Below are 57,671 nucleotides of genomic sequence, written 5' to 3'. Positions count from 1 at the left end.
TACGAGGGAGGAAACTACCGCCTTTGGCCATTTTTTGAATTTCGGATCGTGGAACCCTTCAATTGTACCTCCTATGTTATAGGAAGGAATTACAGCGTTCACAAAGAAAATACCTATTGCGAATATTGCTGCAACTGCTACAAGCTCATGTCCTGTGACAGAATTGGTAACTCCAACCGCTTCCAGGCCTGCGTTCATACCCACTTCTATAAGTGAATAGTAAACAAGAGACCCTCCGATTCCACCAAGGCCACCGCCTATAACTCCACTCACAAAACTTACTGTAGGAAGACCGTGCCCTTCAGTACCCTGGGATACATAAAGATCCTGCCTGTACTTTGTAATAGGATCAACTTTTACTTTTGCTGAAGAAGGCACAACACCTACACCATAAACATAGACCCAGGTACCAACGATCATGGTCACAGCGATCATAATCATTGCACCCACTGCGCCTGAGGCAAGAATTAGCGGAAGGTTGTCTGTTACGTTCATCATAAAGCCTGCACTAACAAGCCCTGTCAGACCGGCACCTGCTGCCAGCTGCACTGTACCTGTACCAATACCGGTTGCCTGAGCCATAGCTGCAGGTGCACCGCCCACAGGCACAAAGTGAACACTCCAGGAAATCAAAACGCCGCCGATTGTGATAAGGGCCATCCAGATAATGTTTCCAAAGATAGCGTCAATCATGCTGAAGCCTCCTCAGCCTTATCTTCTTTGTAAGGTCCAAATGCTTCGCGGGCATAAACTTCCATCTTCCAGTTCCAGATAATTAAAATAAAGACAATTATAACACCTGCAACAACAGAAAGCCATCCCATGGTCAGGCCTTTTGCAGGATCAAAAATAGTTGTTATCCAGCTTCCCAGGAATACAGTCATACCAAAAGCAAGCCCTGTGACAGGACCTCCGAACTTGGCACAGAACCAGGAGTTGTCGAAACCATCCCTGAGACCGGATTCGGCATATCTTACAATGTTTCCTGAGTTCGAAGCGTTCAGCCCTGAACCAAATTCAAACTGCTGGAACTCACGTTCGGCACCGTAATGGACGTCGCCTGTTGACGATCCAATTGCACCTACTGTAATACCCCAGATAAAAGCCAGCATAGTTAGCGGGAAGGGGTGTCCAAGTACAACGGTCATCAAATATGATACCACTAGCGTACAGAAAGTTGTTATGAACGCATATCCCATAATTGCTGGGGTGTGAGCCCTTATCATATCAAGATAAATAGGCTGCTTGAACCTGCTCTGACTGGCACATCTGCCCATTGTAGCAGTTACCGCAAAGGTACCGTGTACGCATGCTGCAATGAGGGAACCGAATACCAGTGCAAAAAGTGGGGACATCGTAAACTCACTAATTAATACTGTTGCAACGGCTGCACCGATCGAACACATTAATGCATTTGATGGTGGTTCTCCAGATATCGCTTTGTTAAATATTCTGTGGGGAAACATCATTTGGGGAGCTAGCTGCACCTGAGAGTTAGGGTTACTCTGCGAACCGATATCAGATTCCAGGTCCTCTGAGGCACCTGCAATGGTCGCAGCCACTCCAATAAGTGCAAGCACTCCCATGCTTATGAGTGGTTCCATTCATTTTCCTCCTTTGTATTATTACATGTAATAAGGTGGATTCAAAAAACGCTGTACATTTTTTTAAAATCGTCTGCCATATCATTACAAAGAAATATGATTATGACGCGCGTTAATTTTTTGATTAGAGAGGATCATTCATAAACCTTTCGAAATATGTAGGCTTTTAAAATATTATTATATGCCTATATAATATACAATCAATTTTATAAGACAGCCAGCGCAGGTAAAAATAAACAAAGTCGTAAATTTATATAAATAAAAAAATTCAACTCTCCCCAATATAATATAAAGATTCCGATTGTAACTAATGAATTTTTGTATTTATTTTCAGGAATATAATTAATAATTTTATATTAATAAGTTTTCCCGATGTAGTTTTTATATTAGGGATATTTATAAAATGTACGATTTATTAACTTTCTCGTTTATTTGAGAAAAGAAGAAGGTATGTTTTCTGTGTCATATATAAAAAAGTATTTAACACTGTTTGTACCCATAGTTAAAATATATTTTTTACGAGAAACTATATATTAAATATAAAAATTATTTATAAATAAATTTAGATTGTGCGGCTGGTAACATTTATTTATATATAAATATGTTGGCTGATTTATTAAATAATAATAAGACAAAAAACTGCTTGGCCGCAATTTAAGAGAAACTCACTGTATAGTTTCAATTTCACTTATCCAGGAATTAATTATTTTAGAAACTTGGGAATTTGGCTAACATTTATTTACGAATTTGGATAATATTTATTTACGAATTTGATTTCTGCAGGCATCAGAAAAGGATTTTTATATTTAGTTTCCTTGCATAATGCGTGATTTTAGGAGCCTCATCTTTTGCCGGCCGCCCTGGGGATTTAAAGGACCATGTTGAGTCCATAGAATTGTATATCCCCAAACTTGGGATCTACAACGGTTCGACACTTGAAATTGAAAAGCTTGACCGGGTACTTGACGAAATCTCGATACACGATTTTGCATTTACAGTTCACGCCCCTTACTCTGCTGGAGACTTGAAATATCCTTCAGCTCTCCAGGTTGATACTGCAAAAATGAGCGAGAGGGAATTTACTCTTGTGGAAGAATCAATCTCGCTTGCAGGCCGGATAGGAGCCCCTGTTGTGGTATTACATCCGGGTAGGATTGGACCTGACAGGGAAAAATCTTATTTTTCGATGGTCAAAAATCTCAGCATGCTTGCATCCGTGGCTGAAGATTATGGGGTTATTTTGGGCCTTGAAAACAAGGAAGGTACAGATCCTTCGAATTTTTGCTGTGAGGCTGATGAACTTTCCCGGACCATAGAAGTTGTGAATTCCGAACACTTGAAAGCCACCTTTGATATAGGACACGCAAACCTTACCTGTGGAGGTGATCCTGAAAAACTCAAGGAATTTGTCCGAACCTTGAAGAAGCATATTATCCATCTTCACCTGCATGATAATAGTGGGCAATGGACAGAAAAATACGATGGAGATGAGCATATGGCTCCCGGAGAAGGTTGTGCGGACTTTTCAGTCCTGAAATTGCTTTCGGGATACAGAGGCGTTTATAATTTTGAGGTATTCTCTCTTGAAGATATTCTGTTTGGAAAAAAGACCCTTGAAAACGCCTTCAAACTATAAAATGCTTAAATCTGAAAAAAGAAGAACAGCTGGGTTCTGGTAAGAACCTCAACTTTTACTTAAAAAAAGTCCAGGCTTATGTTCTTCTGGCCAAGTACTTTTGTTAACTCTTCGTAGGCTGTGAAAAGTTCCCTCTTCTGCCTTCCCACGGTTTCAAGGGTAGGCTCGGCTTTGAGCCAGATATCTCTATCTCCGCTCCCTCTCGTTATCGCAACACAGGAAAGCATATCCCCATGGGTCAACCTGTATACCGAATCAATTCCTGTAGGAGTTATCCAGGCAGGATAGCTGATTTTAAGCCGTTCTGTAACTTCATGCCAGTTGAGATTTCCAGAAGCTCGGAGATTAAGCTGGAGATGAGCACGTTCCCCGGTAATTTTTTCATCAACGTTTTCAAGAAAAGCGCTGTAAGACTTATCTGTTTCACTGACTCCCTTTGCCTCGTAATGGGCGAGCTTTTCGGCTTCCTCTTCGAAGAAAGGTGCAAGGTGAATCTTGCTTGAGGGTTTTGTCATAAGGGATACTCCAAAGAAAACAATTGCACTCACGGTCATTCCTACAATTACTCCGTGACCTGTGAGGATCGGGTGGATTGTCTCAAGATAGTTGGTGCCCAGAGGTGGTGTTTTTATAAGATCCAACGCCACAAGAACCACCTGAACTAAGAATCCCACGACCATTCCTGCAAAAGCTCCTTCTTTAGTAGCCCGCTTCCAGTATAGGCCTCCCATTAAAGGGAAGAAGTAGGATGAGCTTGCAATGAAAGTTGCGATTTGAATGGCATCGATAATGTTTGGAATTACAAATGAGCCTGCTGTTGCCGCAAGTATGATAGCGATGACACTGATTCTGTTTACCGCGAGCATCTCTTTCATTGTGGCATCAGGCTTTATGTATCTCTGGAAAATGTCCCTGGAGACACAGGAGGCTCCTGAAGTTGAAAAAGTATCTGTACAGGACATGGAAGCTGCCGCAAGCCCGATTGCGCTTAAGGCTATAATCACAGGGGCAGAGGCAAAACGTGTATTGACAAAGTTCAGGAGTGCAGGTTCTGCCAGACCCATGCCTGCAGGAAAACCCATCTTTGCTATTTCAGGATATACAGAATTGAGAGCTATCGCAATTACAGCGCAGGCTGCGAAGACTACAGTAATCATGAGAGCACCGACTACCATTCCACGACTGGCAGATTTTGCATCTCTTGCAGCCCAGACTTTTTGCCAGGGGTCCTGCTCAGTAATCCAGCCAGGAATTAAGGCAAAGCTAAGGATCATTATAAGAGGAAGACCAACCGAAAAGGGATTCCACCAGCTGCCAGGTACATTTCCAAAAAGCTGGGAAGCGCTTATTGCAGTAGTATTAAGTCCTCCGTCAGCTACTGTTCCTACTGATGCAAAAGCCATTCCCAATGCGAAGATCGCAAGGAAGGAAAACTGGATAACATCTGTCCAGATCACTGCTGAAAGTCCTCCCAAAGTTACGTAGAGAGAAACTGAAATCGCAATAATAGCTGCAGCATAGAGGGGATCAAGGCCATAAAATACCTGCAACACTAGAGAAAGCCCTGTAATATCCGATACTGAAAAAAGGGTCATTACAACAGTAATAATCACGGCAATTGGCAATCTTATTGAACTACCATAACGTTGTTCCAGAAGTTCGGGTTGTGTGATTGCGGGCAGGCTTTTAATCTTCCTTACAAGCACGGCAATAACAAGGAGAGCAAGGATATTAGGAGCAACAAATTCCCATATAGAACCCATTCCTCCTAGCATAAAATATCCGACAACTGCAAGAATTCCTCCGGCTGTTAACCATGAAGCTGCCGCCGAAAAACCTATTGCTGTGGGCCCTATCATGCGGCCGGCAAGCCAGAAATCGGTAATGGACTTCTGTCTACTATTAAAATACCAGCTAATAGCCACAAGCACGGCTATATAGACTGTAAGCATTAAAAGAAAAACACTATAGCCATTCATAAATAGACCTTCAGAGATATTAGTAATGTGTATAAGCCACTTATTTTATTGAATTTTCGAGATATATGTGTATAAGCCACTCATTTTATCGAATTTTCGAGATATTATTCAATTTTCAAATATAGGACTTTATATATATGCTCATCGTATCGGCATATAAATAAATAAACATTTACTTTCACTATAACATTTGTTTAACACTTTATAGTCTTACAGGCATCTTTTTTTACAGTTAGACAATCTAGCTTTAATTAAAACTAGATTTATTTTTAGTAATTATATTATAAAGTTTATTTTTAAAATAGTCTCAGGCTACTGTTGTAATTTCCGTTATTTTTCAGGATATATGGGCAAATAAAAAGTTGACTGTGCTGCATACTACCCATGACCAGACCGAACAGCGGACAATGGCTTACAGGATCACGATAATAATAGACGGAAAACTTATGCAGGTAGGGATTCCGGGAGGAATTTTCGAAAAAACGATTGATAGCAGGATAGCCAGCTTCGTAGGGTTTGAAAATATGCTGAACGGTAAGGTTACCTCTGCAGGCCGTTGACTTATAAGGATTGAAGCCGGAGAGAGAATTATTCACGCTTCAGGGATATTAAGGTAGGTAGCCAGTTACATGCCTTCCTGACGTCTGAGAACATAGATTTAAGTAAGACTTCCACACAATCCTGAATCAGAAACTCTCTACAGGGCAAGGTTACTGAAAGCTGGATGCTGGGAGCTCTTGTTCGGGTGAAAGTTGATTACAGCGTTCTTCTTAATGCCCTCATAACCCGACAATCAGCAGAGGAAATGGGTATCCTTCCTGGAGTTCCGGTGTATGCCCATTACAGGGCAAGTTCTGTCCATGTGCTCCGGTGTAAAAGGTGAAATTTGTGAAAGCAAGAACAAAGGTCTGGTTTACGGAAGACGGAAAGACCGTCATGGGTGCTGGAAGAGCTAAGTTACTGAAGACGATAGAAGAAGAGCACTCGCTTCGGAAAGCCTGCAAGAAGCTTGAGATATCATATAAACAAGCCTGGATAGTACTTAAAAAAATGAATGAAGCTCTTGGCGAACCCGCAGTCGTCACTGTACGAGGGGGAAAAAATCAGGGTACCTTCCTGACAGACCTCGGAAGAAAGCTGTTAGCTGAGTACGAATCCAGTAAGCAGCTTATTAGTGAAACCATAGGGGATGAAACAGCCTGGGAAAACGTAAGCTTCAAATTATCAGCCAGAAACCAGCTACCTGGTAAAGTGCTTGAAGTGGAAAAAAACGGGCTTGTATCTAAAATTACGATAGAAATGGAACCTTCAGTTATAACCTCAGTAGTCACTGAAGAAGCTGTAGAAAAACTTGATATCAAACCAGGAGACAGGGTCTACGCGGTCATCAAATCAACCGAGGTAATGGTTGCAAAAATTGTCGGTGAAAAAAAACCTGCAAAAATCGATTCAATGGAGACGGATCGCTCCGACTGAAAAATTATAACCCAATTTGACAGGAGCATACATTTTCCAATACATGTAGTCACACCTGTAATTGTTGCAACAAAAACCTTCATTACACCTCATTGAATATTTGTATTATTTAGCTTCGTGACTATAGATGGAGTTATATTTTCTATTTTTAGTCCTAATTCTGATTTATTTATATTCTCAAAGGCTTCCAGTTAACAGAAAGTTCAGCTCTGCTTTTCACTCCGGACAACCAGAACCGGGACTTTTGAACCTCTTACTACTGTTTCTGCAACGCTTCCTATTAGAAACCGTTCAAGTCCGGTTGCTCCAAGGGAGCCCATTACTATCAAATCAATATTGTTATTTTCTACGAAATCGATAATTTCATTGCTCGGATACCCTTCTAAAAGGACCTCTCGTACCTCTACACCTGAGGCCTCTCCAATCTCCTTAATTTTAGATACTGCTTTCTTCCCATCATTTTTCATAATATTGTAGATTGTTTCTTTACCAGCAGTCCAATTTTCAGAAATTGTAGAGGGTGTATTTACTACGTAAAGAGCGTGGACAATGGCTCCGCTAAGTTTTGCAAACTCAATACCGTGAGAAATAGCCCTCTGAACATTCTTAGATCCATCTGTTGCAATAACTATATTTCGGAAAAGTTTTCTCTTCATATTTTATCTCCACTTGCTTCACATAAAAAGTATCTTAACATAAAAAGCACCTTCACATAAAAAGCACCAATATGACAGAATTAAACTAATTCAGTTATAAAATAGCCGGGTTATATTTAATATGTTCAGCTTTAATTCTAATTACTACTACAGGTAAAATTCCAAAAGTTAGAAAATCGCAAGAAAAACTGCACGAGTATATTTCCAAAAATAGAGGGTTGTAGCCTTTAAAAAGGCTACGTGCATACTTTACTATTATTTACCTTTCTGCTTCAATCCTGTTTCTTTCTCCTGAGCATTACAAAGCATGCAGCTAGAGCCATTGTAATCCCTGTCACAAGCCCAAATCCCGGGAGAGAATTTTTTGCCTCCAGAACTTCGGTATTGAGTTTAATAGTGTCCGAAGTCTGGTCGTGCCCATCAGCATCTTCATAGAAAATCTCGCTGCTTATAGAGTATGGCTTTGCAGTAGCAGTTTCGTCTACATCCATATCGAAAACAGCAACTTCACTGTCTCCGGGTTTCAGAGTTCCAAGGTAAGCCTGGTCATCAGTGGTACTGAAGGGATCAGATGCACTAATTCTAACAGTTGAATCTTTTGCAGTTTCTTCTCCTGTGTTTTTATATGTAACATAAAGCATCCCACCTTCATCAGGGTAAAGGTCACCTGTTACGTTTGTAACTTCAAAGTAAGGCTCCTTCTTGACTTCGATGTTTATGGTCTGCGTCTGTGTCTTGTTTTCATACCAGAGACCGACTTCCTTATTCGTTACAAGGCCTGTAACACTGTCAAAGTCATCTCCGCCTACCTGAACATTATTCTGGTACTGATAAGAAAGCTCAAGGGTAAGAGGATAAGTACCTGCAGGAGTGTTTTTGTTAATTTCAACTGTAAACTTTGTGGGACTTGCACTCTCTTTTCCCTGTTTGAGAGTTCCAGCTTCCTGGGATCCAGACTTAACTTTAATGTTAGGATCATCAGATTTAAGGGTTGCAAGAATGCCTATTGCTGTCGTAGCCTGCGCTTCATACTGCATCTCTGACTGCTGGAGCATCTCATTTGCATAATCCCCAATATCTGCATCCTTTTCAGATTTAAAGCCGGAAATTTCACCCTTATTCATCATATTTAGATTGAGAGTTACAGTATCTCCTCTAGAGTACTGGTTGTCTCCAACAAGTGTTGCATTAAGGTCAGGCCCTCCGTATACTGAGTAGTAGTTTTCACTAATATCAAAATTGTCTGGTACAGCTGCCTGCGCTGGGAAGACTGCCCAGCAAAGGATCAGAAGAGTTGTGACAGTAATAAATAATCCATTTTTATTATTCATTTTCATCACCTGATACATTCTCATCGTTCTGGTTTCTTTTCCGGTGTACGCTTACTATCTGGTAAAGGGCGATAACTATAATCAATAAAATTGCTATTCCTGTTATGCTAAATTTTTGTTCTGTTGCTTTAAGAGGTAAGTCTACTTTCATACTTTCTGAAAATTTAGTATTTTCGTCATCATCAAGATATTTTATTTCACTATTGACTCCATATTTTTTTACAGTAGCATCCGAATCGGCCTTAATTTCAAAACTGGCAGTCTTTTCTTCTCCAGGTCCAATATCCCCTAACCTTACTGTAGATTTTTCAGTGCTTAGAGGACTCATCACAATTATCCGGGCAAAAGCGTCTTTTGCTACGGTTTCTCTTGTGTTTTTATAAGTAACATTAACAACCTTACTTTCACCCTGCACCAGGTTGCCAGAAACATTGGTTACTTCGAATTTAGGTTCACTTTTTATGGAAATAGGTATTTTGAGAGTTTCTGTTTTCGTTTTGTACTCTCTTGCATAGTCTACATCAGTAATTCCGAGATTTACCGCATCCGCAGTTACAGTTCGGACATTTGCCTGGTATTGATAGGTCACTGGCAGAAGAAGTTCATAATTTCCAGCAGGTGCATTGCCATCAACTTTTATTGTGTAACTAAGAAGTGCTATATGACCGGTTTCAAGTTCCTCAACGTTCTGGAAATTGCCTGTCGACTCTACTTCAATGTACTTCGTTTCTGATTGAAGAGTAGCATCTATATCTTTTGCTGTCGTACATTCTTCTTCTTCTCCCATCTCTCCCAATGCAATTGTTTCTTCAATGGAATCGTTTATTCTTTTCTGATTTGCGTTTAACCTCTTAAAACTAGATATAGCTCCGGCATTTGCGATTTTTATTTTCAGATCTGCAGTTTCTCCCCTTTCAAGCTCGGGATCTCCTGTAATTGACGCCTGTATTACTGGCGACCCGTAACTCTTGTAGTAATCCACAGTATACCCATGATCTAGAGCAATGAAGTTGTTTTCATCATCGTCTTCTCCGAGAGCTGGGAGTGCAGTCACTGATACTACCAGTATAATTAACGCAAACGTAGCAATTTTTTTAATCGTTCTTTGCCTTAGTTTTGTTATGGGCACTCGTATCATATCTCGGCCCCCTGAATTTGTTTTTTTGTATCTGTCTGTTTTTCTGCTGTTCTGGCCCCTTTTCTTTTATCGCGCCAGGTATCAAAAGTAACCATAAGCGGGGGGAAGACTACAAAGGTTGCCAGGAGAGCCAGCAAGACATCGATAACCGTAACTGTACCAAAGTCGGTTATTATGGGGAAAGGAGAAGCCAGCAGGGCCATAAACCCGAATACCGTCGTGGCCCCTGAAGCAACAATTGCACTTCCTATTTTGGAACTGGTTAGCTGGATAGCCTCTAAAGGACTTGCTCCTTTATCCTTTTCTTCAAAGTAACGTTCCATCATGAGGATAGCATATTCTGACCCGACTCCCAGTATCAGAGCTCCCAGGGTTGCTGTAAGTGGAGTATAGCTGATATTAAGAAGGCTCATAACTCCGCCTGACCAGCCAATAACTATTAACATTGGGATTACAGGAACAAGGGCTTTCACCCAGTCTTTGTATACAATAAGAAGCCCTGCGAGCACGAGGATCAGGCCAAGGAAAGTCATTGTAATTCTTCCGCTGGTAAGAGCAGAGATAACCTCTATGTACACAACCGAGTTTCCGGTAATCGTGACGGCTGTGCCCGGTGGAGCCGGCATCCACTGCATGTCTTGCTTGACAACATTCCTGAGTTCCTCAATACCTGTTACCTTTATGTCCGCAACCGCATTTCCTATGTCGAAGTTCAGGAGAAGCATATTATTCCCGTATACATAGCGGTCTTTCTGTGAATCAGGAATTTCAGAGTAAATATCCTTTATTTCCTGGCTGGTATCGGGAATTACCCCTCCATTATATTCCTTTACGAGATCTACAATACTCGAAGAGCCGTAAATGTGGCTATTAGACGCTGCTTCATGCTCGGAAAACTGGTCCATCCACTTAAGGACATCTGGATTAGCTACGTCCTTAACCTTGATGATAAGGTTTAATTCATCACTATTGCCCATGATATCTCCCATATGTTGAAGATCCACGAGTGCAGGCATGTCCTGAGGCACAAAAGTTTCAACATCAGTCTGGATAGGCACGGACTGGTCGAGGTAAAGTCCGCCAAAGCAGAGCAAGAGTGCGATTCCCAGTACTACAACGTCATATTTGATAGTCAGGTTTGTAGTTTTCTGCAGGATCCTTCCTATCAGGCGATCACTTTCGTCTCCTTCCTCAGACTTTTTCTTCTTTTCCGGATTTGCAGGTTTTATCTTACTTATTACCTTCCTCAGGGGGTTTTTATCCGAGTATTTGTCAAATAAAGAAATTGTTATAACCCCTACAAAGATAGCAGAGAAGTAACACATTAAAATGCCTATCATAAGCAATTTACCAAAATCCTGGATCATTGGTACCGTAGATGTAAAAAGGGAGAAAAATCCAAGGGCTGTCATTACCAGAGCTGTGAGGACTGCAGGCCCGGTATGCTTTACGGTTTCTATAACTGCTGTTGTTTTGTTCCCTTTTTCCCGAAGTTCCTCCTCAAGTCGGTTATGGAACTGAATAGCATAGTCAATTCCTAAGCCTATAAGGATAGGGAATGCAGCCATGGAAACCATGGACATGGGAATTCCTATATAACCCATGGCTCCGAAGGTATAAACAATACCAAGAAGAACTATCGGCAGAGGAAGAAGACACCAGCGAACGTGCCTGAACACAAGAAGCAGTACAATAATCATGAAAACCGCTGAAAGTCCTAGAAGCACTCCCATACTGGAATTCATCTCATCGTTCATGGAAACGCTGAATGCTGGATCGCCAGTAACAATAATGTTGTAGGAAGGTGGAAAATCCGCAAGTGAAACAGCTTCTTGAGTGGAAGCAAGGATATCTTCCTGGTTATCTTCACTAGCTGAACCGGCCATGACTACCGAAATTACCATATGAGTATTGTCAGGAATAAGCTGGCCGAAAATATCAGGGTTTCCATCCACAATGGTTTTTATTTCTTCATCGGTATCAGGGAGTTTAGATTTCCCTGTCATCTTATAATTGATCTGTTTGATCAGTGAAGCGGGGCTTGTAGTTTCAATTACCCCATTGGTTGCCTGGACCTGATGTTCTAGCCTGTCTACAGCTTTCATCACGTCAGCAGTTTCTACATCGTTGCCCTCTACCATTACCACAACAGATTGTGTCTGGAAAATTTTTTGATAAAGGTGATCATAATCCTGGTAGAGAGGAGAGTCTTTTCCAACAAAGGTTTCTGTTCCTGATTCCATCTCAATGAGCTGCGCTCCCTGCGTTGCGATAAGTATACACAGTAAAGCTATCAGGAGTATGGAAAAACGGTTCTTCTGAATGAAAAATCCCAGTTTTTCAAAAATATTTTTAATAGTAGATTCCCCTCATATATTTTTAGTATGAAATACAATTTAAGGAACTTGGTACACGTCTTGAATTTGCCTTTTTTCTCTGGGCCGAAGGCTCATTATCTAATATTGTGTACATTTTAATAATACTTGCCTTTTTTTATCCCGGAACTGAAAATATAACATCCAAAGTTTGTATAAATGTTAATAAATATAATATTTTGCTAAGATTATACTATTTTGCGGCAAATCTTTTGTGACTTAGATCTTTTGACGTATACAAACAGAAAAGATTTAAATTTATTGTTACATTAGGGGTAACAGATGGCATTACAAACAAATCCTCAGTTAATTCATAACCTTGAAAAACTAGGGCTAACCGAAAATGAAGCAAAAGCATATGTTGGGCTCGTTAGTTTGAGGGAGGCTACAGCCCGTGAGATTCACGAACTTACAAATGTGCCAAGAGCCAAAATATATGAAATTCTGAAGGTACTTGCAAAAAAAGGCTATCTGGAAGTGAGACAGGGATCTCCAACGTATTTCCGAGCAGTTGACCCTAAGAAGGTAATTGGGGAAATAAAAAACGAATTCTTAAACTGTGCAATAGAGACACTTGGACAGCTCAATGAATTGAGTTATGAACTTCCAAAAACTTCTCCTGTATGGTACATCCAGAGTGACTGGGGAATAAAGAACCGGATACGTGAAATCATGGCAGGAGTAAGAGAAGAATCAATTATTTTTTCATCAAGCCCTGAGTTACTCAAGGAATTTAAGCAGGAAATAAAAAAACTGGAAAAAACTTGTAATCTAACTCTTATAGTTGATGAACTGGATAGGTTCAAGTCACTTCCTTTTGAGTTTAAGGAAACCAATAAAGAGTTTACGAATTTCATGAATAACATTGTAATTGACGGCATCCAGTATAAAGAAGAATTTTTTATGATTGCCGATGGAAAGGAATCAATAGGGGTTCACAGCGCAGGAAACAAAAGAGAAGCAGTGATAATCAAATTGCCGATTGTTTCCTATATGCAGAAAATGATCTATGAGAGGGTGCTTGAACCAGGTTTTATCAAACAAGACAGATAACCCAGCATATCAATAAGAATTTCCTAATTTTATCAAAACCTCTATTCTGTGAGTACTAATATAAAGCAGGAGTATAAAGCAGAAGTTTGCTAGCTTTTTAAAGATTATTTTTCTCTTTGAAGATAGAATAAACTCTTTCGGGTATCATTAATATAATCAGAAAACAATCCTTCTATAAATCTAATCGTGAAATCATTCTCTAAGGTTTTCATGCTCTAAGGTTTTCATGCTCTAAGGTTTTCATGCTCTAAGGTTTTCTTTCTCTAAGGTTTTTATTGTTAAACTCAGTTACTGAAGTCCACAGGTGTATGAAATGAACCGAGTAAAGATTGGAAATGTTACAATTCAGTGGTTGGGACACTCTGGCTTTTTACTTGAGGGGGATGAAAAGAAGATTTATATTGACCCCTACGACCTCAGCGAAGAACCAGCTTTTGAAGATAAAGCTGATATCCTGTTAATTACTCATGAGCACTTTGACCACTGCAGCCCTGATGATATCCGAAAGGTCCGGCGGTCGGACTCAACCACCCTGATCCCTGAAAATTTATCCCTGCAATTCAAGGGGGACGCAAGGCGGGTTGCTGAGGGGGATGTGCTTGCCGAAGGGCTTGAGATTAAGGGAACCCGAATTGAAGTCGTTCCGGCTTATAACCTAGATAAACCCTATCATCCCCGTGGATTGGGAGTGGGGTATATAGTGGAACTTGGAGGAATCCGGATCTATCATGCAGGAGACTGCGATTTTATCCCTGAGATGAAAAATATCAGGGCAGATGTTGCTCTTTTGCCTATAGGTGGCACGTATACAATGGACGAAGAAGCAGCAGCAAGTGCAGCCGCAGCAATTTCCCCAAAAGATGTAATTCCGATGCACTACGGGAAGCCAGACATAACAGATGGAGATCCCGAAAAGTTTAAAGCCCTTGTACACGGCAAAAACCCTGAGATTAATGTGATTATTCTTGATTCCTTATTTTGATTCTTAAAGAAGCTTAAAAATCAAGATCTGAGACGAAAATACAGGATCAATCTACCCATGTCCAGAATAGCAAGAAAACAGCAGAAAAACCTGATTCAGGTAATCGCAACCCAGCGCATGTGGCGGCTTTTTGAGCTTGCAAAAAGAGAACATGCAGAACATCCTGAACGCAGCGAGCGTTACGTGCAGCTTATCAGGAACATCTCTATGAGAAACCGGATGAGTATTCCAAGAGAAATAAAAAGCAGAATTTGCAAACACTGCTATGCTTTTCTCGTGCCCGGAAAAAATGCCCGTTACAGGCTGAAAGAAGGATATATCATTGTTTCTTGCCAGTGCTGCGGAAAAGAGATGAGGTATCCTTATAAAAAATTAAAATAACGGCTAGCTGAACATATTAGAGCTTCCGAAAGCCCAGACAAAATGATTTTCAGGTATCTGGGGCTTTTTGGACCTCTCAGGATTTCTCAAAATCCTTTTTTCTCTATCAACGTTTCTCTACTAAAGTTTCTCTATTAACGTTTCTCTATTAACGTTTCTCTATTAACGTTTCTCTATTAACGTTTCTCTACTAACGTTTCTCTACTAAAGTCTCTCTACTAACGTTTCTTTACTAACGTTCTCTATTAAGAAGCAATATTGACTTTAAGCTTTAGCAGAGCTCTCCGGCCCTCGCATCTTTTTTATGGCTAAAGATATCTGTTTTGCAATAACGGTTTTCGGGCCATTATCATCCACAAGCACTCTCCCGCTTACTTCCCACCAGGACTTGGGATATGCTTTTTCAGGCTCTACTTCGGGATTCAGGCCAAGCTGTCGGGCTGCTTCTTTTATCTCATTAAGCTGCGGTTCCTTTATAGCATTTTTTCGGGATATTATTCTACCGCTGCTCCTTGACTTTGTCTGGTCGAGATATACCGGCCAGATTACAAGTTTTCCCCTGTCTCTCATCATCATGGTTATCTTCGTCCTAGATTGCTTTCATGAAATTTAAAACTGCCCCGGAGACTTTTACAAACCAGGAATTTTTTCCTGTTTATGAGAAATTTTATTATATTGAAACTATAACCTGTAATTATTTATCTTTCCCAGACAAGTTCTGCACGGTGTTAATATGATTCCGTCGTTTACAATTGATGAAAAGGTAAGAGCTTATATCAGAAAAAGCGGGCAGGATTTCAGGCTCTGTACCTCCCCAGGGGGCCCTGTGCTTCTTCCAATTGGTACAGCCGAGCCCAAACCGTCAGATATGAAAATCCTGATTGGTAGCAATGTTCTATATATATCCAAGCTTCAAGCAAAGTATATAAAGAAAGTTGAGTGGGCTATGGTGGAAAGGTTCCTGAATCAAGAAAGTTAATTGTAGATAGATTCAATTTCCAGAGCTTGAAACTTATCAATAATTTATATAGAACAGTCAGAAAAAGTCGCCAAGTTAAGTCCCGTTTCAAGCTCTAATGATTTGTTACATCAGACCATGCATTTTTGACACATTCCAGTAAAGTGAGTGACTTGTAATCACCAGGTTGCGTGACCATAAGACCAAAGCAATGATAACTGCGCCTGAGAATCAACTGCACCTGAGAATCGTGCACAGGACTTCTAAATTTTTGTTCAAAGCACCTTAAATATGTTCTAATGAATCCTACTCAAGAGTTACAATTCATTTAAAGATAATTTAGTATCGATTTATAGCCCATTATTCATAAAGTTGCCTTGCATTTAAGCTTCGAATGTAATGCCTGAACCTAAAACTGCTACTTTCAGGATAAACCATTCATGAGCAAACGTCGAGCCATTTTTAAGGCGTATTAAAGCGTTTCAAAGTTAGTTTTGCTACCCTGGACTGTTACTCGGCGTTTGTTTTTTTCTTCATAAGCAGCACATATTCTGTGAAGCTCTTTGTTTTAAGGATACATAGAAAAGTCTGGAGTAAGCTTATTTTTCAGGTATTAGGACATAACTAATTTCAGCCACGTTGATTATATATAAGTTTAATAATATTTTATTAATACTAAGACTAAAACTAAATGTGAAGATGAAAAAATGAACAACATAAAAGACTGTGAAGTTAGGTGTACAAAGTGTAGAAGATGGTTCAGCTCACAGCTTTTTCATTTTGAAGATGAAGAATCATTTCTGCACTCTGTAATGTACAAAAATACAGAGCTGTGCCCTTACTGCAACACAGTAGTTACCCACGACAAAGAAATCATGAGATTCGTAGAAAAAGATAGCAGTGGTAAAGTCATTAAGGAAACCAGATATGTATATGATTTTTAAGTTCTGTAGAAACCCTTTGATAAGATTTCCAGTTAACTTTTGAAGAATTTATTTTGTTTAGTTTAGACTGAATTGCCTGATAGATTTTACTCATTTATCGTTTTTCGGTTTATCTGAATTGCCTGATAAATTTTACTCATTTATCGTTTTTCGGTGTTATCTGAATACAGCTTGGTATTTAGCCTGCTGTCTTTTGAGTCCAGACTGAGTGTGAAACGTTTGCTTATGCAATTTTTCAATTAACTTTTTATCTTCCCACCTTTGTGCGGAGAACTTTTAAACCAATGCAATTATCGAGCCTATCCCAGGACTCAAAAATGCTTCTCAGAACATAGAATTAAACACATGTAGTTATTTTAGCTGGCATATAAGACAATTCGGTAAGTTTATTATATTTGGATACATAGATTAAAGTATGACTTACTTGCCTCCTGATTATGGGTCTATCAGTCATATTCCTCTGGACATAGCCTTTAGGGATGCTATTTTTATCGGGATCTTTTGTGTCGTTTTGTTATTAACTCTGTTCCTCACTGTGCGTCATAGTGTTCGGATAGCAAAGAGTAGTTAAATATTCTCACATACCCATTTTTTCTTTATTCTCCCTTTGGAGGGCTTAAATTAGCTTGGCTTTGGCTTCCTTTCCCGATATTTGTTTATCAATTTTTTGAGTATTTTTTCAGTTTTTGCTTCTTTTCCTGCTTTTCCTTCATTTCCTGTTTTTCCTTCATTTCCTTCTTTTCTTTCATTTCCTACTTTTTATCCTTTGAAATTAATCCTTTGAATTAGCTGGTTATAAAAGAATTTATTTTTTCTCTCAGGATATTTGGTTCTTTTAGCTTCATTAGCTTCAAAGATCTAATAAATTCTAATATATTTAAAAAACAAAATTAAATCAGAGGAATCGGGGAAATATGGAGACTGAAGAGAAGAGAGTGGACACCAGGATTTCTAAAACTCAGGTAAATGTATCTATATCTCATGGTAATGAACGCGACACTGGAAGGTACATGCACGGTAATTCCCGTAGGTCTCACGAAAAAAGTGGGAATAAGCCTGCCGGAAATATGGCGCATCAGGACCACGTCGAAGCACAAACGATGCATACTGAAGAGAAATCACTGGACCAAGAGCAACATGAAGAAATGAAGCTTGGAAAAACTGAGCTGCATGAAGAAATGAAACATGAAGAGATGAAACATGAAGAAACGAAAAATGAAGGAATGAAACATGAAGAGATGAAACACGAAGGAATGGAACACGAAGGAATGGAACACGAAGGAATGGAACACGAAGGAATGGAACACGAAGGAATGGAACATAAAGGCCATGAGGCTGCGGGTGGAAAAGGACACGGCAACCATCATACTCACATGCTTGAAGATTTCAAAAGGAGATTTATTGTTTCTTTCGTGTTAACTTTTCCTATTTTGCTGCTCTCTCCTATGATCCAGGACTTTTTTAACTTTGAGCTTCGCGTTCCAGGTGCTGATTATCTAACTTTTTTGCTTTCTTCGGTCGTTTATCTCTACGGTGGATATCCTTTCCTGAAGGGAATTAAAGAAGAACTTTCTGAAAAATCACCTGGCATGATGACACTTATAGCTGTTGCAATCAGCGTAGCCTATTTTTACAGTTCAGCTGTAGTTTTCGGGCTTTATGGTAAGGTATTTTTCTGGGAGCTTGCGACTCTTATCGATATAATGCTGCTCGGACACTGGCTGGAGATGCGTTCGGTTATGGGAGCTTCAAGGGCTCTTGAGGAGCTGGTAAAGATCATGCCTTCAGTTGCTCACTTGAAGAAAAATGGAGAAGTCATTGATATTGGGGTTGACCAGCTAAAAATAGGGGATAAGGTTTTGATCAAGCCCGGGGAAAAAGTGCCTGTGGACGGCACTGTTGTAGAGGGGACAAGCAGTGTCAACGAGTCTATGCTTACCGGAGAATCAAAGCCTGTCACGAAAAAGCCGGGAAATGACGTTATTGGCGGCTCAATTAACGGAGAAGCGGCTTTTATTGTTAGTGTAGAAAAAACCGGAAAGGATACCTATCTCAACCAGGTTGTCGAACTTGTCAGGGCTGCTCAGGAAAGCAAATCAAAAACCCAGGACCTGGCAAACCGGGCGGCCATGTATCTTACAATCACAGCTCTGACGGTAGGAGCTATCACTTTTATTCTCTGGATTCTTATCGGTCAACAGCTTGTCTTTGCACTGGAAAGGGCAGTGACTGTAATGGTTATTACCTGTCCGCATGCCCTTGGGCTTGCAATACCCCTCGTAGTCGCAGTTTCGACGTCTATTGCTGCAAAATCCGGGCTTCTCATCCGGGACAGGCAGGCATTTGAAAGGGCCCGGAACCTTCAGGCTATTATTTTTGACAAAACCGGTACACTAACCGAAGGTCGGTTTGGCGTTACGGATGTCGTTTCTCTTTCAGGAGAAGGAAATGGAACAGGAGAGGATGGAAGGGATAATGAAAAAATCTTAAGCCTTGTAGCCTCCCTGGAAGCCAGTTCTGAACACCCCATTGCAGCAGGAATTCTGGAAAGTGCAAGGGAAAAAGGTTTGCAGACTCAATCCGTGGAAGAATTCAGTTCAATTCCTGGAAAAGGTGTACAGGGCCTGATTGAAGGAAAAAAGTTCCTTGTTGTGAGTCCTGGCTATCTTGAAGAAAACGGAATTGCTCTCAAAAACGAGAAAGTTGAAGAAATCGAATCACAGGGAAAAACTGTCGTGTTCTTACTTGAGGAAAACAGGATACTTGGAGCCGTTGCACTTGCCGACATTATCAGGAAAGAGTCCAGGGAAGCTATCTCGAAACTTAAAAGCATGGAAATTAAATGCCTCATGCTTACAGGAGATAATCGTTATGTTGCAGCCTGGGTATCTAAGGAACTGGAGCTTGACGACTATTTCGCAGAAGTCCTCCCTCATGAAAAAGCCGAGAAGGTCAAGGAAGTTCAGGCGGAATACATCACAGGAATGGTCGGAGATGGAGTTAATGACGCACCTGCCCTAGCTCAGGCTGATGTCGGGATAGCTATTGGAGCAGGTACGGATGTTGCAATCGAAACCGCTGATATAGTTCTGGTAAAAAACGATCCGAGAGATGTAGTTGATATCATCAGGCTTTCCAGAAAAACGTATTCCAAGATGTATCAGAATCTCCTCTGGGCAACATGGTATAACATTTTTGCCATTCCTCTTGCAGCCGGGATACTCTATGGATATGGAATCTTACTGAGCCCTGCTATAGGTGCTGTTTTCATGAGCCTGAGCACTGTAATCGTAGCAATAAACGCTAAAACTTTAAAAATGGGTTGATTTCATGCTGGGAACCTTATACAGTATAATAATACCTCTGAGTCTTTAGCTTCACTATTAGGCGGAAGGATGACTCAGAAAGCTGCCAGGTCTTTAGCTTAGCGGTATTTAGCCTAGCGGTCTTTAGCCTAGCGATATTTAGCTTAGCGGTATTTCACTTCCCTGCTCATATCCCTGTAGTACTCGAAAAACTCTTGTCCCCATTTTATTGCCTGCGGTTCGAAACTTATCACATACTGGCGGTCAAATCTGCCGTTCTCGTTAAACAATCCTATAGTCATTATCCCGTTAGAGACAGCAATTAGCGCAGGAATTTCAATTTCTTTTTTTTCCAGAATGTAAAGGCTTGAGTTTTCTATTTTGAGAAATTCTTTTCCCTCTTCTTTGAAATCCTCTACAAGCCGTAAGTATACAGCTTCACTCAAAACAAGGGAAATTTCAATGCCTTTTCTTGCAAGGTTGAGAATAAGAGCCGGAAGTTGAGGATGGAAATACGAATAAAACATATAGATATAGGTTGAGTTAGAAAGGTTTTTTATAAATTCCGGGTTCAGATCAAAAGTATGACTTAGATCCGGTTCTATGAGGCGATAGCTTCCAAGTTCGTTAATCCTGTTTACAAGATGGGGTGGAATAGGAGCAAGCTTTCTATTGGCCCAGAATTCTTCGTCCTTCTCAAACACTGACAGGGTCTCAATCAGGGGTTGCATTTTTTCGACGACAATTTCCCCTATTGCACTGAGCCGGTATATGCCTTCTTCATGTATTACCAGACCCTCTTCTTTTAACTTCTTTATCTGCGGAAGAAGAGCCGTCCTTGGCACCTGAAGCCTCTCAAGTATCTCTTCGATATCCTTAGGTCCTTCTTTCAGGAACAGAAGAAAATCTTTTCTTTTCTCTGAAAACAGGATAAGATCAAGCAAGCCGGGATTCATTTTAAAGTCTCCGTCCTGAACTTATGAAAAAAGGTTTTGTTCGCCGGTTCTGTTTTTATGGTTCGCTTTTTATCCTTTATGAGTCCCAGACTGCTAATAAAGGTGTCGAAATTATTTGAAAACTTCGTCCTGTTTCTTACCAAATTGGGAAAATAGCCATAATTTAACGAGTTTACGGATAAAGATTTTCTTAAAACCCTTATTTTATTTTTATCTACTTAATGTGAGTCCGGAATAAGTGGAAAAGTCCCGTTAAGTGAAAAGAATAATCGCAGAATCCTGAACAAACTTAACTTATTGCTTGCTTAACTTATTACTTGCCTAACCTATTGCTTGCTTAACTTAACTTATTGCCAGTATTAATTTGAAACTTAAATTACTGAAAGTATTAATCTGAAACTTAAATTACTGATAGTCTTAAACTCGAAAAAATAATTCATTTTCACTATAAATCCAGAGGTTCACCTGACTGCTTTTCGGGTTGCTAGGAAACGTTGATATAGAAGATAATGAGAAAAGGGAGAAGCCTGGATGAATGGTAAATGACTCCAGGTAAGTGACAAGTAGCTTCGAGTAAGTGGCAAACAGTTTTCAGAAGTAAATAATCTTTTCATTTATTGATTGTATAATTTTTCGTAAAAAATATAATAATGTGTGAATTATAATAGGGTATAAATTATAATAATATGAGTGTTTCATATTTGATAAAATTAGTTTTACAATTAATGTGAGGAAGGTCAATGGAGAAAGAAAAGTTATACAGGTTAAAAGCCGAAGCAAATCAGCTTTCCCCTATTCTTAATATCGGAAAGAATGGGGTAACGGACACTCTGATTGAGGAACTGAACAAGCAGATAAAAGCTAACAGACTTGTGAAGGTAAGAGTACTGAAAAGCGCTGAAGAAGGAAAAGACTTAAAGGCTATCGCGGAGGAAATTGCTGCTGCTACGAGATCCACTGTGATAGAGGTACGTGGAAGGACCGTGGTTCTATACAGGTGAGAATTCTGTATAGGTAAAAATTCGATACAGGTGAGAATTCTATACAGGTGAGAATTCTGTATAGGTAAAAATTCGATACAGGTGAGAATTCTATACAGATGAGAATTCTATACAGGAAGAATTCTATACAGGAAGAATTTTATACAGGTAAAAATTCGATACCGGGAAGAGTTAAGACGCAGGAATTTATCCTTTTCCGAACTCCGATTTTTGGTGAGCCTTCTAATACAAAGCTACCTTTTGTTTAAATGAGAATAACTTCCTGCCTTTTAAATGAGGAATAAGGTTTTTCTGTAGTGTATCTGTAATAGGTTAAAGTCTATAAGTATGAAGTTGCTTTAATACAAACTCATTATATATTTCGTTATGTTGGTAAGTTATTTATGCTGCAAAAGCAACATCGAGTTGCAAATTATTCGCACACGATTTATGGATGTTTCATTATTTCAAATCAGCCCCTTATAATTTATACAAAAGTTAACAATGAATAAACTGAATTATTGTATAGAAATTCAAAATTCCATAGTAGCACTTAAAGTGCCTGGAAGTTTCTTAAAACGGTTGAGTTGGGGTATTTCCCCTTTTGTTTTCAGATAGACCAGGGCAGAGCAAAACCCAACCCTCCGGAGAGATTGTTATGCTTGAAGATGAATATCAACTTGAATTTTTCAAAAATAACGGGTTCGTCCGGAAGCAGTGCCAGTCATGTGGCAAATTCTTCTGGACACGTGACCCTGACCGAAAGACATGTGGAGATGCGCCCTGTGATCCTTATACCTTTATAGGAAACCCGGTTTTTTCCAGGGAATTTGATATCTCCCAGATGCGTGAGTATTACCTCTCATTCTTTGAGGAGAGAGGGCACACAAGGATCAACCGTTATCCTGTAGTTGCTCGCTGGAGAGATGACCTTTATCTTACCATCGCATCCATTGCAGATTTTCAGCCTTTCGTAACCTCGGGGCAGGTTCCCCCACCTGCAAATCCCCTCACGATTTCCCAGCCCTGCATTCGATTGAACGACCTGGATTCAGTGGGCAGAAGCGGACGCCATCTTACAACTTTTGAAATGATGGCACATCACGCCTTCAATAAAAGGGACAACGAAATTTACTGGAAGGAACATACTCTGGAGCTATGTGATGAACTCTTTAATTCACTTAAGTTAGATCCCTTTGCTGTAAGTTACAAGGAAGAACCATGGGCAGGCGGAGGAAATGCAGGGCCCTGTGTTGAGGTCCTTGTGAACGGGCTTGAGCTTGCTACCCTTGTTTTCATGGGTCTGAAAACCGACAAAAAGGGTGACATCCTCATCAAAGGTGAGACTTATTCGAAGATGGATAACTACATCGTGGATACAGGATACGGACTCGAACGTTTCGTCTGGGCTTCGAAGGGTTCCCCTACAATCTATGACGCACTCTTCCCTGGCATAGTAAACGAACTCATGGGGCTTGCAGGGCTTGAGCATGAACTGGACAATTCCGAATATGCAAATATCCTAGCCCAGAATGCTCGGCTTGCAGGGTTTATGGACGTAAGTGAACAGGCAAACCTTCTGGAACTCAGGAAAAAGGTTGCTTCAAGCATTGGAATGACCGTGGAAAAACTCTCGGATATCATGGAACCTGTAGAAAAGGTCTATGCAATTACTGACCATACACGCTGTCTAACTTTCATGCTTGGAGACGGGATTATTCCTTCGAATGTCAAGGCAGGATACCTTGCAAGGCTTGTCATCAGGCGGACTTTACGCATGATGGGTGACCTTGACATCCGGACCCCGCTTACTGAGATTATGGATATGCATATAAAGAATATGCCGGAGTATCCCGAGTTCAGAGAAAACTTCCCGGTCATACAGGACATCCTGGAATCCGAAGAAGAGAAGTTCCGTAATACAATGGAAAGAGGCCGCAGGATCATTCAGAAATCGGCATCTCATTTCAAGAAAACCGGGGAAAAGATTCCTTTATCTCAGTTAACTGAACTTTACGATTCTCACGGAATCCCACCCGAGATGGCAAAAGAAGTAGCATCCGAAATCGGAGTGGACGTAGAATTCCCTGACAACTTCTATTCCATTATTGGTGAACTGCATAACAAGGCTGAGGAAAAGGAAGAAGAAGTAGTTCCGTTTGCAGACCGGCTTAAACACCTCCCGAAGACAAAGCGCAGTTTCTATGACGAGCCCACTCGCCTTGAATTCGAGGCTGTTGTACTGGATATCTTTGACAATAACATAGTGCTGGATAACACCTTTTTCTACGCCGAAGGCGGTGGACAGCCTGCAGATATGGGAACAATCGCTACCGGATATGCGGTATACAAGGTTGTGGACGTCCAGGTCTACGACGGCGTAATAGTACATACAATAGAGAACCCTGAGGGGAATCTGGATATCCGTAAGGGTGACATTGTAAACGGCAAAGTGGATGAAAAGCGCAGGATGACCCTTGCCAGGCACCACACGGCAACCCATATCGTAAACGATGCAGCCAGGAAAGTACTTGGAAAACACATCTGGCAGGCCGGTGCCCAGAAATTTGTGGACCACTCCAGGCTTGACCTTTCACATTACAAGCATATCTCCCCTGATGAACTGAAGCAGATAGAGCTCCTGGCAAACCGCACGGTTATGGAAAACAAGCGTGTTGTTACGGAGTGGACACCAAGGACTGAAGCCGAGCAGGAATACGGCTTTGGACTCTATCAGGGTGGAGTGCCTCCAGGAGAAAAAATCAGAGTTGTAAAGGTCGGAGACGATGTTGAAGCCTGTGCAGGTACGCACTGCGTCAGTACGGGAGTTGTCGGCCCGATCAAAATCCTGAGGGCAGAAAGGATCCAGGATGGAGTTGAAAGAGTTGAGTTTGCAGCAGGAGTTGCAGCCGTACGTGCCATGCAAAAGATAGATTCTCTCCTGGCAGATTCCGCAAAGACCCTGAGTGTGCCTCCAGAACAGCTTCCGGCAAGTGTTGAGCGTTTCTTTGGGGAATGGAAAGACCTCAAGAAAGAAAACGAGAAACTCAAGGAAGAAATTGCCCGCGCCAGGGTTTACAGGCTGCTGGGAGGAGCTTCCGAGGTTGGAGGTCTCAAGGTTATTGCCGAATTTATTCCCGAAGCCGATTCCCTTGAACTCCAGAAGACAGCTACTGAACTTCTGAAACATGAAGATGTGGTAACTCTTCTTGCAAGTGATGCCGAAGGGGTTAAACTCGTGGCATCTGCCGGACAAAAAGCCGTAAGTTGTGGAATCAATGCCGGCAGCCTTGTCCGCGAGATGTCGAAGCTTGTAAGCGGAGGCGGAGGCGGAAAACCTGCTCTTGCTATGGGCGGTGGAACTGACCCTTCAAGAATTCAGGATGCGCTTGCCCGTGGGCTTGAACTCGTAAAAGAAGCCTGCAAATAAGTCTAAGTAAGCCTTCAAGAAGGAAGTATGTAAGTAAGTCTGAAAGAAGGAAGTATGTAACAAAAGTCTAAAGGTGTCGGGTTTTAAATTCCCGGCAATTTCTTCTTTTATCTGTTTTACTTCTTCTTTCAATTATTTTTCAATTAATCGTTAAAGATAACTTCACAAAGGACCGCAGTCCCGTCTTTTACAAAGAGGTGCACGGTTTTATTTCCTTCAAGGCTTTTTTCAACCTCGTTTCGCACTTCCCAGTAATCTTCCGGCTTTACGCCTGCTCTGAGCACAACACTCCCAATATTCTGGCCTTTCAGGAATTTATTGATCTCTTTTGGTTCAAAAGGGCAGACTTTCAGTACGAGGTAATGATTTTTGATCATGGACTGTTTTATCAGGGCATCCGAGGTCAATAAAAGCCTTTTTTTGTCAACTCTGAAAAGCTCGAAACCCCCCATAAAAGGCCCTGCCACCTGCATCATTGATTCCACAAGCTCAGGCAGCAGTCCGGCTGCAACTACTGACGGTTCAGGCTCGTAGGCGTTAAGTTTCATTTTGTCAGTTTCCCTTACCTGCGGGAGACCATATTTTGGGACCAGCCCTTCGCCTGCAGGCAGAGATACAGCCATTCTGTCATACTGCTTCAGCCCGCCGAAGTAAAGGGTTAGGCGGTTGAGCTGCCCGTCAAGCGAGATGTATTCTTTTTCGCAGTCAAAAGGAATCCTTTCAGGCGGCATCTGGGGCGGAGCTTCAAAAGCAAAATTTCGGGTTTTTTCACCGTAAGCAGCCAGCACATTCGGAATTCCCGGCTCAAGGCTTGAGACATGCCTTTCGCTTTCTTCGGCTGGGCGGAAGGGATCAGAAAATATTACATTAACAGCCGGGATCTGCTCTATGACTTTCGGGTCAAGGGCGTCCCCGCAAATGAATTTCACGTTGTCAAGACCGTACATTGCGCAGTTCTGTTTTGCATACTCGATTTTTTGGGGGTCGATTTCTACTGCATATACGAACTCGCACTGCTGGGCAAAAAAGACGGTTTGACCTCCAATCCCGCAGCTAATGTCAGCCAGAACCTTTGATCTTAAACGCTGCGCCCTGTAGCGGGCAATTGGCTCAGGGGTTGCAAAGCGCAGGCTTTCCTTATCCCCATACAGGGGCTTCTCAAATTGTTTTCTCCGTGCCACGTCGATCAGGAGTAGTAGATAGTTTATGAGATTTAAAGGCAACTGAAATAGAGAGGTTTGTAAAATCCTTAGTTTAAGTCCCTGGCCAGCATTTACGGTCAAACAGCTTTTTAAACGGGTTGCTTTTTTGAAATGAGTCGAATTCAATATTTTTAGTTTTTTAACTGAAGTTGCTCCCGAATCTCATTCTATCAGGACTTACGCGGTTGAAATGAGAAATCAATAGCATTAAACCTTCAACTGTCTAAAACATTAAACCAGTCACAAAGCCCAATGTGCTTGATTTTGTACCTCAAGTGCGTGAGTCCGATCTATAATCTGGTATTCCCAGGTAATTTCCATTGTTTGTTTAAACATCGCCGCAATAGGACAGGTATGCATCGTATCCTGAATCACCTCAGCGACTGTGTGATCATCCATGTCTCCGGAAAGAGTGAATACAAGATGGAGCTTTTCAAAGAAGCAATCGCAGAGTTTGCTCCTGGTACCATCGATCTTCATTGTAAAAGAGTCCAGTTTAAAGCCTTTCCTGGAAAAATCCATGATCATAATAATACCTACACAACTACCAAGAGCCGTAACCAGATACTCTACCGGATTTGGGGTTTTACCGCTTCCACCCATAGAAACAGCCGGTTCTACGGGAATTTTGCATCCAGTTCCATTCTCTGCAACAAACTGCATTCCACCTTCATATAATATAGTTATAGGAGGATTGTTCTCGGGCATGCAAACACCTCATTCTATTCCTAAATTCCAATACTTGCTGAGATTATCTTTGCTTTATCGTTTCAAGCGGGAGATTTCGCTATGTAAATGACCGTCTTTGTAATACGTTATATCATCTCAAATCACTGAGAAGCAAATCACCGGTATTATTACTTTGTTTTTATTCAACTTCAGAAATGATCACGACGTAGTTTTCCCCGTATTTTTCGGCACAGGCGGGACAGGTGGTATACCACATATACCATTTCTTGATTTCCAGACCCTGGCTTTTTGCGTAGGCTTCAAAGTCCTGGCACCATTCTCCTGTTTTTTCAAAGTTTCCCTCATAGACTTTGCTCAAAAATTTCCCGCTCAGTGTTACGTTTTCGGCGCCGTCTACTTCTTTATCAACAGCCAGGTAAAGGTCCATGTTGCTTTCTGAGGTGTGGTCTGACAAACAGAGTTGGTCCGGCATTTCTGCTCCTGCCCTGGCAACTTTCTCGATCATCCGCACTATTACCTCTCCAAAATTAAGAGGCATGTAAAACTGCGTGGTAACCGAGTCCTTGATGAAACTTTTATTGTTCCATTCAAACAATTTTCCGTCCCAGGGGGCTGGGTCAAAACGAGGACAACATTCAGGAGTTTCGAGGTTGGTGGTCATAATTTTTCACCCTGTTAAGTAATGACTTTGGGGGTTATTTTAGGTTTTGGTTTTTATGTTGGTCTTTTTGATAGAAGTTGTTTCTCGATAAAAATGAGATTATTAGATGGCGCGAATATACATTATTTTTAGCAGTATTTCGTGCCATAGCAACTTTGATTGATCCAAGGACTATAGCTTTCAAAAAGGCTCAGAAACTGTTTTTTCCTCCCATAATAACTGGATAATTATTCCTATAAAGAATGCAAACATTGCATAGAATATTAACCGGCATATGTAGCTTACATCGAAGACATGAGACAAAAATGTTTCATGAACAGTCTCAAGAGTACAAAGCATTTGGAGAAAATAAATTAGTCTAAATATAATTAAAGCGGCTAGTGAATAAATAATGCCACTTTCTAGAACAGAAAAGGCTCTTTTACATGCTATCCGGGAATTTATAGTTCCTTGGGTTATTTTTAGGCATTCAAAAAGTAAGTAAATATAAGATAAAATAAGAAAACCGAAGGAATATAATAAAAGAAAAAGTGGTTGGTTAGGTTGGTTAATGTTTGCAAAATCCCAAATTTCACTTGATGTTGCAATTACTATGTATCCAACAAGGATTGAAGCGACTAAACGTAGTAAAAATAGTTGTAAACGAACTACGAAAGTTTTTTTTGGTGACCTCTTCCATATCTCTCGCGAGTCGGATATGTTGTATCTTTTGAGTAAATAACTAATACATAAATCAATATAAGGCTGCTTTGTCTCGTCATCTAATTTGTGAAATAAATCACTTTCAAGACTACATATTTTCTTAAGGTCATCTTCTCTATCTACACCTTTAGATTTTAATAATTTAAAGACAAAGTCACATTTGTCACTAGTACAACAACTAAACCAGTAATGTTGCCAAGAATCTTTTATAGGAACCAAATTTTCGCGATTGTCTCTTATGTCTTCAAATGCAAGTTTTCTCGCAACATAGGCACTTTCAGGATTTGGAGGCGCACTATTTGGGATTTCATGTAAATTCTTTTGATTAGGCCATACATCTTTTAAAATGTCCAGTATCTGTATAACGTACTTTGCTTCATCTATCCGATTATATATATCTATCATTCAATCACATTCATAAGATAGGTGAACCAAAACTAGGCTTGAATTTGGGAGTTTTTATATCATGCGTACAAGCATTCAACCATTCGCTGGGGTCTCCGGTAGAGTTAAACCAAATTTCGGAGATTTCATTATAATTCGTGTTTTCATGTAGATAGAATACCCTCACTTTTGAAAAGTGATACGCTGCAGCCCCAAACAATATTGAAAGAGCTTTGTAACCTCCAGTAGGATTGAAAATATATTCATTACTACCATCAAATTTTGAAACTAAGTCTTTCCATATATTCTTTAGAGCTTTTTCAAACTGATATAAGTCATTCGGATCAAGTCCTCTCACTTCCCAGGGATCACAAATTTGTACCCTTGGAAGTAAATCATAATCTTCCAAAATTTTTGATATTGTCATTGCACAGTATCTACCTTCTTCATTATCCGAGTGCAGTAAAATAATTCTGTCATTTTCTCCAAGAGGTAGTTCATTTTCTGGCTTCCGCCGCCTAGTGTGTAGACTAGAGATAGAACCCTTGTCATCCACTCTGAGATGTGGTTTACTTTCTATGTCTTCTAAACAAAGTTGTATAGCCCTTAGTGATGCAAGTTCAGCAGGCAAATCTTTTAAATATAATTCATCCCAAGCAAAACGCTCAAAATCTTTATGAAGCTCCTTTTTGTCTACAAAAGCCTGTTTCAGTTTACTGTTGCACACTAATTCATATTCCATCCTTTCTTGTTCATCTTTCATCTCTGTGAGAGAATCGTTGCAAAGTTCTCCATGGCTCCAGCAACATGATTTGAAAAGACTAGTGCCACAGGTTGTAATTATTGTTCTTGGCATCCAACACACCTTTTTTTATTTAAAGTAACCATAACTTGAACCCGTTTTTGCACCGATTCCAAATGTTTTCAGTGCATTTGTAATGAGTCCTTTTACGAGCTTAAGATCTTCTTGTAAATTTTCTTTGCTACATCCTAAAGAAGGAGCGATTGCAAACTCAAATTCAACTCCTTTTTTCACTGCAAGGAAGTAAACAGGGACTGGGTTTTGATCATCGCGTGGCAATTTCTTTATTTGGTAATATTCCTGATAATGTGGAGTGAAAACATCCAGTTCAAAAAAGTTTTTTTGATCTATATTTTTAGGCCATGCATCTAAAAAGAATATACTTCCCTGTTGAGAGTTTTTCTCCGTGGGCGAATTTCCAAAAATCTTATTTTCCAAATCTTTATCGAGAGTCTCAAACTCTTCACTGTAGTGCCTAGTAACACCCTTAATTGCAGACCCTGGGATTGTAGGGAATCCATAATAAGGATGAATAGAAATTGAATTTTCAAGAATTGATTCTCCCCCATGATTGACTATAACTCTGGTATTGGTATACAAGGAAAATGAAGTTGTTCTTGGGAGGGAATTCTTTCTATTTTTAAGAAGGTTGTACTGAGCAGTACCTAGAGGAATTTTATACTTTGTTATTTTTTCAAGATGAGTCATTTTGTAGTTTTTCCTGTTTGGAGTGGAAGTTGGAAAACCATCTCCTGTAACTCCCCATAGAAAATACTTGTCAAAAATCAGAGATGGATTTACTTTTTCTGAAGTTGAGATTTCTCCCACATAATTTACATCTTTTATCCATTGAGAATTCTCAAGCAACATTATTATCCCCACTTATCAACATTGCATCTGCGAATCTTTTGAGCCAGAGTATAAGAGCCTTTGACTCCTGAGTTTTTTGTATAATCTCTTCATCCGTATAATCCAGAAGAGATCGATAAAGTTTTAATGGTTCTTCGTTTCCATTATTGTCCAAAATCCACGTCAAGATATGTTTTGCAAGAAGTTCATAGTGAGTATAGCCTTTATTTTCGCATCCATCCTCTTCATCTTTCGTCTTGCTAATATAAAACGACAGAGTTTGCATCAGTCCTGATTTTTGGATTAAAGCACCGGAAGATCTAACTGCGCTATGATACCTTTTTTCAATTTCAACTCCTTTGTCTTTAATTCCTTTAATTTCTTTAATATGTTCGATTTCTTCTATACATGCATATGCATACTCTGCTCGTCCATGATCCAGATTTTTATCAACTATCATTTCATTTTCCCCTTAGCTTTATTTGTCAGCAAGGTTATTTGCTTGAAGGCTTGGCAATGAAAGCTTGACGATTCCCTTTCCTATGGTCGCATCTCCCCCAATTTGAATTGTTAAAGGCGGGTTTTTCGTAAAATTACGTTTAACATCTGTTGCTTTCAAAGGCTGGTCTTCTTTTCTGGATTTTTCGAAAATCAAGGTACTGTACATAATGGTTTCCGATGGAAGGTACTCTGTGTAACGAAGTGAACCATCTTTAGTAGTTCCACTGTCCCCTATTCTAATATTAGGAACTATCTCTGTGGCGTTGGTAATAAAATATCTGAATGTATCATCATCCAATAAAACAAGTTTCTTCTCAAATTCACTTTTCAAGAAACTATCTTCAACATTTCCATATACTTTTTCTCCAATAACCTTTGCAATATTTTCTATTTCCACCGATTCCACAAAAGTTACAGGAAATTCCTCTAGGAAAATTTCAGTTTCTTTTTGCATGCATAGCTCATTTTTTCCAGAAGGACAGATCATAGCCTTTTTCAGACCGGAATGAATTTGCTTCATTGAGTCATTGATTTTTGGAAACTGAGTTTCTAGCCTCATCAAACAAAGTTTCTCATAAAACCTCCAAAGTACATGTGGGCTGGTTATCCACACAAAGCATCCCCTAACAGATCTTACGGGAAATGCAAGAATCTGTCCATCGCCAAAAGAAATTGCGCCGGAATGTTTTTCTCCTTTTCCAGGCGGAGGGCCGAAAAATAACTCAACATATGGAGAACCTCTTTCGTCATATGAATCTCTAAGTACCCCTTTTATCGAGGATGCCTGGATGATAGGGAATTGTGTCGTTCTTTCACGTAAAATCGGGTTATCTACAAATCCTAGTCCTTCTCCAGAACCATTATGAAGAGGTGTAACCACGTTTACAAACATTATTTCATATTCAGGAAGTTCATTATCTTGTGTCATTTTACCAACACCCTATTAATCCTATACCGAAACCAGCACTGGAATATTCGTCAGATAAACTAGCTCGGAAATGATATTTATCAACAAAATCTTTGAATTTTTCTTTGCTCCAAAATTCTGCCTCAAAGAAATAAACACTACCAGCACGAACTGCTTTCCTGATGGGCCTTGGTTTCCCTCCCGAAATATCTTTGTTGTTTTTACATCCACTTTTCCAACCACTTATGTAGAGTGGTTTGTTAACTGCCGCTCCGACTAGGGCAGCATCACTAAATTCAGAAGGCAGTTCTAAACGCCATCCGTTTTTGAAAATTGCTGGAGTTGCAAAATATACGAAAAACCTTTTTTTGCGTTGAATTTCATCTAAAATCTTCGGTTGCTCGCGTTGAATTTCGTATAAAATCTCCGACTGTTCATGAACTATCATATTATTTCCATATTTAATTGAAACTCTTTTTCTTTCCCCTCCAAGTGATATTGTTTTATTGGGTAGATCTGATTCTTTTATACCATCCACAAACACCGTAAAACCAGATTGTATATAGTTTCGCTTCCTTAGCTGATCTTTGAAACGCAGGTGGACGGCAGTATAAAGAAAATGTTCCTCAGGGGTTTTCGAGCACTTTGAAATCGCATGACCATACTTGATTTCTTTTTCAAAAAACGAATCTTCTGCTTTGGATTTAAGAATTGAAAGAGAATTAAGTTTTCCAGAAAGGTATTTGGTCAATTCCTTGAGAGGAATATATTCATCTAATCGTTTAAGATCTAATGTTTTATCATCTGACTTTTTTGGTAGTTTTAGTGGTTTTAATATTTCATCATTGATGTCCCACACCAATTCCTCTTTTTCATAAGGCAATAGTACATGAGGCACATAAGGACGTTTTGTTGATTCAATCCATAGATTTTCAGGAGATGGGAAATATATCTTGCCACCTTCTTGCAGGAACGGACCTTTGATTTTCATAGGTGTATCTACAAGCTTTTCATCATATTTCCCAAGCTTAGGATGTTCATATGCTCCATGAATAAATTTTCTTCTATTGTTTTCGGGAGTATTTTCAAGTACAGCGTTTCCGATTGCCCCATAAAACGTTAGAGGGGAAGGAAAATTAAAATCTGCCGTTGTTTCTTCTCCAGCATCAAAAGAGTTGGAATCCCTGAAAAAAAGTGTATCAAGGGGATTGAGATCGATCTGGATCACTTAAAGTCACCTCCTATCTGTTCTCTTACCAGGAACAGAGCTATTTGGAGAAAGTTTTCAAAATTTTCTTTTGTATGCTTAACTTGTTTGTTCTTTTCAGGGTCTGCCATGTAAACAAATGATTCCGCAATTAAGTCCAGAGTAAGAATTCCATCTCTAAATTCTTCTTTCCATAACTTTGATTCTGAAGGCATATGGCGCTTTAGCAATCTCCAAAACTCTGATTTAAACATCTTCTCATTCAAGCTCCACGTGGACTTGTTTTCGTTATATTTGTAAAAAGAGGTAAGTTCTTCCATGAAGTCACGAACAAAACTTGGACTCAATTTATTTTCCGAATCTTCAAGCATAAATGAAACAAAATATCTCAAGACATCCAGAACTTTGATAGAGTCTAATTCTTGAAGGTTTGGGACATTGATTTCCCACTTATAAATCCATGCAACAACAGACCCTGAGAATAGTCTTAATGTAATGCAGAAAGCATCCTTGTCTTTGAAAACTCCTTTTGCCTTTTCAACACTTTGCCTAGCGTCTTCTAAACCCCTACGGAGAGGATCCTTATGATGAAGAAGAACAATTCCGGCACTGAAAGTTTGTTTTATGTTTGACTTCCTGAATTCATCGATAAAACAGGATCTGGATTTATTAGTTGTCGAAAGAGAAGTTTCTAGAGGAAGAAAAGCAAGGAGATCATCTCCTCCAGAATATACGCAAAGACCATTACCCTCATCCTGATTCTTTATCAATTCTGATGTATTTGATCCGGTATATGATAGAATTTCACTAAGTTTTTTCTGAAAATCCAGGGTAAAATTAGTATCTTTAAGAACTTCTCCTGATGTAAGTTTTACATCTCCTGACATGAGTTTCCCCATGTTATCGCCATCCATCATCAAAATGGAATAATATTTTGATGGCTCTTTTATCCCAAGAGATTCATAAGCAGCACGTAATTTATACTTGGTATCGTCACAGAGTTCTCTGAATTCTGGATCATCGGCAATCCCATATTCTTTTTTGAAAAAATCATAATTTAAATAATCTTCATAATAGTACTCCCCATTTTTTTGTGTGTTCCCAATCATTTTTCCAATTCGATCGACGTTATCTGTAAATTCTTTGATCTCATGCTTTTCTTTTTTGCCCTTTTCCATTAATTTTTTTGCAATTGCTGCTGAAACGTCCATTACTGAGTCAAACTTTTGGTCGGGCACGTCTATATCTTTTGGATTAAGGAGCCTTTTCAATAAACAGACTGAACATAGTATTTCATTTTCTCTTATTCTATTTTTGAATTTTTTTTGGATACTTAAATAAATTTCTGGTGAATATTCTCTGTGCCCACATTGGTTACATTTTTGAACATAACTTCCTTCCCATGAATCAAAAGTTCTTGTTACTTTTCTCTCATTAAAAAAATGGATAATTTCTTTTACTTTTGGTTTGTATGTATTGTTTAGTTCCTCAATTGTTACAGGAACTGCCACCCAGTTCATATAAAATGGAGATCTAATTTTCTGGCCGTAATATCCCTTGCAATCAAGAGGTAAATTCTCGTTGACTTTTTGTTGCACCTCGTCCCAAAAATTATTTAATCCATTTTTCATCCGAGAAAGCATTTCATCTAGTTTTGACTTTGGGATAACAGCCATATAAATATTTGGAAGAGAAGACAAACGTTCTTTTGAAGATTTTATATGTGGATAAATTATAGCTTCTAAACCATATGCATCGAATATTGGCCTCATGGTTTTGAATGTAGCTAAAGAAAGTAAACGACTTCCGATGTAGAGATCCCTTGTTTTCCTAGATTCACTGATGAATTCTTGAACAGGTCCAATAGAAACTCTAAGAAGGTAAAATTCATTTCCATAGTTTTTCATTTGTTCGATTAGTTCATTCATAGGGTGCCTCCATTCAGATTATTGACAAAAATGTTCTTCCCATCTATCTTCATTTTTTTGAGATACACTAATGCGCAATTATCTGGGTCTCGCATCTCGACATTTTTTTGCTGGCACCAACTAATCAAAGGAAAAAGTTTCTCGGTGTTTCCCTCATGTACTTTATGAAACCTAATAAACAATGGGGATGCCATACGTTTTTTATTTTCTGCCCATCCTAAACCATCACAATTTGACTTTCCATGAAATTTGGTAATTGCATCATTTACTGTACTGAAACCTGCATTCCCAACAAATATTTGCTCACAACTTCGCAAAAGGAAGAACGGGGAACTTTTCGGGGAACTTGTTCCGGAAACATCTAAAAATAATTTTCTATTCGTAAAACCATTTTCTTTAATCCATTGATTGTAAACACTCCAAACTAAGCTCAAACCCTCTTGGAGGTGTTCCTCAATCTCCTCAGGATAGTCAAAGGTATTTTTTATAGGGAGTTTAATTTCTTTTTCTTTTAGGTACAAAGAAAACGGATTATTTTTATTTTCGAGATTATCTTCATTTTTAAGACCAATTATTGGAGAGCCAAATCCTCTTCTTTCCCTTTTTCCTACTGCACCCAGATTGCCCCATACCCATATGGTAGAAAATAGAATATTTAACTCATTTTCAGACATCGTATTGCGTGGAATAATCTGTATTTTGTATGAAGAATTTTCAAGAAGACCTTGGCTTGTGGCCACCTTTTTTGTCTTTCCTTTATGGTTGCACTTATCACACCCATGACCTTTACATTTTTTGCAAATTAAATTGAAGCCAAGTATTATTTCTTTATCTGGGAGTTCATTTTCTACTTCGATAATCATTCTAAACTTCGCACCAATTTTCTTCCCATGTGGGTCTTTAGCATCAGGGCTTCCAAATATTTTGCTTTCTAAAAATAATAATTCCTCTTTTTTTATGTCTCCGAAAATGCCCCCCATTATTGCTCTGAACCAGAAGCGCCAGCAGCCTCTTAGAGCTTTTCCTGTTAATCCAGAAGGATCTGCCTCTCGAGGATTTGCTCCACCTATTAACAATGGCGTGATAAACTTAACTTTAAATTCTATTTTCCTCATTTCTTTCCCCTTGTTTTCACATGTTAACATTACCTAAGCAATTCACATCCTTATTTTCCTCACAGTCCCAAACCCCTTAGCAACCCCCTTCCCCACTCCCATAAAATCCGGAATCAAAAAATTAGCTATAAAACCACCTGTAAAAGAAGTAAAATCCATTTGTTTGTACTTTGAATGTCTGATTTCTACATCAACATCGCATTTTATGGTATCGGGAACCGCATATCCAAAAGCTTTTGACATGGAGAGCAAATTTCCTACAAGCGTCTTCCTGAGGATTTCCTTTTTTTCTTCAGGGTTTCTGGTCTCAAAGAACTTTTCTTCATTTTCTTTATTAAGGGCAAGCCAGGGAGTGAGAAATTCGTAAAAGTAGAGGTTTTTTGTAAGGCCAAAATCCTGTTTTTTAAGCCTCAGAGACCTTTCAGTGATTTCAAAATCCTCATGAGGAAGAGTAACCGTATCAAATTTATCAAATAAACCTTTTAGAATTTCTGCTCCCTCATTTATACCAACCACTAGCGGTATTCTATCAAGAACTTTGTACTGCACCAGAGGGTAACGATAATAAAATCTGTCAGTATTATGGTTGTGAAGATGATCGTATTCATTAAATTTTGACGCAAAGAAACCACGTATCTGATTTGCGTCCCCTCTGAACTCTTCTGAGCCTTCAAAGGTCATTTCAAGAGTTTTGAGCTTAATATTTTCTGGAGTCATGGTAAATACAACGAATTTTTTAAAAAGCATCATTTTAATTTTATTTGTATTTATTTTAACATAAATTACTTTTAACATAAATAAATTTTGATAATTTATGGATAAGCCTTATTACAAAAATAAATACTTTGTTTATATTTAAGTAAACTCTTTTATCCATTTGTTAACGCTTTGCTTAATTCTTTCAAGCCCAGCCGCGTAATCCGTATGTTTGTAATAGCTCACCCACGGGTCAACAACATTATATATATTTTTAACAAAAGTTTCTGGAGCCCCGTTTTCATTTTTATGATCAAATATTGCTTTTTCCACACATTTCATACTTTCAATGCTCTTAATTACCTTCTCAATAGACCCCTCAGTAGGTATGATTTTTATACTCCTTTCCAACCCCTTCTCATCAACAATCTCTTGAAAATAGAAGCCTACGAACTCAAACCCATTAGCTGCAGTCCCAACATAGGTCTTTTCTTTGTTAAATTCAAGGCCCAGTACATCCAGAACAGCCTCAACTCTGTCAGGATTGATCCACTCCTTTGAAAGGATCACAAAATCATCTGCAAAACGCACAAGATGCTCAACTGAGTCCCCTTCAATGTTCTTCAGCCCGATTTCAGCCCACTGGTTATCAAACTGGTCAAGATAAAAGTTTAAAAGAAGAGGCGAAATTATTCCACCCTGAAGCAGCCCTTTTCCTGAATATTTTCCGGAACTGCTTTCAACTGAACCTTTTTTAAGCCAGTCCTCAATCAGAGAAAGTATTAACTCATCTTCTATTCTTGTTTTAAGGACTTTCATGAGCTTATCATGCGGGATGCTGTCAAAACAGTCCTCAATATCTCCCTTCAGGTAATGGACGTTACCGGTTTCAAGCCATTTGTAAACTTCAAGGCTGGCGAGTTTTGCAGACCTGTAAGCACGGTAGCCATAGGAGCAGTTTTCAAAATCAGCTTCAAAAATAGGCTCAAGAATGAGTTTTACAGCTCCCTGGACAAGCCGGTCTTTTAAAGTAAGAATTCCAAGTTGTCTCGTTTCCCCGTTCTTTTTTGGAATTTCGACTCTTTTCACTTCGCCAGCAGCGTATTTTTCACTTTTAAGCTCTTTCTTTACTGAACGGATGAAGTTTTCGACCCCTGAAGCCTCTACCTGCCGGATAGTAAGAGAATCAAAACCAGTGCCTTTTGTATTCCGGTTTAAATTTCCCCAGGCGGTGTACAGGATCTCGTCTTTCAAAATCAGTTTTTTAAGCTTTTTAAACCGCTTTTCAGGTTTTCTTTTCGCTTTATTATACAGTTTCAGTTGAATTTCGGCCAGTTTTTGCTTCTGGATTAAGATACCTCCGTAAATGATTCTTAATTTTCAATCATCTACGGAACTTGATATATTTAGCTGCGAAGAATTCGGCTTTTTTCCGAAGTAAAGGACTCGATACTTTTTCGTGAACTACTTCTCGATAGAAATAGACTTTTGATATATATAAAAACCAAAAATATAAAAACGAGCGAGGAATTCAATCCATTTTTCAGTGGCGGTTGTTGTTTTATTACTTTACCCAGACACCGACTACGGAGAGCAAGGAACTGGTTCAATCCTTGTTTTAGTGGAAGCTACTTTTCGACAAATTATACGGAGGAATAAAATGAGTTTTAATTATGTCTCAATCCTTGTTTTAGTGGAAGCTACTTTTCGACCGTCATGTGGAAGTGTCAGTGTTGATATTTCTTCTAGTCTCAATCCTTGTTTTAGTGGAAGCTACTTTTCGACTGGAAAAAAAATAACAAAACTAATCGTCAATGCAGTCTCAATCCTTGTTTTAGTGGAAGCTACTTTTCGACACGGGGAGATGAGCATTGTGGCAATGCTTGGGAGTCTCAATCCTTGTTTTAGTGGAAGCTACTTTTCGACAGCCGTAGCAAGTTTTTTTATATACGTTCTTAAAGGTCTCAATCCTTGTTTTAGTGGAAGCTACTTTTCGACTTGCGAATAGCTTGTTGAAGGAAATGGGGCTTCTAAAGTCTCAATCCTTGTTTTAGTGGAAGCTACTTTTCGACTTCAGAAGCACTAGGGGTTGAAATTATGAATATGTCAGGTCTCAATCCTTGTTTTAGTGGAAGCTACTTTTCGACAAAACAAAAATTTTCTCTAAAGGCAACAGTTTTATGTTTCAATCCTTGTTTTCGTGGAAGCTACTTTTCGACTTGTAGGGATATCTGCAGGATGTGCAACACTCCAAAGTTTCAATCCTTGTTTTCGTGGAAGCTACTTTTCGACACTTAAGGAGCTTAATGCCTTACTTAAAAATACTTGGTTTCAATCCTTGTTTTCGTGGAAGCTACTTTTCGACTAAATAAAAAGGTGATACGATGAAAGTTATAAAGTAGTTTCAATCCTTGTTTTCGTGGAAGCTACTTTTCGACTTCAGTCTTGCCGGTGATGTCGACACCTGTCTGTTGTTTCAATCCTTGTTTTCGTGGAAGCTACTTTTCGACTATAATGTTAGCCGAGTTATTGAGAGATTTTGATGTTTCAATCCTTGTTTTCGTGGAAGCTACTTTTCGACTGTATAGGAAAACAAGAAGACCGATAGTAATATTGGTTTCAATCCTTGTTTTCGTGGAAGCTACTTTTCGACGTAACAAAAACAATAAACGGACTTAAAACAAAAGATGTTTCAATCCTTGTTTTCGTGGAAGCTACTTCTCGACTATTTTTGCATGGATTTACTTAAGATTAAAATACGGTTTCAATCCTTGTTTTCGTGGAAGCTACTTCTCGACAAAAGAGGTGATCATAATAAGATATTTCTTTCTATTAGTTTCAATCCTTGTTTTCGTGGAAGCTACTTCTCGACAAGTAGACGAGACACAGGCAGCAAGAGCAGTTGCCGTTTCAATCCTTGTTTTCGTGGAAGCTACTTCTCGACTAGAAAAGGTGATGAAGTGAATAAAAATATAACAGTTTCAATCCTTGTTTTCGTGGAAGCTACTTTTCGACTTCTATAGTTGTTGTGAAAAGCAAGGAATATATGAAGTTTCAATCCTTGTTTTCGTGGAAGCTACTTTTCGACCTAAAGAATGTAATTGTTATCCAAATTATATTTTTGTTTCAATCCTTGTTTTCGTGGAAGCTACTTCTCGACATCACCACACTGCTTGTTGACAACGAGTAGGAAACCATAAGTTTCAATCCTTGTTTTCGTGGAAGCTACTTCTCGACTCTTTGCCGGAGGTTCTATTCTTATACCGATTCCTGGGTTTCAATCCTTGTTTTCGTGGAAGCTACTTCTCGACTTAAACTTCACAGATCGGGAATATCTGGGTTCATGCGTTTCAATCCTTGTTTTCGTGGAAGCTACTTTTCGACCATCAGAGGCAGCAATCCCTGCGGCTAAGGAATCTTTGTTTCAATCCTTGTTTTCGTGGAAGCTACTTTTCGACACATCCAGGAGAGCAAAGAAAAATAATGTTAGGAGGTTTCAATCCTTGTTTTCGTGGAAGCTACTTTTCGACGGTAACATTTTGTAAGTTATTGTTTGAGCTTTTTGTTTCAATCCTTGTTTTCGTGGAAGCTACTTTTCGACCGGAAGTGGCGCCGCAACTTGTTAGAACTGAGGAGTTTCAATCCTTGTTTTCGTGGAAGCTACTTTTCGACTGGATGGGGAAAAATGAAGTAAATGAACACAAGTAATTGTTTCAATCCTTGTTTTCGTGGAAGCTACTTTTCGACATCGTCATGGATTGATAGTGAACTTGGATTAAAAATAGTTTCAATCCTTGTTTTCGTGGAAGCTACTTTTCGACAGGAGATGATATAATGAAGTTAATAATAAAATTCAGTTTCAATCCTTGTTTTCGTGGAAGCTACTTTTCGACAAATAAGGCTTTAGATAGGAAGGCTTCAGGCCGTAGTTTCAATCCTTGTTTTCGTGGAAGCTACTTTTCGACATAAATAGGCGAACAACTTAAGGTAAGCATCGAAGATCTTACTCTTGTTTCAATCCTTGTTTTCGTGGAAGCTACTTTTCGACAAAAAAAAAGAAGACTAAAAAAAGATAAAATATTTTGGTTTCAATCCTTGTTTTCGTGGAAGCTACTTTTCGACTTCTGCGCCAAGGGTCATGATGCTGATGGTTCCTCTGTTTCAATCCTTGTTTTCGTGGAAGCTACTTTTCGACTAAAAGGTACTGTGGTGGTATGAATATTACCAACAAGTTTCAATCCTTGTTTTCGTGGAAGCTACTTTTCGACACTTCATAATATTAATGAACCAAAAATGGAAGTTAGTTTCAATCCTTGTTTTCGTGGAAGCTACTTTTCGACCGCAGTAATGGAATTTTTTGGTTATTTCGCAAAAAGTTTCAATCCTTGTTTTCGTGGAAGCTACTTTTCGACTGCATGTCTGCCAATGCCAGGAAGTGTGAAGAAGCGTTTCAATCCTTGTTTTCGTGGAAGCTACTTTTCGACTGAAGACGTTTTCAAAATGAAAAAGATCACACTTTGTTTCAATCCTTGTTTTCGTGGAAGCTACTTTTCGACAAGCTATCTATGACGCCGCTAAGAACGTTTATTGGTTTCAATCCTTGTTTTCGTGGAAGCTACTTCTCGACTAATATCTACTGCCATTATCGAGAGTAAGGAAATGTTTCAATCCTTGTTTTCGTGGAAGCTACTTCTCGACTAAGAGGCAAAAAGTTCTAAGCTATAAAACACCTAGTTTCAATCCTTGTTTTCGTGGAAGCTACTTCTCGACTGCTTACTGACAATGAGCAGGAACTATAATATTTTTGGGTTTCAATCCTTGTTTTCGTGGAAGCTACTTCTCGACAAAAGGAGGTTAATTTTTGCAGAGCGTATTGATAGTTTCAATCCTTGTTTTCGTGGAAGCTACTTCTCGACAAAAAGAGGCTAAGACATTTACCTCCAATCCTAAGTTTCAATCCTTGTTTTCGTGGAAGCTACTTCTCGACTGCAAAGAGCGTTAGTATGGGAAGAAATCAAATAAAAAGGTTTCAATCCTTGTTTTCGTGGAAGCTACTTCTCGACAGGGCACGGAGAATGGTATGTAGATAAATCAAAGAGTTTCAATCCTTGTTTTCGTGGAAGCTACTTCTCGACTACGAAGCGCGGATAGGATCTCGGCCGGAAGGGAGAGTTTCAATCCTTGTTTTCGTGGAAGCTACTTCTCGACGGTGCAGCTGCACTTAAGAAACCGGGTGAAGTCAGATGGGGTTTCAATCCTTGTTTTCGTGGAAGCTACTTCTCGACCTATTCGGAAATACTAAAAGAACTGTGTATTCCTGGTTTCAATCCTTGTTTTCGTGGAAGCTACTTCTCGACGTCAGACAGCGATTGGGTAACACTCGAAATCCTCAATAGTTTCAATCCTTGTTTTCGTGGAAGCTACTTCTCGACAATAGAAATTATTAGCCTAAAATGGCTCAAAAACAAAGTTTCAATCCTTGTTTTCGTGGAAGCTACTTCTCGACTCGTTGCGACAATAAAAGTCTAATCGCTCCGATATTAAGTTTCAATCCTTGTTTTCGTGGAAGCTACTTCTCGACCAAAAAGATACTAGGGAGGAGATAAAATACCCCCAAATAAGTTTCAATCCTTGTTTTCGTGGAAGCTACTTCTCGACTTATACCTAGAGGTGGTAACAATGGATGCAAAACTTGGTTTCAATCCTTGTTTTCGTGGAAGCTACTTTTCGACGATATACACGAACACAAAGAAAGCAATTCTTTTGTTTCAATCCTTGTTTTCGTGGAAGCTACTTCTCGACTCCGATTAGTATCGAACTTCCTTAGTTTATTTCCTAGTTTCAATCCTTGTTTTCGTGGAAGCTACTTCTCGACAAGATTATAGTCTAAATAATCATCGCATAATACCAAAGTTTCAATCCTTGTTTTCGTGGAAGCTACTTCTCGACATCATCATCGGGCAAGCGCCCACTTCTGGCTCTCAGTTTCAATCCTTGTTTTCGTGGAAGCTACTTCTCGACCTTGTCCGGATCGATAAAGAAGAGCGGGTATCGGAGTTTCAATCCTTGTTTTCGTGGAAGCTACTTCTCGACCTTTGGTTACCGCTGTCAATCTGCTTTATCGGAAAGAGTTTCAATCCTTGTTTTCGTGGAAGCTACTTTTCGACCGCTTACAGATTGCGAGGACGGGTTTGATAATCCCTGTTTCAATCCTTGTTTTCGTGGAAGCTACTTTTCGACAGAATGCTTCTTTACACGTTGCCAGAAAGAGCAGAATGTTTCAATCCTTGTTTTCGTGGAAGCTACTTTTCGACAACAACAGTTGAAAAGCAAAGGACATAAATACACGTTTCAATCCTTGTTTTCGTGGAAGCTACTTTTCGACAGTGGAATACGATGTAGGATCCCGGCTTGTCAAAAAAGTTTCAATCCTTGTTTTCGTGGAAGCTACTTTTCGACAGGAAGGAGCAACAAACAACATAATTGAAGATATCGGTTTCAATCCTTGTTTTCGTGGAAGCTACTTCTCGACAGATGTTCAGCAACAATAGTAATCCTTATATTTTAAAACAGTTTCAATCCTTGTTTTCGTGGAAGCTACTTTTCGACGTTGCAGTATTCGCATACTATACCTACAATAGTAAAACTGTTTCAATCCTTGTTTTCGTGGAAGCTACTTTTTGACTCACAAAAACACAAGCAGAGATACTCAGAAATTCAGTTTCAATCCTTGTTTTCGTGGAAGCTACTTTTCGACTGCTGAAAGATATTTTGCCAATGAGGCAACTATGAAGTTTCAATCCTTGTTTTCGTGGAAGCTACTTTTCGACAAGTGTAAATCTAAGAGTGCTAGGGGCACTTATAGTAAGTTTCAATCCTTGTTTTCGTGGAAGCTACTTTTCGACACATAAATCTAATATCGGGGGAAAATAATAAATATATTCTTCGGATCGAAAAAAAGTTTCAATCCTTGTTTTCGTGGAAGCTACTTTTCGACGGCTCTGCCGTCAATGATAATACGGAGATATTTATGTTTCAATCCTTGTTTTCGTGGAAGCTACTTTTCGACGAGGCGTTGACGACAGTACCGAGCATAGCAAGCATAGTTTCAATCCTTGTTTTCGTGGAAGCTACTTTTCGACCGTAGATACAAATCACAGATCTCTTTAATCCTCGTCAGTTTCAATCCTTGTTTTCGTGGAAGCTACTTTTCGACCATAAACATATTGGATATTATATTTTTTATAAGTTTCAATCCTTGTTTTCGTGGAAGCTACTTTTCGACGCCACACGCACACTGTTACCGCCTATGAAAACCTGTTTCAATCCTTGTTTTCGTGGAAGCTACTTTTCGACAGGGTCGTTTTCCCTGATTTTTAACAAATTCTCAGGAAATTTTGAACCTATAAACAAACATCAAGAAACTTCTTTTTTGCTTGAACTGTATAAAATTTGAAATTTACTTGTTTTTGTTTTGGTCAACTAAATCTGTCCGTCGACAAATAGCTAAAGGGTATATAAGGACAGATACCATTTAAACTTTTGCATTTTCACTTACAGCATAGCGAAATTATTATTTTGATAATGTACATATGTGTACACTTTTTAAAAATGGTTTACAAAGTATGATATGAGAGATACATTATAACATTTAGTGAAATGACCACAGTTTCACGCAATTGTGAATTTCAGATATTTGGTCAAAAGAAAAAAGGCACTTTTCTTTTAAAATATTTCAAAACCGTTCTTTAAAATGTTACTTATTGATATTGATTTTTTGAAAAATAAAAGGTCAAATTGAGAAAAAGCGTGATTCTTCAGGAAAACGGGTAACAAACTTCTAGAATTCGGATTTTGTCCGAACTCTTCGCGAAATACTATTTGTAGATCCATAGGCTTAAAAGAATATGGAAGTTACTCAAATACACAGGAGGTAATTCAAGATTCGGTTAATTGTTGATGAATACGGAACTTATATTCATAAGAAGAGCAACCGGTTTATTTTCGTTGATAAGACCGAAAAGCTGCTCAAAAAAGGATTTTCGGCAGATAAAGTCTCACAAATCCTTATTTATAAAGGGGCTGCAGTTACTGCTGATGCGATAGAGCTTGCAGTTAAGAAAGGGATAGACATCGTTTACCTGGACAGGATAGGGAGACCTTTTGCAAGGACTTATTCCTGTGAACAGGAAAATTCTGCAACCGTACAGCGCTATCAAGCAAGGGCTTATGATAACGGAAAAGGGATTTTTCTAATTAGTTCCATGATCGGGGCTAAAATCAGGAATCAGGGTTACCTGTTGAAAAATCTGGCAAAAAAGAGGAATAATGAGCGCTTGATAGGACAGGCAGAACGGATCATGTCCCTATCCGAAAAAGTAAAAGAAAGAACTGAAGAATGGGGATATATCGAAGAAGCAAGGGAAAGCCTGTTCGGGATTGAAGGAGAAGCTTCAAGGATTTATTTTCAGGCTCTATCAAACATCCTTCCTGGAACCGTATACTCAGGAACACGCACAAAACAGCCTCCTGGAGACCTTTTCAATGCAATGCTCAGTTACGGGTACGGAATCCTCTATACAGAAGTGGAAAAAGCCTGCATTCTGACAGGTCTTAATCCTTACATGGGCTTCATGCATACCGATCTTCCTGGAAAGCCCTCGATGGTTCTTGATTTAATTGAAGAATTCCGGCAGCCGGTTGTGGATCGGGCCGTACTCAACCTTGTCACAAAAAAAAGTGTCACAGAAAAAGACCTGAAGCCGGTTGAAGGCGGTTTTTATTTAAACCAGCCTGGAAAAAGAAAAACCCTGGAAGCAGTTTCCGAAAGACTGGCAAAGGTCATAAACTACCAGGACCACAGACATTCTTTTTCCAGCCTTATTCTCCAGCAGGCAAGAGGTGTTGCTAAATTTCTGACCGGAGAGAGAAGTATCTATTCTCCTTTCGTGTACTGGAGGTAACATGTTTTTGTGGCTTGTCTACGATATAACCAGCAACACTCTTCGGAATCGAATCTCGGAAAAATGTCTGGACCTCGGGCTATACAGATTTCAAAAAAGCGTATTTTTCGGAGAGCTTGACCAGGAAAATATGAATCTGCTAGCCGAAAAAATAGAACAGGTGCTGGACCACGAAGAAAAGACTGACGAAGATTCTGTACTGATTTCACCGGTTTGCACGGCCTGTCTCGAAAAAAGGCTTGTAATCGGGAAGAACTTCAACATTGACACCTATGCAGAAAAAGAGTGCTTATTTATTGCTGAATGACCTGGAACTTACAAAGGAAAGAGGAAAAGCAAGGGAAAAGAAAACGGAAACAGGAAGGAAAAGCAAGCCGCAAAAAAGAAGGTAACAGAAGCGAAAAATCATAAAAAAGGCAACAGAAGCGAGAAATGAAAAAGAAGGTAACCGGAGCGAGATAATGGCAATAATGATAGCGACCCTTGGAGGATCAGGAGACATTATAAAACTTGGAGTCCGGCTGATGGAAAATGTAGATAAAGTCCTGCTTGTCGCCGGAAAGCCCTTAAATGAAATTTATCCGGAATCCGAGATTAAAGCGGGTACTGAAATTGTAAATCCCCCTGAAAAAGCTTTAGAACTGGAAAAGCTCCTTGAAAGCTTCGGTATTGGTGTTGAAACCTGCAAAGTTAATCCTTTTGATTTCAAAGAATGTCTCATAACGATAATTGAATTGATTTATGCCCAGCCAGACGGTATTGAAGTCATTTTAAACGTTACAGGCGGCACAAAAATCCTCTCCCTTGCTGCAATGAGTGCTGCAGGCATGTGCCGCTGCAGAGCTTTTGTAATTCAGGAAAAAGGAAACGGGAGCATCAAACTTGAGCTTCCTATGCCTGACTCTGGCTATTTCGAAAAAATCAGAAAGCAGGAAAAGAAAGTCCTCTCTTACCTGATGCAGGAAGAAAAGAAACTGAAAAAGCCCATCGAACAATGCGACGATGAAAAATTGAAGCCCTTCATAAGCAAAAACATAGCAAATCATCTTGGAGTAACCCCTCAGACCACTACCCCAATTCTCAAATCCCTGGAAACATCCGGCCTTCTTTCAAGCAGGAAAGGTGCAATAAAACGAGGAGAGCCCGCCGGTGGAAAGTCTGCAGTAAAAATCTGGCGGCTTACTGATGAAGGAAAAATCTATGCTGCCTATTTCAGCAAGGAAAAGTTTTGCACAATCTAAAAATTCTCTCCAAAAACTTCAAATTCATTGTATTGTATAGCATACTTCTCATGCAAGAAAGTATCAAAAATACGGACTTCACAGGAACATGGCACATCTATGAGATGGAACAATATGATGAGGACTATTTCGATATGGAAGTTCAGGCTTATATTAAGATAGAGCCAGACAACAACGGGGACTTTCAATTTGGTTTAGTCTGTGGTGAGATAGATGGGAGGATCGTTGATTATGCCGATGGCAAAAGATTTGAATTCACCTGGGAAGGAAATGAGGAGTGCGACCGTGTCTTTGGTAGTGGTTGGGTCAGGATAAAAGAAAAAAGTGAACTCGAAGGAGAGTTTAGATTTCATCATGGAGACAGTTCTACCTTTTCCGCAAAGAAAATAAAGTAATAAAATCAAGGTCTTAAAATCAAGGTCTTGATAGATAACTTCCATTTAAACTCAAACTACCCATCTCCGCGTCAATAAAACCACAGAAAGTATTCGGAAACCACGGAATTCATCCCTCGACTCATTTTTTACTGTTTCAGTATCCCAAGCTCAGCACGTGATTCGGCTTCTGCTTTGAGCATATTTTTTATTATTGATTTATCAGAATAAGGGAAAACCCGGCGGAAATCCTGGCAGTATTTTATTCTTTTCTGATGGAAAGAGGCATCTTCCAATGCTGCGTTAGCTAACTCCATTTCAAAGTCCTGACACCAATTAAAAATACATTGTGTTAGAACGGGAATGAATTTATCAGCATCGGTAACAGATTTTATATGAGAAGGAACAATACTTACTATTATATTCCACGCTTTTTCCCACTTTTCCATTCCATCTTTGTAATTCTGGTTTTCAATGTCGTCATAGCCATCTTGAATAAGATCATCAATCATTTCCATATTGTATTTTTCTGGGATTATCCGTTTCCATAATTCAATTATTGCTAGCCAGATGAAATCTTCATCCTTGCCTTGTGCCTGAAAATTCTGTGTGTAATAATGGTCTTCTGCCAACTGGATTGCAGAGATATAATTTTGAGCCTGTTCTTTGAAACGTTCTATTTCGAAATCGACATTCATTGATTTCAATTTTTCAATTATTTCCGAAGTGCCCATCTTTTTTAATTTATTAAAATTCCAGCTTTCTAGAATGAAATCTTTGAAGCTTATGTCCTTGAGATCAGAGTATTCTTCAAATTGTTTGCTAATTTGTTCCAATCCTTCGGGCTTTTCCTGTAACTTCTGTTCAAATCTCATAATGGCCAGCATACTAATGTCTGATTTTTCGGATTTTGGAGAAGCTTGAATTATAGGAGTTTGTTTTATAGGAGTTTGATTTCCAGTAACTACTTTGCTACGACCTAAACAACAATGTTTATATTTTTTTCCTGAACCACACGGACACGGATCATTTCTACCAATTTTCTTTGACATTTTGCTTATTTCCTTTGTTTTATGAGGATTAATTCAGAATCGACATTATTTCTTGTGTCTGATTGTTTTTCAAGTACCTGATATATTTAAATTCAGAAAAAAACCACGAGAAGCTTGATTTATTAACTGATAAATTATTAATATGAAATTTATAATAGGAAAATTATTAATATATGACATACAACAGATAAATCATTAATATATGATATATAACAGATAAATCATTAATATCTATTAATGATATATGAATTATGACTTCATATTTCTTTAGTATGTATTAAGTTATATATTTAGGACTTATGCACTTGAGGAACAAAATCAATCACATCAAAGACTGTGGATTTAAATCATGTTTTAGACGGTTAATGGCCTGATACTATTGTTTTTTCAGTTCAACTGCGCAAACCCTAATGTTTTTAGAGAAAGTTTCAAAAATATTAACACCACTCCCCGAGAAGTCAGGACTCCCCATACATTAATTGAATTCTGCAAATGTATTTTTACATTTAAAGCCTGGGTGTGAAAACCCTGTCATTTTTGAATCTCAGAAAGCAACGTCTTTCGGGTTAAAGCGCTCGGGATCAAACCCTTTCCCTAACCAGGCCATTGTATGTTCGTATTCCTCATGTTCAGGGTCTTTCAAGATATCGAGCATCTCTTCATAACCCCATATTCCTCCGATATCCTCAGGGGCAGCTGCTCTTTTTCCTGCAGTGCAGACTGGATATTTCGCTCCTTGTTTTTTCGGAAGGATTTCCTCAAGCCGGACTTTTATCTTCCAGTTGTCCTCGAAATCATAGGTGTACAGAGCAACCTTATTTTCCGAAGAAAAGTATTTGGAAAGCTTGACCTTATTCTCCGGCACAAGGGGTTCACAGAAAGTTTCACACTCATCATCTGTTTTCCCTATTTTGTCAAACGTCCCGGTTTTTGGGTTTTGCATTTCGAATTCATGCAAATGATAATCTTCCCAGTTCATTGCAGTCTGGATAGCTTTATGAAGATCCAGAAAAGTATAATTTTCCGGTACCTGAATTCGCCGCCAGATCTTAGGGCTAATCCCTTTTATTGAAAGCTTTAATTGGTATATCTTTTTAAACGTGTCTTTCATATAGTTATTCCCCAGAATAAACGACCGTTAACATTGGATAATTTATGACAACGTTCGTTAACTTCTGCTAATATTCATTAATTTCTGCCAATATTCATTAATTTTTGCTAATCTTAGATACTATTCAATATGGCCTTTAACATATAATAACGGCTATTAATGCCCAATAAGATTCTGTAATGTCCGATAGTATCCTATAATGTTTAACAATAATATATAGTGCCCAAGAAAAGTATAGAATATCCAATAATGTTCGTTAATGTTTAACAATATACTATAATGTTGATAATGTTTTCAAATACTGACAATATCCAGTACTATCCAATGTATCCAATGGATTCAATATATTCAATATATTCAATGCTCTTCAATAATTTAATTAAAGCGTACAAAACAGGTAACGTGTGAATGAATTTCTGTTATGACTGAAAGTGGGGAAAACCCTTGATTGTCTCCAAACAGTCATCTATAGATCAATTTCTAAAAATTTCAAAATATCTTCCCGTATGTCTCATGAATGAAAAGTTGAAAAAAGTCTATCTCTCGCATATTCCATGCGTGCAAACTTTGTTTCTCACGAATAAAATATCCGGGCTTCGCCGTATCCCGGTTTTTCGGGTTTCAATCCTTGTTTTAGTGGATCTTGCTCACGAATAAGTTTCGCCCAATGATCGCATATCTGTTGGCGGAAATCTGTTTCAATCCTTGTTTTAGTGGATCTTGCTCACGAATAATTGGAAAAATTGGCTCTGGTTATTGCTTTTACTAAGTTTCAATCCTTGTTTTAGTGGATCTTGCTCACGAATAGAAATTTGCAAAGGGTTTCAGAAAGATACAATCGAGGTTTCAATCCTTGTTTTAGTGGATCTTGCTCACGAATCTGCCGGAATGAAACATTTATCATTATTTGAAGCAGAAAAAAGTTTCAATCCTTGTTTTAGTGGATCTTGCTCACGAATCTCCAACAGACTGGTTGACTATGTTATTGAACATAGTGTTTCAATCCTTGTTTTAGTGGATCTTGCTCACGAATATCTTTAAAATTTATACTCACATTCCCCACCCTTAAGTTTCAATCCTTGTTTTAGTGGATCTTGCTCACGAATCAGTATGAGACTTATGACTGCCTCTCCGTCCATTAGGTTTCAATCCTTGTTTTAGTGGATCTTGCTCACGAATATCAGGGAATATGGATCACACTTGCCAACGGTACATTGTTTCAATCCTTGTTTTAGTGGATCTTGCTCACGAATTTTGTTAGTGCAACTATAGGGATGCAAAAAATTAGGTTTCAATCCTTGTTTTAGTGGATCTTGCTCACGAATTTGGTGAATTTGATGGCGAGTTCGTAGTGCAAACATGTTTCAATCCTTGTTTTAGTGGATCTTGCTCACGAATATTTTGTTAGGGGGTTGGAGGGGTGAATTATTACCGGGTTTCAATCCTTGTTTTAGTGGATCTTGCTCACGAATTTCATAGGTACGGAAAAACAGACCAATGGATAGCTAGTTTCAATCCTTGTTTTAGTGGATCTTGCTCACGAATGTGTTGACGAATTCGGTACCGGAATAGGCGATGGCAGTTTCAATCCTTGTTTTAGTGGATCTTGCTCACGAATTTTGAAAAGGATGGTATAACTATCACTACAAGAGTTATGAGTTTCAATCCTTGTTTTAGTGGATCTTGCTCACGAATAATTCCTGAAGCTGTAAAAAGTATGACTCCGGAAGGTTTCAATCCTTGTTTTAGTGGATCTTGCTCACGAATACCTACCTGTAAAGCATCAATCGCGTCTGAGGTATGTTTCAATCCTTGTTTTAGTGGATCTTGCTCACGAATATCTGCCATATGCGTAGCTCCGTTGTAATTGTTATGTTTCAATCCTTGTTTTAGTGGATCTTGCTCACGAATACTGTTAATTGTTTTATTTCTAATTTTATTAAAGTGTTTCAATCCTTGTTTTAGTGGATCTTGCTCACGAATTAAGTGACCCCGATTTCATGACCTACGAAACCATGTTTCAATCCTTGTTTTAGTGGATCTTGCTCACGAATTGTTTTCCTAAGTCAGAATAAAATATAAAAAAAGTTTCAATCCTTGTTTTAGTGGATCTTGCTCACGAATAGGGCAAAAATTTCCGTTATTTGGCTAGAAAAGGTCTGAAATGAGCCCAATTTTGGGGCTAAAATTCTTGCTGGAAAATTATCAAACCCTTTATAAATACAAGAAAAACAGGTTTTCTAGCAGTTTGGAAACAAGCAGTTTGGAAACATTTTGGTATATGCCTTTCTTTCTATTTAACTTTTGTATTTTAAGTCGTTTTAAATAGATTCAAAGACCGGCCTAATCCAACAATATTTTAGTTATTTTTTAAAAACACCAAATTTAAACTATTTTTATCCAGAAACCGAATTAGATCCAAAATTAACAAAGGAATAAAATATTATTTTGTATTATTTAATTTTATGTAATTGCTATATTTGTATTACATATATTTAGGAATGTATTTATAGCAAAACGAGTTTAGTCTAGTTCATCTTAATTTTTGTTAAAAAAGTATTACTATACAATTATGTTTTTATAGAAACGTGTTATTCAACTGATTTGAGATTACTGAAAACGCTACTGTTAGGCAACACTATTGCAGTAATTTAATATAACTACGAGAAAGGAGGAATTTTAATCCAGAAAAATCAGAAATATCTCTTGATAGGTGTAATAGCCATAATTATTGTAGCGGCTATTGCTTTCATTCCGGGAAATGAGACCGACAATCCGGCTTCAGGGATATCGGATGAAGCAGTATCCGGAGGTTCGGATGAATTAGCTTCTGGCGATTCGAATACATCAACTTCCCAAGGCTCGGACGAGCTGGTGGCAGCCATAGGGACACATGGCGGAGAGCCGGAAACAGGTTTTAACCCGATTACAGGATGGGGATATAGTCGTGAGCCGCTGGTTCAAAGTACTCTTTTTAAAAAGGACAGTAATGGGTCTCTGATCAAGGATTTAGCTACAAACTATTCTGTCAGTGACGATGGGTTTACCTGGACTGTTGATATAAGGAATGACGTTAAATTCCATGATGGAGTGCCTTTAACGGCAAGGGACGTAGCATTCACATTTAACACTGCGGCAAATTCGAGTGGAGTCGATCTCTCAGTTTTGAAAAATGCTGTAGCCCTCGATAACTACACGGTTGAATTCACATTAAACGACCCGCAGACGACTTTTATTCACAAGCTTGCAGCTGTCGGGATTGTGCCTGAACATGCTTACAATGAGACTTACGGAGAACATCCAATCGGGTCTGGCCCATACCGATTCGTAGAATGGGATAAAGGCCAGCAGGCAATCTTTGAAGCAAACCCGGATTACTATGGCCAGAAACCGTACTTTAAAAAATTAACTTTACTCTTCATGCAGTCAGACACAGCTTTCGCAGCAGCTAAATCAGGACAGGTTGACGTGGCCGAAATTCCTTCCTCATACGCTAATCAAAAAGTAGATGGAATGAAAATAGTGTCTCTTAGTTCCATTGATGCTCGGGGTATAACTTTCCCGATGCAGCCTGACACAGGAAAGAAAACGGAAAATGGCTATTCAATCGGAAATAATGTAACATCCGATCCTGCGATAAGAAAAGCACTGAATATCGGAATAAACAGACAGACCTTAATCGATGGTGCATTAAACGGGCAGGGTGAAGAGGAATTTACTGGAGTGGACAAACTGCCCTGGGGTAATAAGGAAGCTATATTCGAAGACGGAAAAGTAGACGAAGCAAAGAAAATATTAGCAGACGCCGGCTGGGAAGATACCGACGGTGATGGCATCCTTGAAAAGAATGGGACGAAAGCAGAATTTACCTTATTATATTACTCAGGAGCCCAGGAAAGGCAAGCATTATCCGTTGCATTGAGCGAGGAAGCTAAAAAACTGGGAATAAACATTAAAGTCGAGGGTAAGAGCTGGGATGAGATTGACACTCTGGCGCATTCAACTCCGGTAATTTTCGGTTTCGGCACACTGGACCCGACTGACTTATACCTGAAATACTACAGCAAAAGCTACGACCCTGCAAACTACAATAATATAATACTGTACAACAATTCGGTAGTGGATAACTATCTAAGGACAGCCATAACCAGCACTGATGAGGATACTGCCAATAAAAACTGGCAACTGGCTGCCTGGGATGGAACAACAGGATTTTCTGAAAAAGGAGACGCTACCTGGCTCTGGATTGCAACTATCAATTACATGTACATTATGGACAAGGATATAGATTTCGGAACTCCCAAAATTCAGCCTCATGGTGCCGATATCTTTGGCAATATCCTGGAGTGGAAACGTACAGAAAATTAAACTGAAATCTGGATTTTCAAGGAACGGTCATGAAAGTATCATAGAAAGACTGAGAACTGTTCCTTAAAGTTCTTAGTAAAACTGGGGATGAAAAACTCCTCAGTGTGACTCTTTTTTGGCAAATTTGATTGAAATTTATATTTTGCCTTTGCTCTTTTTCAGGATCGCTAGAATTTATACTTTTTTTCAGTATTCAACGCGTCGACTATTTTAAAATTCAGGAAAACGCATGAAGTTTTCTATTTAGTATTACGAAATTACTTAAAACTAAGAATTTGTAATACATATATTTCGGAATGTATTTATAGTAAATTGTTTTAATTGAGATATCACAACTTTACTAAAAAAAGTAACATATTGTTGTTAAGTTTCAGCAAGAAAATAACATTTAATACAAAATTCCGTATCATCTGGTCAAGTTTAAAAATCGTTACTTGATAGTTCAATTTTTGCTTAAATGTTCAGGACTCTGGTAAAATAGAGGAGGTATTTAGATTCAGAAAAAACAACAGTATCTACTGATAGGGACAGTAGTCATAATTATAGCGATTATTTTTATTTTAACATCGATGGGCGACCCGATTAGCTCATCATCCCAGGTTTCTGATGAATCAGTTTCCGGGGACTCGGGTGAATTGGTTTCCGGGAACTCGGATGAATCGGTTTCCGGGGATTCGGAGGAATCAGTTTCCGGAGGCTCGGATGAACTGGCTTCTAAAAGCTCGGATGAACTTGTGGTGAATGTAAATTCACATACAGGTGAACCCGAAACTGGATTTGACCCCCTTTTAGGATGGGGGTGTGGACATGTGAATTTTGAGCCACTTATACAGAGCACTCTTTTTAAATCAGCGGATGATGGAAGCATAATAAACGATCTTGCTACGAATTATTCTGTCAGTTCGGATGGGAAAAACTGGACTGTGTATATAAGAGATGATGTCAGGTTTACAGACGGTGAAAACTTAACCGCAGAAGATGTGGCATTTACGTTTAATACCGCAATTGGAAGTAACTCCGAACTGGATATGAGTAATCTCGAAAAAGCCACCGCAATAAATAATACTGCCGTTGAATTCAAACTGAAAGAACCTCAGTCCAGTTTCATATGGAGACTCAGATACGTTGGGATTGTACCAGAACATGCATACAAAAAAGAAACCTACGGGTCTAATCCGATAGGATCTGGGCCATATAAACTCGTAGAATGGGATAAAGGCCAGCAGGCAATCTTAGAATTAAACGAAAATTACTATGGAAAAAAGCCGTACTTCAAAAAAATAACCATGCTGTTTTTAGATAAAGATACTGCGCTTGCAGCAGTAAAATCCGGGGATGTGGACATAGCTGAAATTGAGATTAGCCATGCAAACCAGACCGTGGATGGGTACAAGTTAGTATCTCTTCCGGCAGCAAGAGCTCAGGGACTATCCTTCCCTATGCAGAATAACACAGGCAAAAAAAGCCTTCAGGGAGACACAATAGGCAATAATGTCACGGCAGACATAGCAATTCGAAAAGCCTTAAACATCGGTATAGACAGAAAAGCCCTGCTTGAAGGAGTTATATACGGAAAAGGAGCCGTAGAATACACCGGAGTAGACCAGCGGAACTTCGGGAACCCTGAAGCGAAAGTTAATGATTCAAATCCCGAAGAAGCCAAAAAAATACTGGAAAACGCAGGCTGGAAAGACACTGACGGCGATGGAATTCGGGAGAAGAACGGAACAAAAGCCGAATTTAAACTATACTACTCTGCTTCGGACCAGACAAGGCAAGCTCTATCGGTAGCTGTAAGCGAACAGGCCAAAGAATTAGGCATAAAAATAGACCTTGTGGGAGCAAGCTGGGACGAAATATATGCCAACCAGTACAGTTCCGCTGTGTTATACGCTTACAGCAGCATAGATACCTTTAATCTCTACCAGCAGTACCACAGCAAAGAAGCCGACGATACCTACAGAAACCCCGGCCTTTACAATAACTCTGTTGTAGACGGATATCTGGAAACAGCTTTAAAGTCTACAGATCAGGACCAGGCTACAAAGTACTGGAAATTAGCTGCATATGACGGAAATACTGGTTTTGGGCCAGCAGGAGATGCTACATGGTTATGGCTGGTGACGATTGATTACCTCTACATGGCAGACGAAACCCTGGATATGGGTACTCCACAAAGAAACGCAGGAGCAGATGTTTTAGGAAATATCTACGAATGGAAAAGAGTAGACACAGCCAGCCCGACTTCCAAATGAGGACTTAATCCTGTAAGTATGGAGAGTAATCCTGAAAGTGTGGAGAGTAATCCTGTAAGTGGGTAATTAATCCTGTAACTATGGTTGATTAATCCTGCAGTTAGCGAGTAGTCAATCTCGTAATTAGCAAGTAATCAATTCCATAGTTAACGAGCAATAAATCCGGTATAGTGAATAACTGAGCCTTTAATTCTGATCTTGCAGGCTCAGCTACTCACTTTGTCCTTTCTTTTTATCCACAGCCGGGTTTAATGCGACTGATTGGAAAAGGTAATAAAATGACTATTTTACCAGATTTAACTCCATTCTACTTAAAAAAATGCAAAAACTCCTAATAACTCCTGGACACCGTTCACAGACTGATATTCACGTAAATGGACATCATTATAGAATAATTATGTATGAGGGAGTAGCGTGTCAAACAATGAAAAAATAGCGGGCTTCATCGGAAAAAAAGCCCTCCGACTGACAAGCCTTTTGATTATAGTTTGTCTTGCAAGTTTCATGCTTATCCAGTATTCGCCTATAGATCCCGTTAGAGCCTATATTGGGGAAATGCCAGTAACTGCAGAGCACAAAGCTAAACTTGAAGCATACTGGGGGGTTAATACTCCTCCGCAGGAAAAATTCCTGAACTGGGCTGGAGATATTCTTAAAGGAGACTTTGGAACTTCACTGATTTATAGAATTCCAGTTATTGACGTCATTAAAGAACGATTTGCCGCTTCCCTCGCCCTTATGGGGATTTCATGGCTGTTTTCAGGAATTCTGGGTTTTGTTTTAGGAATAATAGCTGGTGCAAAGCAAGGTACGTGGGTAGATAAGGCGATAAAGATTTATTGTTACGCTCTGGCTGCTGCACCAACATTCTGGCTAGCACTTATCCTTTTGATGGTGTTTTCAGTATATCTGGGCTGGTTCCCAATAGGATTAAGTGTCCCTATAGGAGTTACAGCCGACAATGTGACGTTTTTTGAATGGTTTAAGCGTTTAATTCTCCCTGCACTAACTTTGAGTTTATTAGACATTGCAAAAATTACAATGTTCACTCGAGAAAAATTAATCGAAGTTCTATCCAGTGATTACGTCTTATTTGCAAAGGCAAGAGGTGAAAATGGGCTGGACCTTGTATTGAGGCATGGAATTCGAAATGTTGCACTTCCGGCCATTACCCTGCAGTTTTTAGGATTTAGTGAACTTTTCGGGGGAACAGTCCTGGTTGAACAGGTATTCTCATATCCCGGAATAGGACAGGCTGCAGTAGCAGCAGGACTGAGATCCGATGTACCTCTTCTTTTGGGAATAGTCATCTTCAGCACTTTCTTTGTTTTCTTCGGAAACCTGATTGCTGATATTATCTATGAATTTGTTGACCCCAGGATAAAGCAACAGGAGGCATTAATATGAGCACTGCTGTTGTGACAGTTAACAGGGGACTATTTAGAGGATTAAATCTCAGGCAGAAAACGCTTCTGATAA

Annotated in this window: 44 protein-coding genes and 2 CRISPR repeat arrays (2 of these 46 only partly in view); of the genes, 20 read left to right on the top strand and 24 right to left on the bottom strand. The window is 39.2% G+C overall.

Annotated elements, in window-relative coordinates; all coding sequences use genetic code 11:
* Together mtrD and mtrE are read right to left on the bottom strand one after the other, a co-directional pair.
* Window positions 1–693 carry the 5' portion of a tetrahydromethanopterin S-methyltransferase subunit D gene (gene mtrD, locus FXW07_RS09900; RefSeq protein WP_229395284.1) on the bottom strand. The gene continues 60 nt to the left of window position 1, outside the view, so 693 of the gene's 753 nt are visible here — the first part of the coding sequence; its start codon is at window positions 691–693; its stop codon lies beyond the left edge, outside the window.
* The gene (gene mtrE / locus FXW07_RS09895; protein WP_229395283.1) at window positions 690–1,604 is read right to left on the bottom strand and encodes a tetrahydromethanopterin S-methyltransferase subunit E; all 915 of its coding nucleotides are present in this window, start codon (window positions 1,602–1,604) and stop codon (window positions 690–692) included. The genes mtrD and mtrE overlap by 4 nt, the downstream gene beginning before the upstream one ends.
* A gap of 826 nt (window positions 1,605–2,430) precedes the next feature.
* Between mtrE and FXW07_RS09890 the strand changes: the two genes are divergently transcribed.
* Window positions 2,431–3,240 (top strand): sugar phosphate isomerase/epimerase family protein, encoded by an 810-nt coding sequence (locus FXW07_RS09890; protein ID WP_229395282.1) that lies wholly within the window; start codon window positions 2,431–2,433, stop codon window positions 3,238–3,240.
* Window positions 3,241–3,299: 59 nt separating this feature from the next.
* On the opposite strand, the gene FXW07_RS09885 is transcribed toward FXW07_RS09890, so the two are convergent.
* Window positions 3,300–5,219, bottom strand: a complete 1,920-nt coding sequence (locus tag FXW07_RS09885) for a sodium:solute symporter family protein (RefSeq protein WP_229395281.1) — start codon at window positions 5,217–5,219, stop codon at window positions 3,300–3,302.
* Between the two features lie 362 nt (window positions 5,220–5,581).
* Between FXW07_RS09885 and FXW07_RS09880 the strand changes: the two genes are divergently transcribed.
* From FXW07_RS09880 to FXW07_RS09870, 3 genes are all read left to right on the top strand, one after another.
* Window positions 5,582–5,779, top strand: coding sequence for a hypothetical protein (locus tag FXW07_RS09880; protein WP_048153326.1), 198 nt, complete (start codon window positions 5,582–5,584; stop codon window positions 5,777–5,779).
* A gap of 185 nt (window positions 5,780–5,964) precedes the next feature.
* Window positions 5,965–6,102 (top strand): TOBE domain-containing protein, encoded by a 138-nt coding sequence (locus FXW07_RS09875; protein ID WP_229395280.1) that lies wholly within the window; start codon window positions 5,965–5,967, stop codon window positions 6,100–6,102.
* A gap of 5 nt (window positions 6,103–6,107) precedes the next feature.
* The gene (locus tag FXW07_RS09870; RefSeq protein ID WP_048158085.1) at window positions 6,108–6,695 is read left to right on the top strand and encodes a TOBE domain-containing protein; all 588 of its coding nucleotides are present in this window, start codon (window positions 6,108–6,110) and stop codon (window positions 6,693–6,695) included.
* Between the two features lie 203 nt (window positions 6,696–6,898).
* Here FXW07_RS09870 and FXW07_RS09865 read toward each other — a convergent pair whose 3' ends face one another.
* The 4 genes from FXW07_RS09865 to FXW07_RS09850 all read right to left on the bottom strand — a co-directional run bounded on the left by FXW07_RS09865 (window position 6,899) and on the right by FXW07_RS09850 (window position 12,177).
* A complete protein-coding gene (locus tag FXW07_RS09865) occupies window positions 6,899–7,351 on the bottom strand; it encodes a universal stress protein (RefSeq protein ID WP_229395279.1) in 453 nt (150 codons plus the stop codon).
* A 272-nt stretch (window positions 7,352–7,623) separates the two neighbouring features.
* Window positions 7,624–8,682, bottom strand: coding sequence for a COG1361 S-layer family protein (locus FXW07_RS09860; RefSeq protein WP_048117154.1), 1,059 nt, complete (start codon window positions 8,680–8,682; stop codon window positions 7,624–7,626).
* Entirely contained in the window at window positions 8,675–9,820 is a 1,146-nt protein-coding gene (locus tag FXW07_RS09855; protein ID WP_229395278.1) for a hypothetical protein, read from the bottom strand. The genes FXW07_RS09860 and FXW07_RS09855 overlap by 8 nt, the downstream gene beginning before the upstream one ends.
* Window positions 9,817–12,177 carry an RND family transporter gene (locus tag FXW07_RS09850; RefSeq protein WP_346655646.1) on the bottom strand — a complete coding sequence of 787 codons (2,361 nt, stop codon included), beginning with the start codon at window positions 12,175–12,177 and terminating at the stop codon, window positions 9,817–9,819. Before FXW07_RS09850 ends, FXW07_RS09855 begins: the two co-directional genes overlap by 4 nt.
* Before the next feature lie 300 nt (window positions 12,178–12,477).
* On the opposite strand from FXW07_RS09850, the gene FXW07_RS09845 reads away from it, so the two are divergent.
* The 3 genes from FXW07_RS09845 to FXW07_RS09835 all read left to right on the top strand — a co-directional run bounded on the left by FXW07_RS09845 (window position 12,478) and on the right by FXW07_RS09835 (window position 14,611).
* Complete coding sequence (locus tag FXW07_RS09845) at window positions 12,478–13,248, top strand: TrmB family transcriptional regulator (RefSeq protein WP_229395277.1); 771 nt, start codon at window positions 12,478–12,480, stop codon at window positions 13,246–13,248.
* A 313-nt stretch (window positions 13,249–13,561) separates the two neighbouring features.
* Window positions 13,562–14,230 carry an MBL fold metallo-hydrolase gene (locus FXW07_RS09840; protein WP_229395276.1) on the top strand — a complete coding sequence of 223 codons (669 nt, stop codon included), beginning with the start codon at window positions 13,562–13,564 and terminating at the stop codon, window positions 14,228–14,230.
* A gap of 57 nt (window positions 14,231–14,287) precedes the next feature.
* Window positions 14,288–14,611 carry a ribonuclease P protein component 4 gene (locus tag FXW07_RS09835; protein ID WP_048117141.1) on the top strand — a complete coding sequence of 108 codons (324 nt, stop codon included), beginning with the start codon at window positions 14,288–14,290 and terminating at the stop codon, window positions 14,609–14,611.
* Window positions 14,612–14,875: 264 nt separating this feature from the next.
* Here FXW07_RS09835 and FXW07_RS09830 read toward each other — a convergent pair whose 3' ends face one another.
* A complete protein-coding gene (locus FXW07_RS09830) occupies window positions 14,876–15,181 on the bottom strand; it encodes a signal recognition particle protein Srp19 (protein WP_229395367.1) in 306 nt (101 codons plus the stop codon).
* A 163-nt stretch (window positions 15,182–15,344) separates the two neighbouring features.
* On the opposite strand from FXW07_RS09830, the gene FXW07_RS09825 reads away from it, so the two are divergent.
* From FXW07_RS09825 to FXW07_RS09815, 3 genes are all read left to right on the top strand, one after another.
* Complete coding sequence (locus FXW07_RS09825) at window positions 15,345–15,590, top strand: hypothetical protein (protein ID WP_229395275.1); 246 nt, start codon at window positions 15,345–15,347, stop codon at window positions 15,588–15,590.
* Between the two features lie 686 nt (window positions 15,591–16,276).
* Complete coding sequence (locus FXW07_RS09820; protein WP_229395274.1) at window positions 16,277–16,513, top strand: hypothetical protein; 237 nt, start codon at window positions 16,277–16,279, stop codon at window positions 16,511–16,513.
* A 914-nt stretch (window positions 16,514–17,427) separates the two neighbouring features.
* The gene (locus FXW07_RS09815) at window positions 17,428–19,839 is read left to right on the top strand and encodes a copper-translocating P-type ATPase (RefSeq protein ID WP_229395273.1); all 2,412 of its coding nucleotides are present in this window, start codon (window positions 17,428–17,430) and stop codon (window positions 19,837–19,839) included.
* A gap of 143 nt (window positions 19,840–19,982) precedes the next feature.
* Here the strand turns inward: FXW07_RS09815 and FXW07_RS09810 are convergent, their stop codons facing one another.
* On the bottom strand, window positions 19,983–20,774 hold the full coding sequence (locus FXW07_RS09810; protein ID WP_229395272.1) for a winged helix-turn-helix domain-containing protein: 792 nt from the start codon (window positions 20,772–20,774) through the stop codon (window positions 19,983–19,985).
* Between the two features lie 740 nt (window positions 20,775–21,514).
* Here FXW07_RS09810 and FXW07_RS09805 point away from each other — a divergent pair.
* Both FXW07_RS09805 and alaS read left to right on the top strand, forming a co-directional pair.
* Complete coding sequence (locus FXW07_RS09805; protein WP_048117132.1) at window positions 21,515–21,775, top strand: YhbY family RNA-binding protein; 261 nt, start codon at window positions 21,515–21,517, stop codon at window positions 21,773–21,775.
* A gap of 637 nt (window positions 21,776–22,412) precedes the next feature.
* On the top strand, window positions 22,413–25,184 hold the full coding sequence (gene alaS / locus FXW07_RS09800) for an alanine--tRNA ligase (RefSeq protein WP_048117127.1): 2,772 nt from the start codon (window positions 22,413–22,415) through the stop codon (window positions 25,182–25,184).
* Between the two features lie 143 nt (window positions 25,185–25,327).
* On the opposite strand, the gene FXW07_RS09795 is transcribed toward alaS, so the two are convergent.
* The 13 genes from FXW07_RS09795 to FXW07_RS09735 all read right to left on the bottom strand — a co-directional run bounded on the left by FXW07_RS09795 (window position 25,328) and on the right by FXW07_RS09735 (window position 38,082).
* Window positions 25,328–26,467, bottom strand: a complete 1,140-nt coding sequence (locus FXW07_RS09795; protein WP_229395271.1) for a methyltransferase domain-containing protein — start codon at window positions 26,465–26,467, stop codon at window positions 25,328–25,330.
* 159 nt (window positions 26,468–26,626) lie between these two features.
* The gene (locus FXW07_RS09790) at window positions 26,627–27,094 is read right to left on the bottom strand and encodes an OsmC family protein (protein WP_229395270.1); all 468 of its coding nucleotides are present in this window, start codon (window positions 27,092–27,094) and stop codon (window positions 26,627–26,629) included.
* 160 nt (window positions 27,095–27,254) lie between these two features.
* Window positions 27,255–27,737, bottom strand: coding sequence for a hydrolase (locus FXW07_RS09785; RefSeq protein WP_229395269.1), 483 nt, complete (start codon window positions 27,735–27,737; stop codon window positions 27,255–27,257).
* A gap of 180 nt (window positions 27,738–27,917) precedes the next feature.
* The gene (locus FXW07_RS09780) at window positions 27,918–28,844 is read right to left on the bottom strand and encodes a hypothetical protein (RefSeq protein WP_229395268.1); all 927 of its coding nucleotides are present in this window, start codon (window positions 28,842–28,844) and stop codon (window positions 27,918–27,920) included.
* A gap of 10 nt (window positions 28,845–28,854) precedes the next feature.
* Window positions 28,855–29,586 (bottom strand): putative CRISPR-associated protein, encoded by a 732-nt coding sequence (locus FXW07_RS09775; protein ID WP_229395267.1) that lies wholly within the window; start codon window positions 29,584–29,586, stop codon window positions 28,855–28,857.
* Window positions 29,587–29,694: 108 nt separating this feature from the next.
* Complete coding sequence (cmr6, locus tag FXW07_RS09770) at window positions 29,695–30,495, bottom strand: type III-B CRISPR module RAMP protein Cmr6 (protein WP_229395266.1); 801 nt, start codon at window positions 30,493–30,495, stop codon at window positions 29,695–29,697.
* On the bottom strand, window positions 30,485–30,934 hold the full coding sequence (gene cmr5, locus FXW07_RS09765; RefSeq protein WP_229395265.1) for a type III-B CRISPR module-associated protein Cmr5: 450 nt from the start codon (window positions 30,932–30,934) through the stop codon (window positions 30,485–30,487). Before cmr5 ends, cmr6 begins: the two co-directional genes overlap by 11 nt.
* Before the next feature lie 18 nt (window positions 30,935–30,952).
* Window positions 30,953–31,903, bottom strand: coding sequence for a type III-B CRISPR module RAMP protein Cmr4 (gene cmr4, locus FXW07_RS09760; RefSeq protein ID WP_229395264.1), 951 nt, complete (start codon window positions 31,901–31,903; stop codon window positions 30,953–30,955).
* Between the two features lies 1 nt (window position 31,904).
* Window positions 31,905–33,110 (bottom strand): type III-B CRISPR module-associated protein Cmr3, encoded by a 1,206-nt coding sequence (gene cmr3 / locus FXW07_RS09755; protein WP_229395263.1) that lies wholly within the window; start codon window positions 33,108–33,110, stop codon window positions 31,905–31,907.
* Window positions 33,107–35,017 (bottom strand): type III-B CRISPR-associated protein Cas10/Cmr2, encoded by a 1,911-nt coding sequence (gene cas10 / locus FXW07_RS09750; RefSeq protein ID WP_229395262.1) that lies wholly within the window; start codon window positions 35,015–35,017, stop codon window positions 33,107–33,109. The genes cmr3 and cas10 overlap by 4 nt, the downstream gene beginning before the upstream one ends.
* Complete coding sequence (gene cmr1 / locus FXW07_RS09745) at window positions 35,014–36,132, bottom strand: type III-B CRISPR module RAMP protein Cmr1 (RefSeq protein ID WP_229395261.1); 1,119 nt, start codon at window positions 36,130–36,132, stop codon at window positions 35,014–35,016. Before cmr1 ends, cas10 begins: the two co-directional genes overlap by 4 nt.
* 42 nt (window positions 36,133–36,174) lie before the next feature.
* Window positions 36,175–36,927: a CRISPR-associated endonuclease Cas6 gene (locus FXW07_RS09740; RefSeq protein ID WP_229395260.1), complete on the bottom strand. Its 753-nt coding sequence runs from the start codon at window positions 36,925–36,927 to the stop codon at window positions 36,175–36,177.
* 60 nt (window positions 36,928–36,987) lie between these two features.
* The gene (locus FXW07_RS09735; protein WP_229395259.1) at window positions 36,988–38,082 is read right to left on the bottom strand and encodes a reverse transcriptase domain-containing protein; all 1,095 of its coding nucleotides are present in this window, start codon (window positions 38,080–38,082) and stop codon (window positions 36,988–36,990) included.
* A gap of 349 nt (window positions 38,083–38,431) precedes the next feature.
* Window positions 38,432–44,184: a CRISPR direct-repeat array (repeat unit 37 nt; unit sequence GTTTCAATCCTTGTTTTCGTGGAAGCTACTTTTCGAC).
* 587 nt (window positions 44,185–44,771) lie between these two features.
* On the opposite strand from FXW07_RS09735, the gene cas1 reads away from it, so the two are divergent.
* From cas1 to FXW07_RS09715, 4 genes are all read left to right on the top strand, one after another.
* Window positions 44,772–45,791 carry a CRISPR-associated endonuclease Cas1 gene (cas1, locus tag FXW07_RS09730; RefSeq protein WP_346655645.1) on the top strand — a complete coding sequence of 340 codons (1,020 nt, stop codon included), beginning with the start codon at window positions 44,772–44,774 and terminating at the stop codon, window positions 45,789–45,791.
* Between the two features lies 1 nt (window position 45,792).
* On the top strand, window positions 45,793–46,098 hold the full coding sequence (cas2, locus tag FXW07_RS09725; protein ID WP_229395258.1) for a CRISPR-associated endonuclease Cas2: 306 nt from the start codon (window positions 45,793–45,795) through the stop codon (window positions 46,096–46,098).
* Window positions 46,099–46,252: 154 nt separating this feature from the next.
* Window positions 46,253–47,032 (top strand): DUF6293 family protein, encoded by a 780-nt coding sequence (locus tag FXW07_RS09720; protein WP_229395257.1) that lies wholly within the window; start codon window positions 46,253–46,255, stop codon window positions 47,030–47,032.
* Window positions 47,033–47,082: 50 nt separating this feature from the next.
* Window positions 47,083–47,427, top strand: a complete 345-nt coding sequence (locus FXW07_RS09715; RefSeq protein ID WP_229395256.1) for a hypothetical protein — start codon at window positions 47,083–47,085, stop codon at window positions 47,425–47,427.
* Between the two features lie 128 nt (window positions 47,428–47,555).
* Here the strand turns inward: FXW07_RS09715 and FXW07_RS09710 are convergent, their stop codons facing one another.
* Both FXW07_RS09710 and FXW07_RS09705 read right to left on the bottom strand, forming a co-directional pair.
* Complete coding sequence (locus FXW07_RS09710) at window positions 47,556–48,458, bottom strand: SEC-C metal-binding domain-containing protein (protein WP_229395255.1); 903 nt, start codon at window positions 48,456–48,458, stop codon at window positions 47,556–47,558.
* 544 nt (window positions 48,459–49,002) lie between these two features.
* Window positions 49,003–49,569, bottom strand: coding sequence for a plasmid pRiA4b ORF-3 family protein (locus tag FXW07_RS09705; protein ID WP_229395254.1), 567 nt, complete (start codon window positions 49,567–49,569; stop codon window positions 49,003–49,005).
* Between the two features lie 545 nt (window positions 49,570–50,114).
* Window positions 50,115–51,693: a CRISPR direct-repeat array (repeat unit 37 nt; unit sequence GTTTCAATCCTTGTTTTAGTGGATCTTGCTCACGAAT).
* Between the two features lie 582 nt (window positions 51,694–52,275).
* Between FXW07_RS09705 and FXW07_RS09700 the strand changes: the two genes are divergently transcribed.
* From FXW07_RS09700 to FXW07_RS09685, 4 genes are all read left to right on the top strand, one after another.
* Window positions 52,276–53,937: an ABC transporter substrate-binding protein gene (locus FXW07_RS09700; protein WP_229395253.1), complete on the top strand. Its 1,662-nt coding sequence runs from the start codon at window positions 52,276–52,278 to the stop codon at window positions 53,935–53,937.
* Between the two features lie 569 nt (window positions 53,938–54,506).
* Window positions 54,507–56,192, top strand: a complete 1,686-nt coding sequence (locus FXW07_RS09695) for an ABC transporter substrate-binding protein (RefSeq protein WP_229395252.1) — start codon at window positions 54,507–54,509, stop codon at window positions 56,190–56,192.
* A 414-nt stretch (window positions 56,193–56,606) separates the two neighbouring features.
* Window positions 56,607–57,599, top strand: a complete 993-nt coding sequence (locus tag FXW07_RS09690) for an ABC transporter permease (protein WP_229395251.1) — start codon at window positions 56,607–56,609, stop codon at window positions 57,597–57,599.
* Window positions 57,596–57,671 carry the beginning of an ABC transporter permease gene (locus FXW07_RS09685; protein ID WP_229395250.1) on the top strand. It continues 782 nt past the right edge of the window, so 76 of the gene's 858 nt are visible here — the first part of the coding sequence; its start codon is at window positions 57,596–57,598; its stop codon lies off the right edge, out of view. Before FXW07_RS09690 ends, FXW07_RS09685 begins: the two co-directional genes overlap by 4 nt.

It is taken from the genome of Methanosarcina sp. DH1 (assembly GCF_020804205.1).
GTDB classification, from domain to species: Archaea; Halobacteriota; Methanosarcinia; order Methanosarcinales; family Methanosarcinaceae; genus Methanosarcina; species Methanosarcina vacuolata.
Note: the sequence above shows the minus strand (reverse complement) of the source record. Positions and strands in the feature narration are given on the sequence as shown.

Excerpts from the sequence above, each read along its gene's own strand:
- FXW07_RS09825 (WP_229395275.1), top strand. The coding sequence starts at position 15,345 with ATGATTCCGTCGTTTACAATTGATGAAAAGGTAAGAGCTTATATCAGA.
- FXW07_RS09775 (WP_229395267.1), bottom strand. The coding sequence starts at position 29,586 with ATGAAAGATGAACAAGAAAGGATGGAATATGAATTAGTGTGCAACAGT.
- FXW07_RS09845 (WP_229395277.1), top strand. The coding sequence starts at position 12,478 with ATGGCATTACAAACAAATCCTCAGTTAATTCATAACCTTGAAAAACTA.
- FXW07_RS09695 (WP_229395252.1), top strand. The coding sequence starts at position 54,507 with ATGGGCGACCCGATTAGCTCATCATCCCAGGTTTCTGATGAATCAGTT.
- FXW07_RS09855 (WP_229395278.1), bottom strand. The coding sequence starts at position 9,820 with ATGATACGAGTGCCCATAACAAAACTAAGGCAAAGAACGATTAAAAAA.
- FXW07_RS09860 (WP_048117154.1), bottom strand. The coding sequence starts at position 8,682 with ATGAATAATAAAAATGGATTATTTATTACTGTCACAACTCTTCTGATC.
- cmr6 (WP_229395266.1), bottom strand. The coding sequence starts at position 30,495 with ATGTTGCTTGAGAATTCTCAATGGATAAAAGATGTAAATTATGTGGGA.
- FXW07_RS09815 (WP_229395273.1), top strand. The coding sequence starts at position 17,428 with ATGGAGACTGAAGAGAAGAGAGTGGACACCAGGATTTCTAAAACTCAG.
- FXW07_RS09705 (WP_229395254.1), bottom strand. The coding sequence starts at position 49,569 with ATGAAAGACACGTTTAAAAAGATATACCAATTAAAGCTTTCAATAAAA.
- FXW07_RS09805 (WP_048117132.1), top strand. The coding sequence starts at position 21,515 with ATGGAGAAAGAAAAGTTATACAGGTTAAAAGCCGAAGCAAATCAGCTT.
- FXW07_RS09810 (WP_229395272.1), bottom strand. The coding sequence starts at position 20,774 with ATGAATCCCGGCTTGCTTGATCTTATCCTGTTTTCAGAGAAAAGAAAA.
- FXW07_RS09720 (WP_229395257.1), top strand. The coding sequence starts at position 46,253 with ATGGCAATAATGATAGCGACCCTTGGAGGATCAGGAGACATTATAAAA.
- cas10 (WP_229395262.1), bottom strand. The coding sequence starts at position 35,017 with ATGAATGAACTAATCGAACAAATGAAAAACTATGGAAATGAATTTTAC.
- FXW07_RS09780 (WP_229395268.1), bottom strand. The coding sequence starts at position 28,844 with ATGATAGATATATATAATCGGATAGATGAAGCAAAGTACGTTATACAG.
- FXW07_RS09865 (WP_229395279.1), bottom strand. The coding sequence starts at position 7,351 with ATGAAGAGAAAACTTTTCCGAAATATAGTTATTGCAACAGATGGATCT.
- FXW07_RS09715 (WP_229395256.1), top strand. The coding sequence starts at position 47,083 with ATGCAAGAAAGTATCAAAAATACGGACTTCACAGGAACATGGCACATC.
- FXW07_RS09820 (WP_229395274.1), top strand. The coding sequence starts at position 16,277 with ATGAACAACATAAAAGACTGTGAAGTTAGGTGTACAAAGTGTAGAAGA.
- cmr1 (WP_229395261.1), bottom strand. The coding sequence starts at position 36,132 with ATGAGGAAAATAGAATTTAAAGTTAAGTTTATCACGCCATTGTTAATA.
- FXW07_RS09710 (WP_229395255.1), bottom strand. The coding sequence starts at position 48,458 with ATGTCAAAGAAAATTGGTAGAAATGATCCGTGTCCGTGTGGTTCAGGA.
- FXW07_RS09790 (WP_229395270.1), bottom strand. The coding sequence starts at position 27,094 with ATGCCCGAGAACAATCCTCCTATAACTATATTATATGAAGGTGGAATG.
- cmr4 (WP_229395264.1), bottom strand. The coding sequence starts at position 31,903 with ATGACACAAGATAATGAACTTCCTGAATATGAAATAATGTTTGTAAAC.
- cas2 (WP_229395258.1), top strand. The coding sequence starts at position 45,793 with ATGTTTTTGTGGCTTGTCTACGATATAACCAGCAACACTCTTCGGAAT.
- FXW07_RS09885 (WP_229395281.1), bottom strand. The coding sequence starts at position 5,219 with ATGAATGGCTATAGTGTTTTTCTTTTAATGCTTACAGTCTATATAGCC.
- alaS (WP_048117127.1), top strand. The coding sequence starts at position 22,413 with ATGCTTGAAGATGAATATCAACTTGAATTTTTCAAAAATAACGGGTTC.
- FXW07_RS09740 (WP_229395260.1), bottom strand. The coding sequence starts at position 36,927 with ATGTTAAAAGTAATTTATGTTAAAATAAATACAAATAAAATTAAAATG.
- cmr5 (WP_229395265.1), bottom strand. The coding sequence starts at position 30,934 with ATGATAGTTGATAAAAATCTGGATCATGGACGAGCAGAGTATGCATAT.
- FXW07_RS09840 (WP_229395276.1), top strand. The coding sequence starts at position 13,562 with ATGAACCGAGTAAAGATTGGAAATGTTACAATTCAGTGGTTGGGACAC.
- mtrE (WP_229395283.1), bottom strand. The coding sequence starts at position 1,604 with ATGGAACCACTCATAAGCATGGGAGTGCTTGCACTTATTGGAGTGGCT.
- FXW07_RS09830 (WP_229395367.1), bottom strand. The coding sequence starts at position 15,181 with ATGAGAGACAGGGGAAAACTTGTAATCTGGCCGGTATATCTCGACCAG.
- FXW07_RS09785 (WP_229395269.1), bottom strand. The coding sequence starts at position 27,737 with ATGACCACCAACCTCGAAACTCCTGAATGTTGTCCTCGTTTTGACCCA.
- FXW07_RS09835 (WP_048117141.1), top strand. The coding sequence starts at position 14,288 with ATGTCCAGAATAGCAAGAAAACAGCAGAAAAACCTGATTCAGGTAATC.